Source organism: Croceicoccus esteveae, from assembly GCF_031846435.1.
Taxonomy (GTDB): domain Bacteria; phylum Pseudomonadota; class Alphaproteobacteria; order Sphingomonadales; family Sphingomonadaceae; genus Croceicoccus; species Croceicoccus esteveae.
Genome location: NZ_JAVRHS010000001.1, coordinates 398,209 through 455,007, shown reverse-complemented (window position 1 = coordinate 455,007; position 56,799 = coordinate 398,209). Strand labels below are relative to the sequence as shown.

The window sequence follows — 56,799 nt, the reverse complement described above, 5'->3', positions numbered from 1 at the left end:
GTACGCCTTTACGATGTCCGGGCGAGCGCGGTGCTGCTGGCCATGTTTGCGGTGCGTCTGACCGTTCCGCCCACTCCTGCAGGCGTTACAATCCTGTCGCTGACCATTTATGCAGGCGCGGCGCTGATCGTCGCAATCGGCTGGGTGGAGAAGCGATACGCCTACAAGAAGGCGCTGGTGATGACTGCGCGCGCACGTCGGATCCGCAATGTCGCTGTCATCCTGTCGCTGTTTATCATCCCTGCCGCTCTTGCATCGCCGCTGATTGCGCTGCTTGCGCTGCTTGCGCTGCAACTGCTGCCGCTGGCGCTGATTGCTGCCAATGCCATCCTTTCGCCTGCACAATCGCGCGAGAACGAAGGGTTTGTAACGCAGGCGCGGGCCAAGCTTGCGCGGCTCGATCCGAAGCGGATCGGCATCACCGGCAGTTTTGGCAAGACGACGACCAAACACATCCTGGCCGAGGTTCTGGCGATTTCGGGGCCGGTGTTCTATTCGCGGGGATCCATCAACACGGTGCTGGGCCTGACCCGGCACATTCGCGAGCGGCTGCAGTGGAGCCATCGCTATTTCATCGCCGAGATGGGCGCATACCAGATCGGGTCCGTTGCCAGGCTGTGCCGCTTTGTTAAGCCCGACTTCGGCATCGTTACCGCGATTGGCGATGCGCATACCGAACGGTTCGGATCGGTCGAAAACATCGCTCTTGCCAAAAGCGAATTGGTCGATGCCGTTTGCCGCAATGGCGGCACGGCGATTGTCGCTGCACAAGTCATGCAATACGACCCCTTTCAGATGCTGGCGCAGGACAATCCGGGACAGGTGGTGACGGTAGGAACGCAAGACTCCTGCGACATCCACATTGCCGCTGCGGTAATGCAAGACGCTGCATGGCAGGTGACGCTGGTCGACAGGCGCCACAATGGCTTCGGCACGCTTTCCTATTCGCTGCCGCTGCTGGGTGAACACAATGTCATGAACTCTGCGCTTGCAGTCGCAGCTGCGGTGGTGATGGACCCTGCGATTGCCGAACGCATCGCGCTTGTTACCCGCGATGTCGAGCAAGTGCCCCACCGGCTGCAAAAGCGGGAAAGCCCGGGCGAGGCGCTGGTGCTGGACGATGCATACAATGCCAATGAGCAGGGTTTCCGCAACGCGGTTGAAGTGCTGGCGCAACTGGCCCGGCAACGCGGCGGCAGGGCTATTGTCGTAACGCCCGGCATTGCAGAACTGGGGATGGAGCATGACCGGGTACATGCAGCGCTGGGTGAGTTTACCGCTCACCACGCTGACATCGTCTATGCCGTCAACCCGCAGCGGATCGCCAGCTTTACCCAATCCCTGACCGCGGCTGGCAAGCCGGCGCGCGAAGTGGCAAACTTTGCGGATGCGCGCCGTGCGCTTCAGATCGAAGCCCGTGCGCAGGATGTCATTCTTTACGAAAACGATCTGCCTGACCTGCTGGAAGAACGTCGCCTTCTTTGAAGCAGCGCCGATCCAGGCTCAGCTTCAGATGCCTGCCCACCATTCGTAATCTGCGCTGTCTTCCCAATACCCGCCTTTACCGCCGCGAATGGTGCGGTAATCCGCAATGGCTTCAATGCCCATTACGAACTTGGCATGTTTGTAGCCAAGCTGCCGCTCCACCCGCAGGCGCAAGGGGGCACCGTACATTTCTGGCAGCATCTGGCCGTTCATCCGCCAGGCAAGGATCGTCTGGGGATGCAACGCTTCTACAAGATCGATGGTTTCGTAATAGGGCACTCCGCCAATTTCATCTGCGCACTGAAACAGCAGGTAACGCGCCTTTGACCGATCCACACCCGCAATATCCATGAGCAGCTTCAGCGGCGTTCCTGTCCACTGGCCGATCGCGCTCCACCCTTCCACGCAGTCATGACGCGTGATCTGCGTGCGGGCCGGCAGCTCCATCAATTCAGCAAGGGAGAGCTGCAGCGACCTTTGCACAAGCCCGCCGACGGTCAGGCGAAAATCCGCAAAGCCGTTTGCCAGCATCCGCTGATACTCGGGTCTATCGACCGTGCGCGATCCGTTCGGCCGAAAGAATGGGCTCATCTGAGAGGGTGCATATTCGCGGGCAAGCGCCTTGCGATCAGTGACAAGGCGCTGCGAACGCATGGTAAAATCGTCCAGCGACAGGGCCAGGTCGCGCACAGGCGCAGTCTCGAGGACCTTCTGGCACCCGCTCAGGACAAGTGCAGCACCCGCGCCTGCACCTGCGCGCAGAAGGAAGCGGCGGCGGCCAGTTGTCATCGTCTCTCCTCCGGAAGGCGGAAGCGGCCGGTAATCATTGACCGCAGCTCGTTTATCGGTCCTGCAAGGAAGACCATGGCAACATGCACGACAATGAAAACGACCAGAATGAATGCCGTGATGAAATGGACCGATCGTGCGCTCTGACGGCCGCCGAACAGATCTAGTACCCAGGTCCAGGACGTGTTCATCATCGGGCTCATCCCCAGACCCGTCAGCACCATGACTGGCAGGACAATGAAGATGACAAGAAGATAGCTCAGCTTCTGGAGAATGTTGTAATGCGCGGCATCTTGACCCCTGGGCAGGCGCAGGCGCGCATGAGCCCTGATATCCTGCCAGATGTTGCAAGGCCGTAATTCACTTCTGCCTGGCAGGAGGTCCCGCCGGATGTGATTGTTGATCATGCTCCAGCCCAGATAGGCAATTCCTGCAATCATGAGCAGCCATGCGCCCAGGAAATGATAGCGGCGCCCTTCGGCAAGGCTGTAGGTGGACGGAAGCGTCATCCAGTGTGGGAAGGCACGGGTGCGCACCGCACCGTCATGCTGCCAGACGCCAAGCACGCCTGTTGTCTGCACCGCCATGGGTCCGACGCGCAGATAGCCTTGCGCAGGCTGTCCCCGTGCCCCGATTTCCATCCAGGCGTAATCGTAATTGGCCCCGTAATGACCCCAGTAAAGCCGCGGGTGCGCGTTGAAGATCATCAGCCCGCTCATCAGCAAGGTGAACACCGCCACGACATTGGTCCAGTGCCACAGCCGGGTGAACAGGCCATGGCGCTTGAGAGTCACAGGTGCATTTGCCGTGCTGTCGAGACTTGTTGTTGCCATCGGGTGCAATGTGCGTCTTTGCCCCCGCTTGGCAAGAGCTATGGATGATATGCGATGCTGCCAGGCGCCGCTGCCGATTTTTCCGAGTGAAGCGATGACGCTTCGCTTTGCCGGGTTCGCCACACGCTTCGAGTGAAGCGATGACGCTTCGCTTTGCCGGGTTCGCCACACGCTTTAGGAGAAGTGCGGACCAAACGAAAAGGCGACGCGAAAATGGAAATGATCACGAGGGCCGGACTGCGCGTTGCCCCCGAACTGGCCTTCTTTGTAGAGGATGCCGCGCTTTGCGGCACCGGGATCGACGCTGACAGGTTCTGGCAAGGCTTCGCCGCAATCCTCGCCGATCTTGTACCGGTCAACCGGGAGCTCCTGGCAACGCGCGAGCACATGCAGCGACAGATCGACCAGTGGCACCTGTCACGAAAGGGAGAGCCACACGATGTTTGTGCCTATACAGAGTTCCTGCGCCAGATCGGCTACCTCGTCCCCGAGCCGGAGCGGTTCTGCATCGACCCGCGTGGTGTCGACCCCGAAATAGCCACCATGGCGGGGCCGCAGCTGGTGGTGCCGGCGCTCAATGCCCGTTTCGTCCTCAATGCCGCCAACGCCCGCTGGGGCAGTCTTTATGATGCCCTGTATGGAACCGACGCCCTGTCCGGAACCGACGCCCTGTCCGGAACGCCGACCGGGGGCAGATATGATCGAGAGCGCGGCGATCAGGTAATCGCGGCGGGGCGCAGATTTCTTGACGAGGCGGTTCCGTTGGCAGCAGGAAGCTGGGCAGACTGGAACGGCGGCCAGGCCGACCTTCGGCCCGGAGCGCAGGTGATCGGCCGGCGCGGACGCAACCTTTTCATTCGGCACCATCGGCTGCATATCGAAATCGTCATCGATCCTGGCTCACCGATCGGTGGCACGGACAAGGCTGGCATTGCCGACATCGTGCTGGAAGCAGCCGTGTCCACCATTGTCGATCTGGAGGATTCCATCGCCGCTGTGGATGGGCGGGACAAGGTCGCCGCCTATGGCAACTGGCTGGGCTTGATGCGCGGCGAACTGGACGCACGGTTCGACAAGGACGGCCAGCGTGTCACGCGGACGCTGGCCGCAGACCGGCGCATTGCCGGAACTGATGGCGAAGACATCGTGCTGCCGGGGCGAAGCCTGCTTTTCGTGCGCAACGTCGGGCTTCTCATGACCAATCCTGCAATCCTGCTTCCCGATGGATCGCAGGTGCCCGAAGGCATCATGGATGCAGTGATCACATCGCTGTGCGGACTTCACGATCTGAAGCGGCTTGGAAGTGCAGATGTCCGGAACAGCCGGACGGGCAGCATCTATATCGTCAAGCCCAAGCTGCAAGGCCCCGATGAAGCCTGTTTTGCCGACCGGTTGTTTGACAAGGTAGAAGATCTGCTGAGCCTTGATCGTCACACGATCAAGATCGGCGTCATGGACGAGGAACGCCGCACCTCTGCCAATCTTGCTGCGTGCATAGCGGCTGTGCGGCACCGGATCGTGTTTATCAACACCGGTTTCCTCGACCGCACCGGCGATGAAATCCACACCAGCATGCACGCAGGGCCAATGGTTCCGAAGGGCGAAATGAAGCATCAGCCCTGGCTTGACGCTTATGAACGCCGCAATGTGGCGATCGGCCTTGCCTGCGGTCTGGATGGGAGGGCACAGATCGGCAAGGGGATGTGGGCAATGCCTGACCGCATGGCGGACATGCTTGAGGCAAAGATCGCCCATCCTTTGTCAGGGGCCAATACCGCGTGGGTGCCCTCGCCCACCGCCGCGACGCTCCATGCGATGCATTATCATCAGGTGGATGTGTTCGATCAGCGGGTGCAGATTGCGGCACAGCCTGCGTTGCCGCTTGAGACACTGCTCGACATCCCTCTGGCTGAGCGCGCCTTTGCGTCAGAAGACGTTCGTCGTGAGCTTGATAACAATGCGCAAGGCATTCTTGGCTACGTCGTACGCTGGATCGACCAAGGCATCGGGTGTTCCAAGGTGCCGGACATTACCGATACCGCCTTGATGGAGGATCGCGCCACCTTGCGCATTTCATCGCAGGCGATTGCCAATTGGCTGGCGCACAAGGTGTGCAGCGCAGCCGACGTGGAAGACGCCCTGCAACGCATGGCTGCCAAGGTGGATGCGCAGAACGCCGGCGACCCGGACTATGTGCCAATGGCTGGCAAGTTGCAGGACAGCCTCGCCTATCGCGCGGCGCATGATCTGGTGTTCAAGGGCGCGGCGCAGCCATCGGGCTATACAGAACCGCTGCTGCACCACTGGCGGTTGCAACACAAATGTCGGAACCAAGCTGAACGCGTGCGCGATCAGTCAACCGGCTGATCAGCATCCGGTTGTCGGTCAGGATGCGCAGCGGCAATGGCGGCATTGGCTCGCGCATGGTCCGCCACGGCGAGGATCTTTGGAAATGCGGCAAGATCCACTCCGAAACGCTCCGCTGAATAGACCTGCGGCACCAGATAACACTCGGCCAATGTCGGCTTGTTGCCGAATGCGAACCGTCCGCCGTACTCCGCGATCATTGTCTCAAGCGCTGCAAAACCTTCATGGATCCAGCGGGCCGCCCATGCCTTGACTGCGTTCGGATCGGCCTGCAAATCGTGCTTCAGCGCATTGAGCACCCGCAGATTGTTAAGCGGGTGAATATCGCAGCCGATAAGGGCGCACATCGCTCGGACCGTCGCCCGTTCATAGGGGTTGCCCGGCAGCAGCGGCGGTTCAGGATGGCGTTCCTCCAGCCATTCGAGGATGGCAGGGCTTTGCGGCAGAACGTATACGCCCTCCTCCTCCAGCACCGGCACCAGCCCTTGCGGCGCGATGCTGCGGAAAGTGTCGAGTTGCTGGGCGCCGGTGCGCAAATCATGCGTGACCTGCCGGTAGTCCAGCCGCTTCAGCGCCAGCGCGATCCGCGTTCGATAGCTGGTGCCCGATCGCCAATAACCATGCAGGATGAGGTCAGGCGGCGTTGTCATTTCCCGATTGCCGGCGCAGGTCGGACAATTGCGCGGCAGGCGCCAAAGCCAATCCGCACCGCGCCCGCCTTGTCACCATAGGCCGTCATGATGATTTCATCACCATCTTTGAGGAAACTGCGGGTTTCGCCGTTGGGCAAGGCAAGCGGATGCTTGCCGCCCTCGCTGATCTCCATCAGGCTGCCGCGCGTTGCATCCTCTGCATCCGACAGGGTGCCGGTACCAAGCAGATCGCCGGGCCGCAGATTGCAGCCGTTGACGGAATGATGGGCAAGCAACTGCGCCGCTGTCCAGTACATCGCTGACATCGGCCCCTTACTCAACCGCACAGGGGGATCACCTGCATCGCGCATTCTGGTGGTGTGAAGATGCACTTCCATGGTGATGGCAAAGGCGCCAGTCTGCTGGTCCTCATCGTCCCAAAGATAGGGCAGCGGCTTTGGATCGCCTGCCGGGCGGTCCGGCTGCGCCATTCTGAACGGGGCGAGCGCATCGCCCGTCACGATCCATGGCGAAACGGTGGAATGGAAGTTCTTGGCCAGAAACGGCCCGAGCGGCTGGTATTCCCAGGCCTGCAGGTCGCGGGCAGACCAGTCATTGAGGATCGACATGCCGGCGATGTGCTGGCTTGCCTCACCGATCGGCACCGGGTGGCCAAGCGCATTGCCCTTGCCGACCCAGATCGCCATTTCCATTTCGTAGTCGAGCCGGGCGGCCGGGCCAAACCGGGGCTCGCCACCGTCCTGCTCCGGCTTTTGCTGGCCGACAGGACGGATCACATCTTCGCCTGACACGCGGATGGAGGACGAGCGGCCGTGATAGCCGATCGGCACATGCTTGTAATTGGGCAGCAGCGGATTGTCGGGACGGAACTGCTTGCCGATGTTCAGCGCATGATGGATGCCGCTGTAAAAATCGGTATAATCACCGACTGCCACCGGCATATGCATGGTGCAATCGACAGCCGCATGAAGATGCGGGCGCACCTCTTCTGCTTGTGCAGTATCGGTGAGCAAAGCGAACACACCATGACGCAGCGTGCGCAATGCCCCTTCTCCGGCCCCGAGCAGCGCGTTGAGCGTGTCATCTGTCACCAGATCGAGAAGCGCGGCCGCATCTGCCGGCAACAGCGGCGCAACAGCGCGAAGATCCAGGATCTTGTCACCGATTGCGATTCCCGGGCAAGGCTTGCCGCCATGCGATGAAAACATGCCCAGCGGCAGGTTCTGCACGGGAAAGTCGGGATGTCCCTGCGCGCTTTCCACCCAGCTCCGGGTGGCGGGATCATGGGTAAAATCGATAGTCGGCATCAGCTTTCAGGTTCCTTGTGCAGCCATGCGGCATGGCGAGGCGCGCGTTTGGTGCGTGACCATTCGTCAAGCATCAGCGGGGCGACCCGCGCCAGCTCTGCATATTGATCGTCCGTCCCGATGTTGCAGGCCAGCTCCACCCGATGCCCGTTGGGATCGAAAAAATAGATGGATTTGAAGACGCCGTGGAAAGTGGGGCCAAGCACCTCGACGCCATGCGCCACCAGATGATCCTTTGCCGCAAGCAGCGCCTCGTAATCGGGAACTTCGAAGGCAAGATGCTGCACCCACAGCGGCGTGTTGCGGTCCCGGTCCATGCCCGGCTGTCCCGGCAGCTCGAAGAAGGCAAGCACATTGCCGCCGCCGCAGTCGAGAAACACATGCATGTAGGGATCGTCTTCGCCGGTGGACGGCACCTTGTCTTCTGAAAATGCACTTTTGAAACGCATTCCCAGCATGCGTTCATACCATTCGACCGTCTCCTTCGCATCCTTGCAGCGATAGGCAACGTGGTGAATGCGGCTGAGTTCAAATGGCACGGTCATGATCTTGCCTCCTCCAACGCGCCGAAGCGTCAAGGTTTCCCCATAACAGAAAACCGGTCACAAATGAAACCATAAGCCTGATGATGCCGGAAGCCAGATAAAGTCAGCAGCCAATCCTGCCGGCATCAGCGCGAATGATCGTGCACGGTTTCCATCGCGACGAAAGTGGAGGTGCTGGCGACATGGGGCAGGCTGGAAATCTTTTCCCCCAGCACCATGCGATATCGCCGGATGTCGGCCGTGCGCACCTTCAGCAGGAAATCGAAGCTGCTGGCGATCATGTGGCATTCCTCCACTTCGGCAAGCCGGCGCACTGCATTCTTGAACGCCGTGAGCGCGGCTTCGCGCGTGTCGGACAGCTTCACTTCGACAAAGGAGATGTGGTCGAGCCCCAGCTTGCCCGGGTCCACCATGGCACGGAAACCGGTGATCACGCCTGTGTCGATCAACCTTTTCAGCCGCACCTGGCATGGTGTCTTGGAAAGGCCGATCCGGCTGGCAAGCTCGGTTACCGACATGCGGCCATCGCTCACCAGCGCGGCGAGGATCTTGTGGTCGAAACCATCCAGATCGACTTGCGGATTGCCCACATGCAGTTCATTTTGCCTGATCATGCGTGCCATTATGTTTGATTAGACCGATCTGCGCCATTGAAAAGGCAAATTGCCGCAGCATTCCCATTTATAGCGAGCTATGAACGACATGACGCCTCCTGCGGGCACTGCCCCTTTTTCCGCCTTTGCCCCGCCCATCCGGCCGCAGTCGCCGTTGCGCCAGCAGATCACCGATGCAACCCGCTGTGACGAGGCCGAAGCGCTGGCTCCGCTGCTCGAATATGCGCGGCGGCCCAAGCCGATGCGGCAGGCGGCACAGGACACCGCTTACGATCTGGTCATGGGTTTGCGCGCGCGGCGCCGGCCTGCTGGAGTCGAAGGATTGGTGCAGGAGTTTTCCCTGTCGAGCGAGGAAGGCGTTGCGTTGATGTGTCTGGCAGAAGCGCTGCTGCGCGTGCCTGACGCCGATACGCGCGACGCGCTCATCCGGGACAAGATCGCCGGCGGCAACTGGCGTTCGCATGTGGGGCAGGACAAGCCGGTGTTCATCAATGCGGCGAGCTGGGGTCTGATGTTCACCGGCCAGCTTGCCGGCAGCACAGGCGCCAAGGCAGCACAGGAAAAGGGATTGGGTTCTGCCCTCACGCGCGTCATTGCCCGCGCTGGCGAACCGGTGATCCGCAAGGCGGTCGATCTTGCCATGCGGATGATGGGCGAACAGTTCGTGACCGGCGAAGGCATCAAGGAAGCGCTGAAACGTGCGCGCCGCATGGAGGCAAAGGGGTTTTCCTACAGCTTCGACATGCTGGGCGAAGCGGCTGCCACTGCCCAAGGGGCAGCGGGCTATTACCGAGATTACGAATCCGCCATTCACGCCATTGGCAAGGCGTCTGCGGGACGCGGTATCTACAGCGGCGCAGGCATTTCGATCAAGCTGTCGGCGCTGCACCCCAGATATGAACGCGCACAGACAGACCGGGTAGTCAACGAGCTGCTGCCGCGGGTGGTCGAACTGGCCAGACTGGCAAGATCCTATGACATCGGCTTCAACATTGATGCCGAAGAGCAGGGCCGACTGGAACTGTCGCTCGACATTTTGCAGAGCCTCGCACTGGACCCGAATTTGGCCGGCTGGAACGGTCTCGGGTTTGTCGTGCAGGCATATGGCAAACGCGCGTTTACGGTGCTCGACTGGATCATCGATCTCGCGCGGCAGTCCGATCGCCGCATCATGGTGCGGCTGGTCAAGGGCGCTTACTGGGATGCGGAGATCAAGCGCGCGCAGGTCGAAGGTCTTGCGGGGTTCCCGGTCTATACGCGCAAGCTGCACACCGATGTGTCCTATCTCGCCTGCGCCAAGAAGCTTCTGGAAAACAAGGAAGCGGTGTTCCCGCAGTTCGCCACGCATAACGCGCAATCCTTGGCGGCGATCTACCACATGGCTGGCCCGGACGATTTCACTTTTGGTGATTACGAGTTCCAGTGCCTGCACGGCATGGGCGAGCCGTTGTACGAACAGGTCGTCGGCAAGGACAAGCTGAACCGCCCGTGCCGCATCTATGCGCCGGTCGGCACGCATGAAACCCTCCTTGCCTACCTCGTGCGGCGCCTGCTGGAAAACGGAGCGAATTCCTCGTTCGTGAACCGCATTTCCGATCCCGCCGTGCCGGCCGCCGAACTGGTGGTGGACCCTGTAAAGATCGTGCGTGACATGCCCATGCCCGGCCGCATGCACGACCGCATCGCCTTGCCCGATGCGATCTATGCCGAGCGCCGCAATTCCGCCGGACTGGACCTGGCGGATGAGCGGCAGCTTGCCATGTTGAGCCAGGCCATGCGTGAAGGTGCGCAGCTGCCGCGCCGTGCGCAGCCCACCTTTGCGCTGGATGCATCCAGCAATGCAGCCTTGCCCGTGCGCAACCCCGCTGACCATTGCGACATTGTCGGCCAGATGCAGACGGTTTCTGCCGCTGGTGCCAAAGCTGCCGTACAGCGAGCAGCGGCGAGTGACTGGGCGCAGGTGCCGCTGGCGCAGCGCGCCGACATGCTCGACCATGCCGCCGATGCAATGCAGGCAAGAATGCCTGATCTTCTCGGCCTGCTGGCGCGCGAGGCTGGCAAATCCATTCCCAACGGCATTGCCGAAGTGCGCGAGGCGATCGATTTTCTCAGATATTATGCGCAGCAGGCACGCGAGATTTTCGACGAATCGCATCAGGCGCTGGGGCCGGTGGTCTGCATCAGCCCGTGGAACTTCCCGCTGGCCATTTTCACCGGGCAGGTCGCTGCGGCATTGGTGGCTGGCAATGCCGTGCTTGCCAAGCCGGCAGAGGAAACCCCGCTGGTCGCGGCAGAAGCCGTGCGTATCCTGCATGACGCGGGCGTCCCTGCTGATGCGTTGCAACTGGTTCCGGGATTTGGCGACACCGGTGCCGCGCTGGTGGAGGCGGATGAAACGGCGGGCGTTATCTTTACCGGCTCTACCGACGTTGCCCGGCTGATCCAGAAACAATTGGCCGGCAAGCTGTCGGCAGCGGGCAAGCCCATCGTGCTGATTGCCGAAACCGGCGGGCAGAACGCCATGATCGTCGATTCGACCGCCTTGCCGGAACAGGTCGTCGCCGATGTGATCGCATCCGCGTTCGACAGTGCGGGTCAACGGTGTTCCGCGTTGCGCGTGCTGTGTCTGCAGACCGACATTGCCGACCACACGCTCGCCATGCTCAAGGGAGCAATGGAAGAGCTGCGGATCGGCTCGACGGATCGGCTGACGGTGGACGTAGGACCGGTCATTTCCGCCGAGGCGCGCGACGGCATCGAACGCCACATCGCCGAAATGGCGGCGAAGGGATGCAGAGTGTACCGCCTCCCTCTGCCTGAAGCTGCACGGCACGGAACCTTTGTCGCACCGGCAATCATCGAGCTTGATGACATGGCCATGCTGACGCGCGAAGTGTTCGGCCCGGTGCTTCATATCGTGCGTTATGCCCGCGATGATCTCGATCGCATGATCGATACCATCAACGCCACCGGTTACGGCCTGACCTTTGGTCTGCACACGCGCATCGACGAAACTGTTGCGCGTGTCGTGCGGCGGATCGAGGTGGGCAACATCTATGTAAACCGCAATCAGATCGGCGCGATCGTCGGGGTGCAGCCGTTCGGCGGGCGGGGTCTGTCCGGCACCGGACCCAAGGCTGGCGGCCCGCTGTATCTGCGGCGTCTGGTGGCAAATCCGCCGGTCATGGAACATCCCTTTGCCGTCAGGGGCGATACAGCCCTCCTCGACTACGGCAAATGGCTGCACCAGCGCGGGGAACAAAGCGCGGCGCGGCGAGCCAAGACCTATGGCTGGCAATCCGCGCTGGGCATGGAGGTGGAACTGCCCGGTCCGGTGGGAGAGCAGAACCTTTATGCACTGCACAGCCGCGGTCGGATCCTGCTCAAGCCGGAAACGGAGCGGGGCCTGTTCGGTCAGCTTGCCGCCGTTCTGGCAGCCGGCGGCACCGCGGTCATCGAGCCCGAATTTGCCGTGCCTGCCGATCTGCCGCCAAGCGTGCAAGCGCATATATCGCGCGACCCTTCCGCCCCGTGTGCCGGAGCGCTTATCGAAGGGGACCGCGAGCGGGTGATCTCTATCCAGCAGGAAATCGCCGCGCGCGACGGACCGCTTCTGCTGACGCAGGCCGCAACGCCGGAAGAATGCCTTGCAGGAGGCGTCTGGCACGTGGACTGGCTGCTTGAGGAAGTATCGACATCAATCGATACTGCCGCCGCCGGGGGCAACGCCAGCCTGATGATGCTGTCGTGAGGAACAGCGGCATGATTGCACATGCAGGAGCACAGCGGTGCTTACCCGCGGGATGAAAGCAGAATATGGCGGCGCAATCCTTCTGGAATGCCGCGCCCGCTGGACCTCGACCTGAGCGCGACTTAAGGACCGGTCGGCGGCAGGCCACGCTTCCTGTCTGCCGATGGAGTTTGTCCGATGATTGCACCGCTGCAGCATGTCCTGCGCCTTTCCTGCCCTGATCGTGCGGGCATCGTGGCCAAGGTGGCGGGGTGCCTTCATGACCACGGGTGCAACATTGTCGATGCGCAGCAGTTCGACGACCGCGCAACGGATCGCTTCTTTGCACGCATCCAGTTTGAACAGTTTGGCGCGCCGGATGCTGCAGACGCACTGCGCTACCGGTTTGGCGCCATTGCGGACGAGTTCGGCATGGAGTGGCGTCTGCGGGACCGGACCGTTGCACCACGTGTCCTGCTGCTGGTGTCCCGATTTGACCATTGCCTTGCCGACCTGCTGTTTCGCTGGCGTAGCGGCGAGCTGTTCATGCAGCCCGTCGGCATCATCTCCAACCACCCGGCTGCCGCGCTTGAACGCGCGAATATCGGCGAGGTGCCGTTCCATCACCTGCCGGTCGACAGCGCGAACAAGGCACAGCAGGAAGCGCAGATCCGGGCCATAATGGCGCAGACCGGCACGGAGCTTGTCGTGCTGGCGCGATATATGCAGATCCTGTCCGATGAAATGACCTCTGATCTGGCGGGGCGCTGCATCAACATCCATCACAGCTTCCTGCCCGGGTTCAAGGGCGCCAGACCTTACCATCAGGCGCACGCACGCGGCGTCAAGATCATTGGCGCGACCGCACATTACGTCACCAGCGACCTCGATGAAGGACCGATCATCGAGCAGGATGTCGAGCGGATCAGTCATCGCGACCGGCCTGAGGAACTTATCCGCAAGGGACGCGACATCGAACGCCGCGTGCTGGCGCGCGCAGTGCACTACCATCTTGACGACCGGGTGATCATCAACGGCGCGACCACGGTCGTCTTTCCCGAATAGCCCTTGCTGACACCGCCGAAGATCATTTTTCCCTCGCGCGCCACAAGCTTCGTGATACCTTCATCCGCAACGACGGTGGGAAGTGGTTTTCACCGCATGAGGAGGCACGCGACCGATGCGCTCCGATCCCGGCCCGGGATGCTATATCCAGGCGGGTCGGGCCGGTGCATTCGGGCGCAGGAATCGCCTGCCGCAAAAGAGGGAAGACGGGATGCAGGTATACAAGGCTCCGCTGCGCGACATGCGCTTTGCGCTGCACGAATTGTTTGCTGATGACGGTTATGGCAATCTTGCCGCCTTTGATGAGTTCACGCCCGATCTCCTTGACGCAGTTCTGGAAGAGGCCGCGAAGATGGCGCAGGACTTGCTCCTGCCGCTCAACATCAGCGGGGATGTCGAAGGATGCCAGTTCGATAATGGCGTCGTACGAACGCCAGCCGGTTTCAAGCATGCCTATGAGCAGTTCTGCCAGGGCGGCTGGGCCGCGCTTGCCAATGATCCGCAATGGGGCGGCCAGGGGCTGCCCGAAACGCTGAACAAGCTGGTGGAGGAGATGCTGTGCTCGGCCAATCTGTCCTTCAGCGCTTATCCGGGGCTTACCCATGGCGCGACGCTTGCGCTCGAGACGCATGGTTCGGACGAACTCAAGGCCAAATATCTGCCTAATCTGATAAGTGGAAAATGGGGCGGCACCATGTGCCTTACCGAACCGCATGCCGGCAGCGATCTTGGTATTCTGCGCACACAGGCCAAGGCGGACAGTGACGGCACCTATCGCGTCTCCGGCACCAAGATCTTTATTTCCGCAGGCGATCAGGACCTGACCGAAAACATCATCCACCTGGTTCTTGCACGACTGCCCGATGCTCCGCCCGGCGTGAAAGGGATCAGCATGTTCCTTGTCCCCAAATATCTTGTGGACGAGGAAAACCGCATCGGTGCCCGCAATGGCGCCTTTGCCATGCGCCTTGAGCACAAGATGGGCATGCGCGGCGCGGCGACCTGCGAGATGCGCTTCGACGATGCCAGGGGCTGGCTCGTCGGGGAAGCGCACCGCGGATTGTTCGCAATGTTCACGATGATGAACCAGGAACGGTTGTCGGTCGGCATTCAGGGTCTTGGCATCATCGAGGCCGCCTATCAATCTGCCACGGCTTACGCAAAGGAGCGACTGCAGGGGCGCTCGCTTTCCGGGACACCTCAGCCAGGACAGCCAGCTGAACCGATTATCGTACATCCCGACGTCCGCCGGATGCTGATGACGATGCGCGTCTATGCCGAAGGGTGTCGGGCACTGGGCGTGTGGACTGCGCGTGCGCTCGACGCGTCGGAACACAGCACCGACCCGGAGGTGAAGGAACGCGCAACCGATTTCATGGCGCTGATGACGCCGATCGTGAAGGCGCTGTTCACCGATCTGGGGTCAGAAGCGGCCAGCCTTGCGATCCAGACGTATGGCGGACACGGTTACATCGTCGATTCGGGTGTCGAGCAATTTGCGCGCGATGTGCGCATCACCCAGATTTACGAAGGCACGAACGGCATCCAGGCGCTTGACCTTGTCGGGCGCAAGCTGCCGGCGAACGGCGGCCGCAATCTGCGCCCGCTGTTTCATGCGATTTCCTGTCTGCTGGAAGATCTGTCGCAGGAAACAGAGCCGCAGATTGGCTCGATGCGCGACAGCCTGTCAGAAGCGTTTCAAGCATTACGGACCGCGACTGACGAGGTCATGCGCGCAGGCGCACAGGACCCCGAAGAAGCGGCAGCGGCGGCAAGCGATTACCTGCGCATGGCAGGGCTGGTCGCGCTAGGGTTCTGTTTCCTCAAATCGGCCGCTATCGCCCATAAGAGGATCGCCAGCGGCACTGATGAAGCGGATTTCTACAAAGCGAAGATCATCAGCGCGCGTTTCTTTAACGATCGCATCCTGCCGCAAGTGTTTGCCAATCTGCGCGCGATCAAAGGTGGCAAGCAATCGACCATGGCACTGGATGCTGCAGCGTTCTGAACGCTTTCATCCTGTTCCCTCCAGCCTTGCGAGCACCGCTGCCCTGACCAATCCATCAGGGCAGCGAGGTCGTGCAACCGTTAGCTGTTGATGCCGACCGCGTCGCCAGCGGCCAGATAGCCGAACGTCATTGCCGGACCCAGCGTGGAACCGGCGCCGGGATAGCTATACCCCATGACCGACGCGGCTAGATTGCCAATCGCGTACAATCCGCCGATCCTGCTGCCGTCGTCCCGCATGACTCGGCCACGATCGTCGGTGACAAGGCCTCCACTGGTGCCGATGTCACCCAGATGGAGCGGAATGGCGTAAAACGGGCCCTCTGCGACCGATCCGAGCGTGGCGTTGGGTGTTACGCGTGGATCCCCATACAACCTGTCGTAAGCGGCGTTGCCCCTGCCAAAGTCATCGTCCTTGCCGGCTTCCGCCATGGTGTTGAAGCGATCCACGGTCGCTTCGAAGACATCGACCGGAACCTGCATCATTTCGGCCAGTTCCCGCGTCGAATCGGCCTTCAGCAGCACCTGCTTGATCGTGCCGGTAAGCAGGGCATCGGGCATACCGGGGATGATCGGCCCTGCCGGATAGCGGTCGCGATAACGCGAATCGAACACAAACCAGCTTGGATCGCGCTTTGGCAGATCGGGATTGCGCACGCTTTCCAGCATCACTTCGCCAAAGCGATGATAGGCAAGCGCCTCATTGACGTAACGCCGTCCTGACTGGTCCACCACGATCGAATAGGGCAACGCCCGTTCCGTCGTCGAAAGGCGCGAACGGTCCTCTCCGGGGATGCGGAAGGTGGGCGCCCACCACGCGGCATCGAGATTGCGGGTCGCCGCGCCCAGTTCGCGTGCCGCGACCAGCGCGTCGCCCGTATTGTTTTCCTGCGACCCGCTGGCATGGGCAAGGTCGAGCGAACCGTGCAGATTGTCACGGCGCAGGTCCGGATTGCGTTCGAAACCACCGGCGGCAAGGATCACGCCCTTGGTGGCACCGATCCGCATTTCCCGGCCCTCATGCATGACGACCGCGCCTGCCACCTCTCCGCCATGATCAATCAGCGACACCAGCGGCGTTTCAAGCCAGACCGGCACCTTGTGTTTGTCAAGTGCCTTGCGCAGCGAGCCCAGCAGCTTGGTGCCGAGCGTCAGCCGGCGGTCGCGCGGGCTTTTCAGCCGGTGCGGAAAATCCAGCCAGTAGCCGAGCATGACCTTGCCCATCTGCTTCATCCACCCCTTGGGCCGGAACAGCGCCAGATAGGTTTCATCGAGTTTCCAGTTGATCCGCCCCCACAGCGAAGCTGCCGGAGAAGCGCTCTGCATGGTGGCAAAGGAGGCATCTTCCATGTCGCTGGCGTGCATGGAATCGCCGATGAGATGCGTGCGAAAGCCTTCTCTGGCGCCAGCCGTTTCGGGGTAATAGTCGGGGTACGGCAGCGCCTGATAACCGGTATGCGCCACGCGTTCCACCCAATCGAGCATCACATGCGCGTTGTCTACATAAGCGCGGATCTGGCTGTCTGGCACGTTGTCGGAAGTAAGCGCCCGGATGTAGCCAAATGCATCGTCCAGATCGTCTGGCTGTCCCGCAGCGGCGGCAAGGCTGCTGCCGGGTATCCAGATACCGCCACCCGAAGTCGCCGAGGTGCCGCCCCACAGCGATCCTTTTTCAATGACGAGGACATCGGCGCCGCCTTCTGCGGCCCGCAGCGCGGCAACCAGTCCGCCCGCGCCCGAGCCGACAATCAGAACATCGACGCTCCTGTCAAAATTCATCGCCGCATCCTTCTTCCATTGCCGAAATTCGAAACACCCGGCATGCCTAGCAACGCATTCCTGGGCGCGCTAGGGTATTGTGGCGCGTACCCGGCATGATCGAAGGGAGAGAAGAAATGGAAGAACGTCTTTTCGACGACGGCTGCGTCATGGTCATTGGCGGAAGCGGCGGCATCGGCAGCGGCGTGGCGCAGGAATTTGCGCACGCAGGAACAGATGTCGCCATATGTTATCACTCACGCAAAGAGGCTGCCGAGGATGCCGCCGCGCTGGTCGAGGCTGCGGGGCGGCAGGCTTCAGTCCACAAGGTTGATGTCCAGGACGCCGCCAGCGTCGCTGCCGCGCTCGATGACGCCTGTGCCACCCATCGTCGCGTTCATTCGCTGGTATGGGGCGCAGGTCCGCTAGTCGATCAGGTCCTGCTGTCCGAAACCAGCGCCGAACAGTTTCGCCGCGCGATGGAGGTCGAGGTGTTCGGCTTTTTCAATGCCATGAAGGCCGTGCTGCCGCTCATGCGCGATGCAGGAGGCGGGTCCATCGTCCATCTGGGTTCGGCGGGCGATAGCTGGTGGCCGCCACGCGACGGTCTTTCCGTCGCACCCAAGGCCACCAACGAAGCGCTGATACGCGGGATCGCGCGCGAGGAAGGTCGTCACGAGATCCGCGCAAATTCCGTGCTGGTAGGAGTGATCGAGGCCGGGATGTTCCTTGAACTCACGCGCAAGGGCGTCTTTACCGAGGAATGGGTGACAGAAGTGCAGAAGAACCTGGGCCTCAAGCGCTGGGGCAAGCCTGCGGATATCGGCGCTGCGGCCACCTTCCTGTGTTCGCGCAAGGCCAATTACATCACCGGCCAGCAAATCAGCGTGTCGGGCGGATACGGCGTCTGAAGCATGGCGCAACCCTGCTGCTCCTCCCCCGATGATGCAGCCGGATCACTCCGGCAGCATCCCGTCGGGGACGTTGTGGGACCAGCTCATCCTTTCGCGCCTGTGGCTGATACGCCAGCCCTTGGGAGAGCGCACGACCGTGTCTTCGTACCACAGGCCGATAAAGAAGATCCGCCCGCGGTTTTCACCCGACGCTTCGCCTTCCATGATCATGGGATTGAACAGGATGGTGCGGGCGTGCGCTTCATCGCCGTTGATCTTGATGTCGGTCGTGCTGACCATGTGCTGAAAGCCCGTAAAGCTTTTCATTGCACCAGCGAGGAAGCGCTTGGTGGTGGCGACATCGCCTCTGGAGCCGCCGGCTTCGGAATAGTCGATGATGGCATCGGGCGTAAATACATCGTCCAGCGCGTCCCAGTTGCGGTCATCGATAGCATAGGAATAGCTGGTCATCAGATCCTGGATCTCGGCACGATCCGACAATTGCTGCAAGCTCAACATCATACATCCCCTCAAAATGTTCTGTAAGGATTCGCAATGGAAAAACTGATTTATGCACTTTGGGCGCGAAACGGCAACCGCGAGACGCTCAATCAGGCATTGCTTGGCCCTGTTTCGGACGCGCTCGGCCAACATGCAAGGGTCCTGCGCATAAACGTGCAGGACGAAGAGGTGGCCAGCGGCAACAGCCCGCGCTCTGCCGTGACCCAGCCGCAGATGGATGCCTTTGTTCAGCTTTGGGTAGACAGTGTTTATGGCGCTGCACCGCAGATCGAGAAAGTGCTTGGCAAGCTGTGTGACAGGATTGAAGGATGGCTGGTGACAGAAGCCACGATCATTCCCAACTCCGCGCATCGGGCCGAGCCGGGCGGCAGGACGCCGGGTTTCTCGCAAATGGTCATGCTGACCAGACCGGAGGAGCTCAGCCATGACGAGTGGCGCCGCAACTGGCAGAATGACCACACCCGCGTGGGCATAGAGACACAGAGCAATTTCGAATACATCCAGAACCTGGTGGCAAGACCGCTGACGAATGGCGACAGCAAGGTGCTTGCCATCGTCGAGGAGTGCTTCCCGATCGAGGCATTGAACGATCCGGCAGTGTTCTACGATGCGGTGGGTGACAGTGCCAAGCAAGCGCGCAACGTCGAGACGATGATGGCAAGCTGCGCGCGCTTTATCCCTCAAACTGGCTGCGACTGCATTCCGACCAGCCAATACGACCTCATCAGCCTCACATGATTGAAATAAACGATCAGTGTGCACTTATATGCATGTGAAACCGGATCAGTGTGAGGCCGTTCAACAAGCACATTTTGGTACGGGACAGGAGAAACAACATGGGTGACAATGCCGAAAAGGCGCTGGTCGACGGTCTGAACGGACTGCTTGCCGATCACCTGGCACTTTACATGAAGACGAAGAATTTTCATTGGCACGTCAAAGGCCCGCGCTTTCGCGATCTGCATCTCCTGTTTGACGAGCAGGCGCAGCAGATCCTTGCGCTGGTCGATGTCATTGCCGAGCGCGTGCGCAAGAACGGCGCTGCCACGCTCACGTCCATCGGTGCGGTGGCGGCAAAGACCTGCATTGCCGACGATGACGATCCTGCGCTTGACCCAGGCAGCATGATCGGCCGGTTGCGGGACGACAATGCAGGCCTGGTTCGCACGCTCAAGACGGTAAAGGCGCTGGCCGGCGAAGCGGGTGACAATGCGACTGACGGGCTGATCGACGATTGGACCGATCAGGCAGAAGAGCGTGTCTGGTTCCTGACGGCACTGCTCGCAGACGTTTGAGAGCAGCGGGTGCGGCATGTGTATGCCGCACCCTGCATCGCAATCGGCATGTCGCACCTTGCGGTCTGCACAAACAGCATGCGCCTAGTGCTCGCCAAAGCGGGCAGCGGCGGCTAAGGGCGCATCATGTCAGTCGATGGCCTTCGCGTCGCCTTGTTCAGCGGCAATTACAATTATGTCCGCGATGGGGCCAATCAGGCGTTGAACCGGCTGGTTGGTTATCTGATGCGGCAAGGTATGGGTGTGCGCACCTATTCCCCTGTCGTGGACCAGCCGGCCTTTGCACCAACAGGCCCGCTGGTTGGCGTTCCCGCTGTGCCTATTCCGGGACGCAGCGAATATCGAATGCCGGTTGCACTGGCCTTTGCGGCACGACGCGATCTTGGGCGATTTGCTCCGCATATCGTGCATGTGTCGAGCCCGGACCTTCTTGGCCATCGGGCGGTCACCTGGGCACGGCAGCGCGGCATTCCGGTGCTCGCCTCGGTGCATACGCGGTTCGAAACCTATCCGCGATATTATGGCATGCAGATGCTGGAGCCACTGATGCTGCGTGGATTGCGCCGGTTCTATAACCGCTGCGATGCTCTGGTTGCGCCATCGCCGTCAATGGTGTCGCTGCTCCAGGAGCAGGGCATGAACGAGGATGTGTCGCTCTGGACCCGCGGCGTTGATCACACGATCTTCAATGCAGACAGGCGCGATTTGGCCTGGCGCCGGTCCATGGGCATTGCAGACAATGAACGGGTGGTGGGCTTTCTTGGCCGTCTGGTCATGGAAAAGGGGCTGGACGTTTTTGCTGCCAGCGTCGCGCAACTGCTCGAGCGTGGCGTCGCCCATCGGGTGATGGTCATTGGCGAGGGACCCGGCCGCGACTGGTTTGCAGCACATGTTCCCGAGGCGATTTTCACAGGCCATCAAACCGGTGCCGAGCTTGGCCGGGCGGTAGCCTCCATGGATGTGTTCTTCAACCCTTCGGTCACCGAAACCTTTGGCAACGTCACGTTGGAAGCAATGGCCTGCGCAGTGCCGGTCGTCGCTGCGGCAGCTACAGGCAGCAGCAATCTGGTCAAACACCAGGTGACCGGCATGCTGGTGGCGCCCCAGAACTGCGCCGGCTTCGTCGAGGCGCTGAGCGGCTATCTGCTGGACCCTGCCCTTGCCCGCCGCCATGGCACTGCAGGAGAACGGCTGGCTTCCGATTATGATTGGGACAGTGTCAACAGCGCTGTCACCGGTGCCTATGCGCGACTGCTTCGCGAGCGGCAAGACTGACCATCTGCAATGCGCATGCCTGGGCCAAGCAGCGGGCCGGACTCGCAAAAGCCGGCATGATCCCTAAACTGCTGCCATCATGACCGACCTGTTTGCCGACGACGCACCGATGCACCCTCAGCCTGTCTCCGACAGTGCCGACGCGCCGCTTGCCGACCGCCTGCGCCCCGAGCAGCTTTCCCAGATTGTTGGACAGGACCATCTGGTAGGCTCGTCTGGCCCGATCGGCCGCATGGTGGCAGCAGGGCGCCTCACCTCCATGATCCTGTGGGGGCCACCCGGCACCGGCAAGACCAGCATCGCCCGCTTGCTGGCTGCTGCGGTGCAGATGCGGTTCGTAGCGATCAGTGCGGTCTTTTCCGGTGTTGCCGATCTCAAGAAGGCCTTTGCCGATGCGGAACGTGCGCAGGCGGCAGGACAGCGCACCTTGCTGTTCGTTGACGAAATCCACCGCTTCAACCGCGCCCAACAGGATGGCTTTCTGCCGTTTGTCGAACGCGGCACAGTAACGCTGGTCGGCGCGACGACTGAAAATCCCAGCTTTGCACTCAATGCCGCCCTGTTGTCGCGGGCACAGGTGCTGATCCTGAAGCGGCTGGACGATGCAGATCTTGCGCATCTTGCAACACGGGCAGAGCAGGTTACAGGCAGGCCGCTGCCGCTGGATCAGGACGCCCGTGCCGCGCTGATCGCCTCTGCCGATGGTGATGGCAGGTTTTTTCTCAACCAGATCGAGACCCTGTATGCTGCAGATCTGGATGCGCCGCTCGATCCGGCTGCGTTGGGCAGGTTCCTGCAGCGGCGCGTCGCAGTTTACGACAAGGATCGCGACGGACATTACAACCTTATTTCGGCTCTGACGAAATCCTTGCGCGGGTCCGATCCGCAGGCGTCGCTCTACTATCTTGCGCGTATGCTGACCGCAGGAGAAGAGCCGCTGTTCGTGCTGCGCAGGCTTGTTCGTTTTGCATCGGAAGACATCGGTCTTGCCGATCCGCAGGCGCTGGTGCAATGCCTCGCGGCAAGACAAGCCTATGATTTTCTTGGCAGTCCCGAAGGCGAACTCGCCATTGTGCAGGCATGCCTTTACTGTGCCACGGCGCCAAAATCGAATGCAGCCTACATGGCGCAGAGCCATGCCTGGCGCAGTGCCAGGCAGACAGGCTCGCTTGCGCCGCCGGCCCACATCCTCAACGCAGCCACAAGGCTGATGAAGGAAGCTGGTTACGGCGCGGGCTACGCCTACGATCATGACACTGCCGACGGTTTTTCGGGCGCGGATTACTGGCCGCAGGAGATGGAGCCGCAGCAGTTCTACCGCCCGGTCGCGCGCGGTTTCGAGCGGCAGGTGAAAGAGCGCATGGACTGGTGGAACCGCAGACGTTCGACAGCCGAGGGCGCATGACAGCTGCGCGCTTCGGACAGTTCATCGCGATTGACTGGTCTGGCGCGCGCGGTGAACGGCACAAGGGCATCGCAATTGCGTCATGCCGGCTGGACGGCGGCGCCCCCGTTCTGCTGAAGCGAGAGAGTGGATGGTCGCGTGCCGATGTCCTCGCGATGCTGCGCTCCGATCTTGCCGACGACACGCTGGTGGGGCTTGACCTTGGCATTGCATTGCCGTTCGTCGATGCAGGCGCTTATTTCCCCGGATGGCCGGACAGCCCACCCGATTGCCGCAGATTGTGGGCATTGGTGGATGATCTATGCGCAGGCGATCTCCATCTTGGCGCTGATGGCGTGGTCGATCACCCTGCACTCAGCGCCTATTTTCGCCGGCATGGTGGCCGCGAAGGCAACCGGTTCCACCTGGCGGGAGCACACCATCTGCGCGGACGCCTGCGCCTCACCGAGCTTTGGCAGGAAAGGCAGGGGTGCAAGCCTTACTCCAACTTCAACCTTGTGGGCGCTGCACAGGTCGGCAAGGCCAGCCTGACGGGCATGCGCGTCCTGCACCGACTGCAAGGATGTGCAGCGGTATGGCCCGTCGACCCGTTGCCATCATCAGGACCAGTGATCACCGAGATCTACACAGCGCTGGCTGCCATTGCTGCCGGCCGCACCGCCGCGCGCAGCAAGATTACCGACGGCGACATGCTGGACCATGCACTGGCAACGCTGGGCAGCAGGCAGATCGGGCAGCGAGGCGCGATCGACGACCACAGCGCAGATGCCCTCATTACCGCTGCATGGCTGCGCACGGTGGCACATGACGAGACGCTGTGGCATCCGCCTGCGCTCACGGAAAAAATTGCCGCAACAGAGGGCTGGACCTTTGGCGTGCGCTGACGCAAAGGAGCAGCGGACGCCGGCTTAGCTCAGTTGGTAGAGCACCTGATTTGTAATCAGGGGGCCACGGGTTCGAATCCTGTAGCCGGCACCATATGTTTCGGGATGCAAATGGGTTCAGGGCTGCTGCCCGGCGTGGCGAACGGTCGCTGATGTTGCACGCACCCCCGCTTGCCTTTGACCAGCTTTACATGCAGACCTTCTGGCTTTGGCGGCAAGGGACTGCCGACGGCGGAGCTCTGCCGCAAGCATGGGTTAAGCCCGGTGACGTACAGGCTGAAGGTGAAAAACGGCGGCATGGAAGTGTGTGCTTTGCACGTCTTCAATTTCCGAGGTCCAGCGTCTGCTGTTGCTGCAAACATTTGGCATGTTTTCTTAACGTATCTGCTGCAAATCCCAAGTTCTCGTGCAAATATAACCCCATGCTCCCGATTAGGAACATCCAATCATCCGACGTAGCATTCGCATGACCGAATGCTTCCACACCTTTCATGCCCGGTCCAAGCGAGGTCCATGCAAGATACCCTCCTGACTTATTCTCCCAGTTTCTTGAATTTATGTGACATGCCGCATTACGTGCTTCTATAATCAGCGATGTCAGGTCTCCCTCTTTTCCAACTGTTTGGATGAATAGACCTTTTTCATTTACTCTTTTACCCAGCTTATTCAAAAGCTGCAGTCCGTTGCCTAGATGAATGACGGCTAATGTCAAGAGTGCAGGAATCTTGATAGATGGGCGTGAATATCTCCTGCGAATTGTGTTCATCTCTTTGATTATCTGTTCAACAGCTTCATCTGCACATTTAGAGCTAAGGAACAGATAATCGGATTTATTCACAACTAAACCTTTTTATACATTGATTAAAGATCATTCTGAAGCGTATAATAACATTGATCTTATTGCGCAGATGCTTAAAAAGAAAAACGAAAATATGTTCGACAGGTGTATCAGCGTAATTTACTCGCTCGATGCTGAATCACATCAACATGCAAAACACTAGGAGTCTTGCGGATGTCCAGCTTGCGCCAAAGATCAATGCTCTTGAAACCGAACAAACCAAGTAGGCCATTTGCCTGCCGTTGCACCCTGCCTTATTGCCACACGCGTGCGCCGGCGTTAGCGATGGCGTGAATTATAGCCGCAGCGAAAGAACTCCTCTGGTCATGACCAATCGTTTCGAAGGCACCAGCAATTATGTCGCCACTGACGATCTGAAAGTGGCGGTGAATGCAGCCGTGACCCTGCGCCGGCCGCTGCTGGTGAAGGGGGAGCCTGGCACAGGCAAGACCGTGCTGGCGCATGAAATTTCCAAGGCGACCGGCGCGCCGCTTATCGAATGGAACGTCAAATCCACGACCAAGGCGCAGCAGGGATTGTACGAATATGACGCGGTTGCCCGCCTGCGTGACGGGCAGCTTGGCGACGAACGCGTGCATGACATTTCCAACTACATCCGCCGGGGCAAATTGTGGGAGGCGTTCACCGCGCCCGAACTGCCCGTGCTGCTGATCGACGAAATCGACAAGGCCGACATCGAATTTCCCAACGATCTGTTGCAGGAACTCGACCGGATGAGCTTCGACGTTTACGAAACGGGGGAGCGGGTGACGGCGGCCGAGCGGCCCATTGTCGTCATCACCTCCAACAATGAAAAGGAACTGCCCGACGCGTTCCTGCGCCGGTGTTTCTTCCATTACATCAAGTTTCCCGACCGCGACACGATGGAAGCGATCATCAAAGTGCATTTTCCCGGCATCCAGAAACGCCTCGTCGCCAAGGCGATGGAGATGTTCTACACCATCCGCGATGTGCCGGGATTGAAGAAGAAACCGAGCACGTCCGAGCTGCTCGACTGGCTGAAGCTGCTCTTGGCAGAGGACATGCCGCTCGAGGTATTGCAGGACCGCGACCCGACCAAGGCCATCCCGCCGCTGCATGGCGCGCTGCTCAAGAATGAGCAGGACGTCATGATGTTCGAACGGCTCGCCTTCATGGCGCGACGGGAACGCTGAGCGGCCGTCATGCTGCTCGACTTTCTAGATGAACTGCGGGCGGCGGGTATTCCGGCCAGCCTGAAGGAGCATCTGGTCCTGCTGGAAGCGCTGGACCGGGAGGTGATCGCCCATACGCCCGAGGCGTTCTACTATCTGTCGCGCGCCACTTTCGTGAAGGATGAAACCCTGCTCGACCGGTTCGATCAGGTGTTCCAGAAAGTGTTCCGGGGCGTCTTTGCCGAAGATGATCAGCAGCCGGTCGCAATTCCCGAAGACTGGCTGAAGGCGGTGGCGGAAAAATACCTCGATCCCGAGGAGATGGAAAAGATCAAGGCGCTCGGCAGCTGGGACGAGATCATGGATACGCTGAAGAAGCGGCTGGAGGAGCAGGAGGGCCGGCACCAGGGCGGCAACAAATGGATCGGCACTGGCGGCACCTCCCCCTTCGGCAATTCAGGTTACAACCCCGAAGGCGTGCGGATCGGCGGGGAAAGTCGGCACAAGCGCGCCATCAAGGTGTGGGAAAAGCGCGAATTTGCCGATCTGGATGCGGGCCGTGATCTTGGCACGCGCAACATCAAGATGGCGCTGCGCCGTCTGCGCCGCTTCGCACGCGAAGGCGCAGCCGACGAGCTTGACCTCGACGCGACGATCGCCGGCACCGCGCGGCAGGGCTGGCTCGACATAAAGATGCGGCCTGAACGGCACAATGCGGTCAAGCTGCTGCTGTTTCTGGACGTTGGCGGATCGATGGACCCGCATATCAAAGCTGTGGAGGAATTGTTCAGCGCCGCCAACGCCGAGTTCAAGAACCTTGAGTTCTTTTATTTCCACAACTGCCTGTATGAAGGCGTATGGCAGGAAAACCGCCGCCGCTGGGCCGAACGCACGCCGACATGGGACGTGCTGCACCGCTATGGTCATGATTACAAGATCGTGTTCGTCGGTGACGCGGCGATGAGCCCTTACGAGATCGCGCATCCGGGCGGTTCAGTGGAACACATGAACGAGGAGGCGGGCGGCGTCTGGCTGAACCGGGTGGTGAGCACCTATCCCGCCGCCGTGTGGCTCAACCCCGAACCGCAGCGCGTGTGGGATTACTCCCAATCCAACCGCATGATCCGCTCGATCTTCAATGACCGGATGTATCCGCTGACCTTGAACGGGCTGGAGGAGGCGATGCGCGAGTTGAGCCGCAAGCATGGCTGACCCGCGTGAGGTTCAGCGATAAAGCAGCAGCGGTTCCGTCTCCTCGCGCCACGCCTGTTCATCGGCACACGCGAGCGTGTCCAGATTGTCCGGACCGGCGGCGGCATCATCGACCCAGTCGCGCAGGGCCGGCCCGCCATTGATGACATCGATCGCCAGCCGGTCGAATTCATACTCATAGGCAAAGTCGCGCCAGATCGGGTAGTCGGGATGCAGCGCAAGGATCGCCTTCAGCGCCAGCGCCTGCAACCGCCAGGGCCGAAACGCGGCATGGTCGTAGAACGACGCCTCCGCGTGGATCATCAGCCCGTTGCACAATTGCCCGGCGTGCTTGTGGAACGTCGGTTCGATCCAGCATTCGCGCAAGGCACAGCCCTGCATCCAATGCGGCGCGATCGTCTGCATCGCATCAAGCACCGCCCGCGCATCGATATCAGGCGCGGCGAACAGCAGTTCGAGCGGACGAGTGGTTCCCCTGCCTTCGCTCAGCGTCGTGCCTTCCAGCATCACGGTGCCGGCATAGGCGCGCGCCATGTTAATGTTGGCGGCATTGGGACTGGGGTTGATCCACACCCGGTCCTGCGGCCAGCCATAACCCGGCGCATCATCGGGCCGCCATCCGGTCATCTGGATCACACGATAGGCAACGTTCAGCCTGTATCTGGCGATGAACCAATGCCCCATTTCTCCCAACGTCAGGCCGTGCCGCATCGGCATCGGCCCTGCCCCGACGAAGCTTTCCTGCCCCGGCAGCAGCAGCGTGCCCTCGATCGGACGGCCGGCAGGATTGGGCCGGTCCAGCACCCACACTTCCTTGCCATGGTGCGCCGCTGCCTCCAGCAAGTAGAGCAGCGTCGTCACGAAAGTGTAAATGCGGCAGCCCAGATCCTGAAGATCAAACAGGAACACATCGGCGGTGTCCATCATCGCATCCGTTGGGCGGCGCACCTCGCCATAGAGGCTGAATATGGGGATCTGGTAAAGCGGGTCGAGCTCGTCGCAGGTCTCCACCATGTTGTCCTGCTTGTCGCCTTTCAATCCATGCTGCGGCCCAAAGGCGGAGGCAAGCTCGATCCCGTCGCATTGCGCCAGCGCATCGAGCGTGTGGGTCAGATCCCGCGTTACGGATGCGGGATGCGCGACAAGCGACACACGGCGTCCATGCAATGTGCGGCGCAGGTCGGGTTCGGCAAGCAGGCGGTCGATACCGGTGTTCATGGCTCACGCTGGTGGCAAGATCGTCGCGGCAAAGCAAGCGGGCGCGTGGAAATCGGGTGGCCCGGGCGGATGGGCAAGCGCCCAGTAATCGCGCCCGCCATCCGCCCGCTCCATCACCGCGCTGATGCCGACGGACAGCACGCCGTCGCCTGCAAAGGGTGCAACGTCTACCGAGACCCGGCACGTGAATGACCGGTCCGGATCGGGTGCATCGGCAATGATGACCGGCGGGACGGTTGGGGGCGGCGGCGTCACCGGCGTGCGGTAATCATCAAAGGCATAAAGCGCAAAATCGCCGTGGGGCGCGAAGTTCCATTCATGATATCCGCGCGCACCTGTCCGCACGAACAGTTCAAAACAGCTTGCCTGCCACAGACCATCGCGTCGTAGCGGTGTCGCCCCGCCACCGTTCCTGCCCCCGCCGCCGCCTTTGCTCATCGGCAGCACCAGCTCCCCGATCGCGCCCGCCACCGCGTATGTCAGTTGCCACCGGCCATCGTCGCCAAACCCCAGCCCCACGTCCACCCGGTAATCGCCCGATGCGTTTGCTGGATGCGGAACCAGCGGCATGAGCGCCGGAACATCGCTGCGCATCATCATCGTCTTGCCTCTACTCCTGACCTGCGCCGCATGGTAACGGCTCCTGCCAACGGCAATCGCGCCATGATTGCCCCAGACACAAACTTGCCGGACGGACCCATGACTTACACCTCCCGATTGATGCGCGTGCTGGACGAGCGCGGCTATATTCACCAGGCCACCAACGCCGAAGCACTCGATGCGCTTGCCGCCGAACGGATCGTGCCAGGTTATATCGGTTTTGATCCGACCGCACCATCGCTGCACGTGGGCAGCTTGGTGCAGATAATGATGCTACGCCGGTTGCAGCAAGCCGGACACAAACCCATCGTGGTGATGGGCGGCGGCACGGGCAAGGTCGGCGATCCAAGCTTCAAGGACGAAGCACGCTCGATGATGACGGATGACACCATTGCGGCAAATGTCGCTTCGATCCGGCGCGTCTTCGCCCGGTTGCTGACCTTCGGCGACGGACCGACCGATGCCGTCATGGTGGACAATGCCGAATGGCTGGACCGCCTGGAATATATCCCGTTCCTGCGCGACATCGGACAGCATTTTTCGGTCAACCGAATGCTCGGCTTTGATTCGGTCAAACTGCGGCTGGACCGCGAACAATCGCTGAGCTTCCTGGAATTCAACTACATGATCCTCCAGGCGTATGATTTTCGCGAATTATCACGCCGCTACGATTGCCGACTACAGATGGGCGGGTCCGATCAATGGGGCAACATCGTGAACGGCATCGAATTGACCCGACGTGTTGACGGGCGCGAGGTATTCGGCCTGACAACTCCCCTTCTTACCACTGCCGATGGCGCAAAGATGGGCAAGAGCATGAATGGCGCGGTCTGGCTGAACGAAGACATGCTGCCCGCTTATGATTTCTGGCAATATTGGCGCAATTGCGACGATCGCGACATTGGCCGGTTCCTGCGGCTGTTCACCGATCTGCCGCTTGAGGAAATTCGCACGCTGGAAACGCTGGACGGTGCGCGCATCAATGAAGCAAAGATCCGGCTTGCCAATGAAGTCACTGCGTTGTGCCGGGGTGCGGATGCAGCAGCAGCAGCCGAGGCGACCGCTCAGGCAACGTTCGCAGGCGGCGGGGTCGGCGCCGATCTGCCCGTGCTTGCCGTTTCAGAACAAGGGCTGTCGATCGTCGATGCGCTGCTGGGCATCGGCTTTGCGCAATCGAAAGGCGAGGCACGCCGGCTGATCGCAGGCGGCGGAGCACGGCTGGACGATCAACCTGTCACCGATGCAGCCATGCATATCTCTGCCCCTGGCAGCGACCTGCGCATCTCGGCAGGCAAAAAGCGGCACGGCATCTTGCGGGCGGAGTAGCCGACAGGGATAGTCTTGCATTTGGAGGCGTGGCAAAGCACAGGCGCGCTATGCCTGAAGATCTTTTGAACAATATTGCCCTGCTGATCGATGCCGACAACACCAGCCCTGCCGGTATCGATCCCGTCCTGACCGTACTGGCCGAACTGGGGCAAGTGAACATCCGGCGCGCCTATGGCAATTGGGCAAAGTCGAACCTGTCGCGATGGAGTGAGATCACCAACCAGTACGGCATCCGCCCCCAGCAGCAGTTCGATTTAACCAAGGGCAAGAACGCGACCGACATGGCGATGACCATCGATGCCATCGACCTTCTTTACCAAGGCAAGGTCGACGGCTTCGGGATCATGAGTTCGGACAGCGATTTCACCCCCCTTGCCACCCGGCTGCGGCAGGACGGGCTTATCGTCTATGGCTTCGGCAGTGCAGACCGGACATCGGACGCGTTCAAGACCGCCTGTACCCGCTTCATCGACATCGATGCGCTCATCGCCGGTGATGCCGAGGAAACCAGCGCCACGGGCAAGGCACAAGGGCGGCAAAAAGCACCATCGACACCGGCAATCAGTGACGACCTCGTCGATCTTCTGGGCAAGTCATGGAAGGCGGCACGGCGTGACGATGATGGCTATGCAAATCTCAGCGAAGTAGGCCAGATCGCCGGCAACCGGTCCAGCTTCGACGTGCGCAATCATGGCTTCAAAAGACTGATCGACCTCATCCGCGCAATCGACCGGTTCGACGTCGTGATGCGCAGCGGACAGCCGTTCGTCAAACGCCTGCGATAAAGAGCTTCGGAACTGCGATGCAAAAAGGCGGCCCGTGAAGAGCCGCCTTTTCGATCCGCATATTTCTCGTCAGCTGGTCGCCTTTGAATCAAGATACGCCATCCACGCGCGTGCAAGATTGGAACGATTGCCAGTCTTGATCTGGGCAAAGGTGTCCTTTGCTTCTGTCACCATGCCTTGGTCGGCAAGCGCGATACCCAGACCCGTCAAAGCCCGGTCGCGATCCACTCCGCCCTTTTCAATCGCAAGACGGTAAAGCTCGGCAGCTTCCTGTGACTTGTCATAGCCCAGATAGATATCGGCGATACCAAGTGCTTCGCTGCCGGAAGACTGGCTGCGCGCAGCAACCGCGTCTGTTGCCAGTTCCTTGAGCACCGGGTCACGCCGGGTATTTGCCTGCTGCAATGCGTCGGCAATGGAAGCGTCGTTGCGATCAAGCATTCCGGATGACACACCGCTGTTGATGACCGTCTGAACCTCGGCCGGGCGCCTTCTTGCATCGGCCTGGTAGACATACGCCATGTATTGCTGACGGTCGGACAAGGCATTATCGCGCTGCATCAGGCGCAGCAAGTCAAGTTCTTCCTCGTCGGTGAACTGCGAGAGCGATGCCACCACCCGGTAAGCCTGCGTGCGCTGTTCGGCAGAAGCCGGGCTTTCCAGCACCTTCATCGCCCAGTCGTAAGCCTGATCATTAAGGCCGTTGTTGGCTGCAATGCCAAGCCCCCGGAACGTCCATGCGGCCGGAACCTCGCCGCCTGCTGCCTTGCGAGCTTCGATCGCCTTTTCAAGCTGTTGCAGGCCCTGTGCATATTGGCCATTGGCGAAATAGGTTTCGGAAAGCAGTTGCTGCACATCGTTCTGGTTGTATCCGGCATCGATAGCCTTCTGGAGACCAGCCTGCGCACCGGCATAGTCGCGCGCATCATAGGCAAGCGCACCGGAATAATACTGGAACTGTGCCACGCTTTCCGGCGCAACCTTCTGGCTGGCCAGCATTGCGTCGATGCCACGCTTCTGCAACGCAGGATCCGACATCATCTGACCGGTGCTCAGCGCCATCTGACCGGCAAAATAGCGATCATCGGCACTGGTGGCGGCCTGCATGGCACTGTCCAGCTTGCTACGCATACCGCCCATCGCCTGGTCGATCTCGTTGCGCGCTGCGGTGAGCTGGGCTTCTGCCTGGCTGCGCGCTGCATCGTCCCGTGCCTGTGTCACGGCGTTGCGCGCCTGCTTTGCCCGCTCGACAGCGGCAGTGACGGTCGGATTGGCTTCTGCTTCCTTCACCGCCTGCTGCAGTGCCACCGCAGTATCGCGGAATCCCTTCGAGATCTTCACTTCCTGCGCAATGACAGGTGACGCGCCGATGCCGGCAACGCCTGCCGTGAGCGCCAGCGCCAGCGCGAGCCGTGAAATCGATCTGTTCATAAACATTCCTCCACCTGCGGGTATAATCCCGATAACCGCTCCGTCCCGCCCTGCCATGAGACACAGTCAGGATGACGGCGTTTTGCAACCAACCCGAACCCGATGCCGTCGTTCCCACGAAAAGACAACCGTGTCGGACGCTTGAATAGCTGCACGAAACTACCGGCGGCCGGCTGAACATGCTTTGAATGAAAATGGCTGGCGCTATGCTGCCTGCTGACCATGGCGGTCCTGCTCTTAGTCAGTGCTGGAAATCGGGATGGCTTTTGCCTAGGGTGCGGGCGCACGATCCTCCCCTTCCGATTTCCTACCTTCGAAAGAAAGCCTTCTGGCGTGAACGACATGAGCGAAACCGCCCCGGCAAGCGGCCCTGACATCCAGCCGATCGACATCGTCGATGAGATGAAGTCGAGCTACCTTGATTACGCCATGAGCGTGATCGTCTCTCGCGCGCTGCCGGACGTTCGTGACGGGTTGAAGCCGGTGCACCGCCGCATTCTCTACAGCTGCCAGGAAGCAGGCTACGTCGCCGGACGGCCATACCGCAAGTCGAGCCGCATCGTCGGCGATGTGATGGGTAAGTACCACCCCCACGGCGACAGCGCGATTTACGATGCGCTCGCCCGGATGACGCAGGACTGGTCCATGCGGCTGCCGCTGGTCGATGGCCAAGGCAACTTCGGCTCGATGGATCCCGATCCGCCGGCGGCGATGCGCTACACCGAAGCGCGGCTTGCCCGCGTTGCGGAACAATTGCTGAGCGATATCGACAAGGATACGGTCGATTTTGCGGACAATTATGATGGCAGCGAAAGCGAGCCTGTGGTCCTGCCCGCGCGCTATCCCAATCTGCTGGTGAATGGCGCCGGTGGCATCGCGGTCGGCATGGCCACCAACATCCCGCCTCACAACCTTGGCGAAGTGATCGACGGCTGCCTCGCGATGATCGCCAATCCTGCGATTACCGTCGATGAATTGTTCGAGATCATTCCCGGCCCCGATTTTCCGACCGCTCCGCTCATACTTGGCCAGAGCGGCGCCCGCGCTGCATACCGCGAAGGACGCGGTTCCGTCCTGATGCGTTGCCGCCATGAAATAGAGACCGGACGCGGCGACCGGCAATCGATCGTACTCACGTCCATCCCCTATCAGGTGGGCAAGAACAGCCTCGTTGAAAAGATCGCCGAAGCGGCCAAGGACAAGCGGATCGAAGGCGTGTCCGACATCCGCGACGAATCCAACCGCGAAGGCATGCGCGTCGTTGTCGACCTGAAGCGCGATGCAACACCCGAAGTCGTGCTGAACCAGATCTGGCGGCATTCGCCTGCGCAGTCGAGTTTTCCCGCCAACATGCTGGCCATCAGCGGCGGGCGACCGGTGGTCCTCACCCTGCGCGATTTTCTCAGCGCCTTCATTCGCTTTCGCGAAGAGGTCATTACCCGCCGCACCAAGTTCGAGCTCAACAAGGCGCGTGAACGGGCCCACATCCTGCTTGGTCTGGTGATCGCGGTCACCAATCTTGACGAGGTGGTGCGCATCATCCGCGGATCGGCAACGCCGGTCATTGCGCGCGAAACCCTGCTGCAACGCGACTGGCCGATTGGCGAGATCGCGCAATATCTGCGGCTTGTCGAAGCGATCGAGAATGACGATCATGACAATGCGGATGCAACCTACCGCCTGTCGGAAACACAGGTGCGCGCCATTCTCGATCTGCGCCTGCATCGCCTGACAGCGATCGGTCGCGACGAGATTGGCAGCGAGCTTGAAAAGCTGGCCGCTGCAATTGCCGAATATCTGGGCATACTCGGCGACCGGGCGCGGCTGTATGCCGTGATGACAGCGGAACTGCAAATCGTGCGCGATGGCTATGCAACGCCGCGCCTGTCCACCATCGCCCCTGCCTGGGACGGGCTGGAGGACGAAGACCTCATCGAGCGGGACGAGATGGTCGTCACTGTCACTATGGACGGCTATATCAAGCGGACGCCGCTCTCCACCTTCCGCGCGCAGCATCGCGGCGGCAAGGGCCGCGCCGGCATGGCGACCAAGGACGCAGACGCCATTTCGGAGATGTTCGTCACCAGCACGCACAATCCCGTGCTGTTCTTTTCAACGTCAGGCAAGGTTTACCGGCTGAAAGTCTGGAAACTGCCCGAGGGCGGCCCGACCACACGCGGGCGGCCGATCGTCAATCTCCTGCCATCACTTGGTGCTGATGAGACGATCGCAACCGTGCTGCCCTTGCCGGAGAATGAGGCGGGCTGGGGTGCGCTCAATGTGGTGTTCGCCACCGCGCAGGGCAGCGTGCGTCGCAATTCGATGGATGCGTTCGCGAATATTCCGTCGAACGGCAAGTTTGCCATGCGTTTCGATGATCTGAGCAATGACCGGCTGATCGGCGTTGCGCTGCTCGAAAATGGCGATGATGTCCTGCTGGCCACCAAGCTTGGCAAGGCCATTCGCTTTGACGGAGAGGACGTACGCGAGTTCCAGAGCCGGACCTCCACCGGCGTCCGCGGCATGCGCCTGAAGACCGGAGACGAGGTTGTTTCGCTGTCGATCCTCGAGGGCGGCAGCGCAACGCCTGATGAGCGGGATGCCTATCTGCGGGTGGCACCATGGAAGAACGGCGATGAACCTGTCGAACTTTTGCCTGAACATGCCGCGATGGCGGAGGCGGAACAGTTCATCCTGACCGTATGCGCCAATGGCTATGGCAAACTGTCCTCCGCCTATGAATACCGGCGCGCCGGCCGTGGCGGGCAAGGCATCACGAACATCGACAACATCGAGCGCAATGGCCCGGTCGTCGCCAGCTTTGCTACGGTAAAGTCGGATCAGCTGATGCTGGTTACAGATCAGGCCAAGCTCATCCGGATCGGCCTGCAGACATTGCGTGTGATCGGCCGCAACAGCGCCGGGGTCCGCCTGTTCAACGTCGGCAAGAACGAGCACGTCGTTTCGGTCGCCCGGGTCGATGAGGAAGCCGCGCCTGAAAATGCCGCAGAAGAAGCCATCGTAGAGGAAATGCTGGGCCGCGACACACCGGATACGCAGCCTTACACGACGCAGGATCGTGACGATCCCCCACCGACGGACGTGTAGTCGATGCAGGCCTGTCGTTCCACAAAAGAAGGTGCGCACGATGAGCCATGACGTGCATGTCATCGGCGGCGGTCTTGCGGGCAGTGAGGCTGCATGGCAGCTGGCGCAGCGCGGGCTTACCGTCCGGCTGTCAGAAATGCGCGGCGCAGGGTATGGCACGCCTGCTCATAATACCAACGGTCTGGCGGAAATGGTTTGCTCCAATTCCTTCCGGTCCGACGATGACACTTCCAATGCTGTCGGGTTGCTTCATCATGAAATGCGGCAGTGCGGATCGCTGGTCATGCAGGCAGCGCAAGAGGCACGGGTTCCGGCAGGTTCCGCGCTTGCTGTCGATCGCGATATCTTCTCCGCCGCGGTGCAAAGCGCGCTCGAAAGCCACGGCAATATCACCATCGTGCGCGAACATGTCGAGGTGCTGCCCTCCTCCGGTCACACGATCGTAGCGACAGGTCCGCTGACTTCTGCCGCGCTTGCAGATCACATTGGCAGCCGGACAGGCATGGACAGCCTTGCCTTCTTCGACGCCATCGCGCCCATCGTTCACCGACATTCGATCGATATGGAAATTGCGTGGGTGCAATCCCGCTGGAACAAGGCGTCCGGTCCGCAAAGCGAGGGGCAGAACGGCGACTACATCAATTGTCCCCTGAACGAAGCGGAATATCGCACCTTCCACCAGGCCTTGGTTGACGGCAAGAAAACCGAGTTCAAGCAGTGGGAAACGGACACACCCTACTTTGAAGGGTGCATGCCGATCGAGGTCATGGCCGCACGAGGCATCGACACCTTGCGCTATGGCCCGATGAAGCCTGTCGGACTTGACGATCCGCGGACCGGGCGCTGGCCTTATGCGGTGGTGCAATTACGGCAGGACAATCGTCTGGGCACCTTGTGGAACATGGTGGGCTTTCAGACCAAGCTTGTATGGAGCGCGCAGACAGAACTGTTCCGCACCATACCCGGACTTGAAAACGCAGAATTTGCCAGGTTGGGCGGGTTGCATCGCAACACTTTTCTCAACGCTCCAACCCTGCTTGACCGGCAACTGCGCCTTAAAAGCGCGCCGCACATCCGCTTCGCCGGGCAGATCACTGGTTGCGAGGGCTACGTGGAAAGCGCGGCGATCGGTCTGGCGGCGGGCATGATGACTGCCTGCGAACATGCAGGGATGTCCTGGCAAGCGCCGCCCGCTACGACCGCAATGGGGGCCCTGCTGCGCCACATCACCGGCGATGCCGATGCCGCCAATTATCAGCCCATGAACATCAATTTCGGGCTTTTTCCAGCTCCCGAAGGCAAGGTCCGAAAAAAGGAACGCAAACTTGCCTATACCACCCGCGCCAAGCAGGATTTCCTGCGCTGGCACGGCGAACTGCCGGGTTCAGCAGCGGCGTAAAAGCTGCTTAGGTCAGCAGGCGCAGCGCGTGGCAGGCGCGCGGGGCTTGGGCCGGGTCGTAGCAAATTCACCGGGGCTAAGCCGTCCGTTGCGATCACCGTCGGCACCTTCGAACTTCTTGACGGTGCTGACCGCCCACTCTTCGAAAGTCAGGAGATTGTTGCCATCCACGTCGAGCTTGCGAAACGCATTCACCCGGGTGGCAAGCATTTCGTTGCGGGTAATTATGCTGTCATTGTTGCGGTCATAGCGGGCAAATCGCTTCTGCTCCTTGGTCATTTCAACCGCTTCGGGTAATTTCGGTCCTGTCATCGTGCTTGCATCAGCAGAGGGCAGAACAGTGGGCGCATCGCGCAAAATTGGCGGCTGCTCGCTAACGTCCGGCGGCGGCGCGCCGGGTGCCTCAATGGCGCGCCCCTGCCACCAGAAAACACCGATCGCGACCAGCATCAACGCCCCCAATGCGCCAAGCAGCACCCTGTTCATTCTTGTCATCCCCCCAGGCTGAAGCTTTCGCCTTAGCGGCCGAATAGCCCCACGCGCATAGCGCTGGCAAGATCGCCAGCGCCGCCGATCGGTCGATTGGCAGCAAATGCGCGTTCGCATAGCGTGTTCAGCACCGCCAGCGGCCGCATGGCACGGCCGGTCGGCTGTCGGGGCCGTGCACTTGCAGCGAGCATGGACGAAATTTGTTCTCGTTCCAGCACATCGCTTACGTGACAGCCAAGGTCGGCAAGCGCCCAGCGCCTCGCCAGCGCAGTCACGTCACCGCCATCGATCCTATGCGACAACGCCGACATGGCCGCGACGCGCCCGTCGACAAACAGCGACAAAGCCCCTTGCGGAATAGGCGCTGGACCGATCATGTGTTCCCACCCATCGACCAATGCGCCAAGCGCCGCCAGTTGCGCCGGCCATCCGGTTAGCGCGGTCAGCAAAGGCTCCCCATGTGGCCACTGCGCCACAGGTTTTGCAAACATGTCGCGCCACCATGACAGCCGCAACTGCGTAAGCCCTGGCTCCCTATTGCGGCCGACAGTCTGGGCAAGCCGCCGATCCAGCGCCAGCAAAGCACACCAGGATGCCTGCACGCGGGCGGGGGCATAGGCCAACGCCAGCCGCTGCATCGGGCTCAGCGACGCACGCAGCGTTTCGTACCATGCCGCTTCATCGCTCATCCGCAGGTCAGTGCAATCTGCTTGTGCCGCACCGCGTAAAAAGCGTCAGTCGCGGTAACACACGGTTCTTGCTGCCTCGACGATCTGCGTGGAGGTGATCAGCGCCTCTTTCTCCAGATTAGCGGCATAGGGCAATGGCACATCCTCGTTGCAGACCCGCAGCACCGGAGCGTCGAGATCGTCAAAACCCTCGGTCATGCACACTGCGATAATCTCGCTTGCAATCGAGCAGGTCGGCCAACCCTCTTCGGCAACAATCAGCCGGTTTGTCTTCGACAGACTTTTCAGGACCGTCGCAGTGTCAAGCGGTCTCAAGGTGCGCAGATCAATGACCTCGGCTTCAATACCTTGCCCGGCCAGTTCGTCTGCTGCTTCAAGCGCCAGGCCCACGCCGATGGAATAGGACACGATGGTCACGTCAGCGCCCTTGCGCACAATACGGGCCTTGCCGATCGGCAGCACCCAGTCGTCAAGATCGGGGACGTCAAAATTGCGGCCGTATAAAAGCTCGTTTTCAAGAAACACGACCGGATCTTCAGTGCGGATCGCAGCCTTGAGCAAGCCCTTCGCATCCGCCGCATCATAAGGAGCAATGACGACCAGCCCCGGCACGCTTGCATACCAGGGTGCAAAGTTCTGGCTGTGCTGCGCCCCGACGCGCGAAGCCGCCCCATTGGGACCGCGAAAGACGACGGGACAACGCATCTGCCCACCCGACATGTAGTTCGTCTTGCCAGCAGAATTCACGATGTGGTCGATCGCCTGCATGGCAAAATTGAACGTCATGAACTCGACAATCGGGCGCAGGCCGCCCATGGCGGCGCCCGTGCCGACGCCGGCAAACCCGTATTCGGTAATTGGCGTATCAATGACCCGCCGATCGCCGAATTCTTCCAGCAGACCTTGCGTGACCTTGTAGGCACCCTGGTATTCGGCAACTTCCTCACCCATGACGAACACGCGGTCGTCGCTGCGCATTTCCTCGGCCATGGCATCGCGCAAGGCTTCCCGCACGGTTACCGACTTCATGGTCGTGCCTGCTGGAATTTCAGGGTCGCGCACGGGTTCCGCCTGCGCTGCTGGACGGGTAATTTCCGCCTCACTGGGCTGCTGCCCGACTTCAGCACCCTCACCGGCGGGAGGTGCCTTCTCAGTCTCCGGTTCCGGTTCATTCAAATCGGCCTCGGTCCCATCAAGGACTGCAATGACAGAACCAACCCTGACTGCTTCGGCGCCTTCCGGAACGATCAGTTGCCCGACAGTCCCTTCGTCGATCGTCTCGAATTCCATCGTAGCCTTGTCGGTTTCGATTTCAGCGAGGATGTCGCCCGGGTTCACCTTGTCACCTTCCTTGACCAACCATTTGGACAAGGTGCCCTCTTCCATAGTCGGGGACAGTGCCGGCATCCGGATTGCGGTGGCCATCAGTAATTCTCCACCAGAACGTCGGTATACAATTCTTTCAACTCCGGCTCTGGTGAACTTTCAGCGAAGTCGGCCGCTTCGCTCACCGTTGTGCGGATCGATTTCTCGATGTCCTTCAACGTCTGCTCATCCGTTCCGCGCTTCACCATCTCAGCTTTGAGCCTGTCGATGGGATCATGGTGGTCGCGCATCTCCTGCACCTCGTCACGAGTGCGATACTTTGCCGGATCGGACATGGAATGTCCGCGGTAGCGATAAGTGTTCATTTCCAGGAGAACCGGACCGCCGCCGCCGCGCACATGTTCGAGCGCCACTTCCGCTGCTCCGCGTACCGCCAGCACATCCATGCCGTCCACATGCATGCCCGGGATCCGGAACGCCGCACCGCGGCGATGGAACTTGGTTTCCGCACTGGAACGTGCCGTGCTCGTGCCCATGGCATATTGATTGTTTTCAATGACGAAAATTATCGGGAGTTGCCAAAGGCTGGCCATGTTGAAAGTTTCATACACCTGTCCCTGATTGGCCGCGCCATCGCCAAAATAAGCCAGGCAAATACCGTCATCGCCGCGATATTTATGCGCAAAGGCGAGCCCGGCGCCCAGCGGCACCTGCGCGCCCACAATGCCATGACCGCCGTAAAAGGCGTGCTCGGTGCTGAACATGTGCATCGAACCGCCCTTGCCCTTCGAAATGCCTGCCTGCCTGCCGGTCAGTTCAGCCATGATGACTTTGGGGTCGATGCCATAGGCCAGCATGTGGCCGTGATCCCTATAACCGGTAATTACGCTGTCCTTGCCTTCCGCAAGCGCCGACTGCAGGCCGACAGCGACCGCTTCCTGCCCGATGTAAAGATGGCAGAACCCGCCAATCAGCCCGAGACCGTAAAGCTGCCCTGCCTTCTCCTCAAATCTGCGGATCAGCAGCATCTGCTTGTAAAAGGACAGCAACTCCTCGTCCGAAGCGTCGTATTTTCCAGCTTTCTCAAGCTGATCCTGAAGCGTGCGCAATTTGAAGTCCGGATCGTCTGCGGGGCTGGCGACGGAGACTTCATCGTTCTTCTTCAAAGACTTTCCAACCAAGTCACTTATCCCTGATCCGGCGGGCGCAAAGCCCATGAAACTGCTCATGCGATATAGGGATGCTTGTCAGCCCTATGCAAGCGCAACCCCTTGCAGTGCCCGATCAATTGAGCGGCACCACCACCTCGTCAGGATGAGCTACATTGAGGTTCTTGCGCAACAGTTCGCCAACAAGATCCGGATCGGCGTTATCAGGATCAAGCAGGTGCACCCGGTTGGCGATGCGATCACGCTCCGTCTGCAGCAAGGCAAGTTCGTCCTGCCGCTGCTCCAGCGTTTGCGCCGCTGTGCTCCAGGCGAGCACACCGGTGGGGCCGACAAGCGACAGCGCGCTAAGCCCAATCACCATGCAGATAACGACAATGCGGCCAAAACGTCGCCTGCGCAGTTGCGGGCGGTTCATGTGAGGCAGTTCGGAAAAGCGCTTTTTTGGCATGGCTGTTCCAGACACCACAGATCCGCACCTTTTTCAATCATCTTTGCGGCTCTGGCACAGCTTTGTTGGTCCGCTTTGGATCAGGCAGGCTGTTCTGGTGCGAGCGGACCTCTTCTGGCGGGGAAGCACGTCAGATTCAGGTACCCAGCCGCTCCATCATGTCGGAATAGACTGCCGGATGCAGGGGCTTGGTAAACTCCAGTCCGGCGGCATTGCCCTGGTGAACCCATCGAACAGTCGCTTCGATGGGGCCGACATTGCCAATCCTCAATGTCACCACTTCTTCCCTGCGCATGAGGCGGGGCACTGCCAGCAACCGGCAGCCATTGGTGGTAAGATCTGCCAGCGTCACCGGCAGGGCCATGCCGCCACCGAACCGATATTTGCATGTCGCGTTGACCGGTTTGCGTTCCATCGCCCGTTCGGTCACAATCTTAGCCCTTCATCATGTGATGTCAGGCTTTACGATAGGACATGATGATCAATTTTGCGTTAACGGCGCTGCTGGATTGCATCCTCGATCATGCCGCAGCGTCGACCATCTGGTTGGCGTCTCCGCCAATGACCAGGATCCAGATAATGATGCAGGCGATCCAGCCTCCGTTGAAAATTATCAGGGCGGTCCAGACCGCACCTTTGGAAGCGGTTCTGCGCGCCCGGCCGCGTACCAGATCGGCCTTGCCACTGAACAGGGCAACAACTGCCGGCAGGTGCAGCAGCAGCCACACCCCAGCCATGAGGCTTACCGCCCCCAACAATCCGATCAGCGCTGGAAAGAACCACAAAGGCATAAGATCAGACCTCTTTTTTCAAAACATTCGGATCAGATCGCGGAACTGAACTGCCGCGAGGCAGGCTGCCGATAATCGTCGAACTGTGCCGCAATCGTGCGGCCATAGGCAAGCCCTTCCGGCGTAATCGACAGCAGATTGCCATCAAGCGTCACCAGCCCGCGCGCCAGAAACGGCTGCAGCGCATCGGCAACGCCTGCTGCTGCAGCGATTGGCAGCACAGCTTGCTGGCGACACAGCAGGTCTTCAATGATGCTGCCGCACAAACGATCCCGGTCATTTACCCGGATACCTCTACCCGCTGACAAGCGACCTTGCGACGTCAGCATACGATACCGGCCAGCGTTCTTCTCGTTTTGCGCGAGGAGGTCGGGAAAGCTGCTGATTGCCGAACTGCCAAGGCCGATCAGCACGGGCGCATCATCATCGGTGAAGCCCTGAAAATTGCGTCGAAGCGTCCCGTCCGCTGCGGCACGCGCAAGCGGGTCTGAGCCTGCGCGCGCAAAATGATCGAACCCGATCGGCAGATAACCGCGCGCGCACAGCAGATCATAGCCCGATGCAGCCATGGAGAAACGCTCTGCCTGATCCGGCAGCGCAGTAGCGTCGATCATGCGCTGGCGCGGCACAAGATGCGGCACATGAGCATAGCCGAACAGCGCGATCCGATCAGGCAAGAGCACGTGTGCACGCTCCAGCGTGTCGCAAAGATCCCCCAGTTCCTGCCCGGGAAGGCCGTACATCAGATCGAAGTTGAGCGAAGTCACTCCAGCGGTCCGTAGCAAATCGACGGTTCGGACAATCAGTTCTTCGTCCTGCACCCGGCCGATTGCCTGCTGACAATGTGCAGCAAAGGTCTGCACACCCAGACTGGCTCGCGCAATGCCGATGGAGCCGATTGCCTTGGCCCATTGCGCGGTCATCGTGCGGGGATCGAGTTCGATGGAGAAAACCGGATCGCGAAAGGCAAATTGCGCCGTCATGGCATCGACCAGGCGCACGAAGTCCACCGGTGCCAAGGCGTTGGGACTTCCTCCACCAAACGCGACCCGACGCACGCGTGCGGTACGCGGCAGAATGCTCGCCACCATCGAAATTTCGCGGTGGAGCGCATCGAGATAGGATTGCAACCGCTGCCGTTTGCCAACCGCCCCTGTGTTGCATCCGCAGTAATAGCAGATGCTTTCGCAAAACGGGATATGCACGTAGAGCGAAACATCGCCTTGGGCAGCGGCAATTGCGTCGCGTTGATCGCTATCGGCAAGAACACCGAAATCCGCTGCCGTGGGGTAGCTGGTGTATCGCGGGACCGCAGTTGTCAGCAGGTCAGGATGGTAGGGCCACATGCAAACTCCATGCAGCGCAGCGCATGCCAACGTCCTTGCGCTGGATCAAAGTTTCGTGCCTGCCGCGTCCGCGTCATCCTTTGGCAAAGGCTCATCCTCATCGTCGATGAGAATGCGATTGGCCGCGCCTTCGAGATCTTCATATTGGCCATGACGCATGGTCCAGAAAAAAAACGCCAGCCCTGCCCCGCCCAGCAGCAATGCAACAGGTATGAGAAAGACAAGCGAGCTCATCGTGCCGAACGCGCGAGCCGCAAGGAATTGGCGACGACCACCAGGGAACTGCTCGACATGGCGATGGCGGCGACAAGCGGCGTCACCAATCCCGCGATGGCCAACGGCACAGCCAGCACGTTGTAGCCGATCGCAAAACCGAAATTCTGCCGCACAATCCGCATCGTGGCACGCGCTACTGTCACTGCCAGCAGGACCGGCTCCAGCTTTTCTCCGATGAACACCGCATCTGCGGCCTGCTGGCTGGCATCGCTGGCACTGCCGGGCGCGATCGACGCATGTGCTGCGGCAAGCGCGGGGCCATCATTCAGACCATCGCCGACCATCAACGGACGGTGCCCTGCCTCTTTAAGCCGCTCCAGCTCGCGCAGCTTGTCGGCAGGCGACATTGACGCCTGTGCAGCAATACCCAGCATGGCCGCGCTGTGGGCAACCGCTGCGTGTCGATCGCCCGATATGATGCTTGGGGCAATGCCTGCTGTTCCAAAAGCACGCGTCACTGCTGCGGCATCGCTGCGCATGGGATCGACAAAAGCGATATCGGTGGATTTTCCAGCGATCGTCAGCCGCGACGTCAATGCGGCCTGCTCGTTGTCGCTGCGGGCAAGCGACACCTCGTAACCATCATATCTGCCACAAAGGCCCTGGCCCGGCGTTTCTGTAACGTGCTCCACTGCTGCCGGAGTGATCTGTTCGGCCTGGAGCTGCGCGACCAGTCCCCGGCTGAGCGGATGGCGGCTATGCTGCGCAAGACCCAGCGCGATCTGCCGGGCGTGCAGATCAAGGCCTTGAAGCTGCGGACGCGGTTCCCCTAAAGTCAGCGTGCCTGTCTTGTCGAAGAGGACTATGTCCACCTCGGCAAGGCGCTCAAGCGCGCTGCCGTCCTTTACCAGAAGGCCGCGACGGATCAGCGCGTTGCTGGCGACCACCTGTGCTGCCGGAACCGCCAGCCCCATCGCGCATGGACAGGTGATGATCAGCACAGCGATCGCGATCAGCAGTGATTCGTGCCAGCCAGCCCCGGCAATCAGCCATCCGGCAAGCGACAGCGCGGACAGCGTGTGCACTGCTGGCGCGTAGAGGCGCGAAGCACGATCGGCTATGCGCACATAGCGGGATCTGGACTGCCCCGCTTCATCCATCAGGCGGGCCATTTCCGCAATGGCAGTGTTGCCGGCAACTGCAGTGATCGTCACTTGCAATGGCTGCATCATGTTGATTGCGCCGGCCAGCACCGGTGTGCCGACACGCACTGGTTCCGGCAGGCTCTCCCCGGTAAGCATGGAGTTGTCCACCGCGCCTGTCCCTGAGACCACAATCCCGTCGGCAGCAAAAGCTTCGCCTGCGGTGACGAGCATCACATAACCGGGCTCAAGCTCGCCTGCGGCAATTCGCCTGGTGCCGCCATCTGGCTGCACAACGCTTGCGCTCTTGCCCATCCGTCCCAGCAATGCCCCGATACCCGCGCGGGTCCTGTTGCGCATCATCGCGTCAAGCGCACGGCCGGTAAGCAGAAAGAACAGGAGCATGACTGCACCATCAAAATACGCGTGCGGCCCGCCGGTAGCAGCTTCATAGATGCTCATGCCGGTTGCAAGCAGGACGCCGATGGAAATCGGCACGTCCATATTGGTGCGCCGGTGCCGCAGCGCCATCAGCGCCGAGGCGAAGAACGGCCGGCCGGCGTAGGCGACCACCGGCAGCGCGATCAACGCCGACAACCAGTGAAACAGATCCCTGGTCACGCCCGCCGCGCCCGACCATACTGCCACCGACAGCAGCATGATGTTCATCATGCCAAAGCCTGCAACTGCCAGCGCACGCAGCAGAACCTTGCCCTCATCATCCTGCGCCAGCGGATTGACGGCGGCAAGCTGGGCTTCAAATCCAAGCTTGCGCAGGGCATCGACCAGGCTGTCTTCATTAAGTCCGGCATCGTGCCGCAGCGCCACCTGTTTGGCGGAAAAGTTCACCCGGACCGTGTCGACCCCGGCGACAATGCCCATGCCGCGCTCGATCTTGGCGATGCAGCCTGCGCATTTCATGCCTGGCACCACAAAGCGCGTATCAAGCAATGGCGCCCGCTCTGTTATCGCGTTCTCCGCCGGCGCGGATCCGATCGCGACTGGCGCATTCATTCGAGGCGGCTTTCCTGCTGCCAGCGGCGTTCGCCATCGACAATGGTAAGGCGCACCGACCAGCGGCCAAGCGCAATGGGATCAGCAGACCTGTACCGGCCGTTTCCCATCGCCGTGAGAGGCAACCATGTCGTTTCGGACTTGCCGAGCGGGCGGCGCGCTACGGCCGTTACTTCGGCACCGGGCGGCACATTGCTGGTGCTTACCTCAAGCCGTCCGTCCGCAGCCGTGCCGACCTGCGCTGTCCAGCCATACGCGCCCTGCTCGCGTGCCTGCTCAAGCCAGCGATTGTATTTCTGACTGGCGACATAACTGTTCTCGACCATCACTCCGCCAAATCCACGCAGGGCAAGCGTAGCCATCAGCAAATTGACCGCTATGATCACGCCGAACCCCGAGGCCAGGACAATGGCCATGTGCCGGCCGGTGAACTCGCCTTTCATTCACCTGCCCCCGTATCGCCAGGAGCGGTAAAGCGCGTACTATTCTCGTCGCGCTCTGCCTGTGCATCAAGCGAGGTCACCGAGATTGTAAAGTCCTGCGCCTTCGTGTCAGGCGGTGCCATGACATAGGCCCGCACGGTGCGGGTCTGGTCAGCAGGCATGGACACCGTCTGTTTTGAAGCTGCCTCCTCGCGTCCGATACTGTCGGTCCACATCACAGCCCCGGGCAGTCCCGCAACGGCAATTTCCATGTCTCGCGGGCGGCTTTCCATGTTGCGCAATTTGAGCGTGTAGGAATTGCGGATGGATCCGTCGCTCATCAGCATGAAGGGCGGGTTGCGATCGGGCGATACGCTCATCTCTGTATGGCTGCGAACACCGAGGGTAAACAGCATGGCGATACCGATCGCACTCCATCCGCCCAGATAGACGAGCGTGCGCGGCCGGGCGAGCGCGCGCCAGAGCGGCCGCGGCGTCTCGCCGGCCGCTTCCTTCTCGCAATCCTCCAGTGTCGCATAGTCAATGAGACCACGCGGCCGCCCGACTTCGGCCATCACCTTGTCGCAGGCATCAATGCACAAGGCACAGGTGATGCAGCCGATCTGCGGCCCTTCGCGAATGTCGATCCCGGTTGGACAGACATCGATGCATTGATGGCAGTCGATGCAGTCGCCGAACATGCCGGGGTTCTTCTGCGCCTTCTTGACGCTGCCGCGCGGTTCGCCGCGCCAGTCCTTGTAAGTGACGATCAACGATTTTTCATCGAGCATGGCAGTCTGGATGCGTGGCCAGGGGCACATGTAGATGCACACCTGTTCGCGCATGAACCCGCCAAGCGTGAACGTCGTCAGCGTCAGGATCGCGACGGTGATGTAAGCGACGGGAGCCGCCTCGCCTGCAAAGAACTCGGCAAACAGCGTGGGCGCATCGGCAAAATACAGGATCCAGGCGCCGCCTGTCACAAAGCTGATGAGCAGATAAATCGACCATTTGAACGACCGGCGCGCGACCTTGCCGGGACCGAGCGGCGCCTTGTCGAGGCGGATACGCGCGTTGCGATCGCCATCGACGAACCGGTCGATATGCTGGAACAGGTCGGTCCAGACCGTCTGTGGACAGGCGTAGCCGCACCAGGCGCGGCCCACCGCGCTTGTGACCAGAAACAAGCCCAGTCCCGCCATGATGAGCAGGCCCGCGACATAATAGAACTCGTGCGGCCAGATCTCGATACCGAACATGTAGAAGCGGCGATTGGCGATATCGACCAGCACCGCCTGATCGGGTGCATAGGGGCCGCGATCCCAGCGGATCCATGGGGTAATGTAATAGATGCCCAAGGTCACGAGCATCACGAACCATTTGAAGCGCCGGAAACGCCCGTCGATCCGCTTGTTGTGAACCTTGGTGTGTTTTTCAAACAGCTTTTCCGGCAGATGCTCGCGCGGCGGCTCGTGCGGCTCATGCCGGCGCGTGGTTGCCTCCGGCTCTGCCGTGGCGCTGCTTACCGGCTTGTTGGTCTTGACCACACCATCTTCGACAACGGTTCCGTCAGGGTTGTTCATCTACCATCTTCGCCGGATTTTCGGCGACCTCCACGAAATCTTCACCGCCCCCCAATGAATGAACATAAGCAGCCAGCATCTTGATTGTAACCGGATCAAGCCGGCCAGCCCATTTGGGCATCATGCCCAACTGCGGCGCAAGGATCTGCGCGGTAACTTCGGCTCGCGAACTGCCGTAAAGCCAGATGGCGTCGTTAAGCTGCGGTGCGCCCAATTCGCGTGAGCCTTGCCCGATTGCACCATGACAAACCGCACAATTGTCAGCGTAGATCTGCGCGCCTGCCGCATTCGGCTGTGCCTTGCCGCTCAGCGACAGCACGTGATCAACGAGCGCGTTAAGCTGGGCAGGTTCGAAAACACCGGCAAACGGCGGCATGATGCTCATCCGCGTTTCGTCGTCGCCCTGCTGGCGGATACCGTGCACCAGCGTATATTCGATGGCTTTCAGATCGCCGCCCCATAGCCAGTCGTCATCGTTGAGGTTGGGGTAGCCCTTGCTGCCCGCCGCGCCCGATCCATGGCACTGCACGCAGTTCACCTTAAAGGCCGCAGCCCCGCCGGCAACGGCTTGCTGCATGAGTGCGCTGTTATCCGGCAACCGCTCGATGGGAATATAGGCAAGCTGCTCACGAAGCTGCGACCGGCCTTTGTCGGCCTGTGCAAGCTGCTCGGCCAGCTCGCTCCGGCTGCTCCAGCCAAGGACGCCTTCGGTAGCCTGGGTCACCAGCGGCCATGCAGGATATAGGACGACGTAGATGACGCCCCAGACGATGGTGGCGTAAAGCGTATACAGCCACCAGCGCGGCATCGGGGTATCGAGTTCCTCGATGCCATCCCATTCATGCCCCGACGTCTCGGTGCCGGTTACCTCGTCGACGCGCGGGACGCTCTCTTCATTCGCCATCTTTGTCATCCTCGAAGGGAAGCATTGCGGCGTCATCGTAGTGGCGCCGTGATCCCGGACGGAATACCCATGCGCACAGCAGCACGAATACGCCGGCGAGGAAAATCAAACCATAGCTGTCGGCAAAATGTCGCGCGGTCTCGTAAAAGCTCACCGACCCTTCTCCGCTGCCAGCTCCTCAAGTGCTTCAGCGCTGTCAAAGTCGACCAGCGTGCCCAGCATCTGCAGATAGGCGACCAGCGCATCCATTTCGGTCAGCCGGCCAGGATTGCCATCGAAATCGCGGATCTGCGTCTTTGGATAGCGATCCTGGAGATTGTTGCTGTCCAGTTCCGGATTGGCCTGCGCCACAAGATCGGCACCGGCAAATTCGATGTCAGTCTTGGAATAAGGCACACCGACCCGCGCCAAGGCAAGCAGCTTTGCGGACGGGTCAGGCACTTCAAGATCCGTTTCGCTGAGAAAGGCGTATCGCGGCATGATGCTCTCGGGAACCACGCTGCGCGGGTCCTGAAGATGCTGCACGTGCCATTCGTCGGAATAGCGACCGCCAACGCGTGCCAGATCGGGCCCGGTGCGTTTGGATCCCCACTGGAATGGATGGTCGTAAATACTCTCGGCTGCTAGGCTATAATGGCCATACCGCTCCACCTCGTCGCGGAAGGGGCGGATCATCTGGCTGTGACAGGTATAGCAACCCTCGCGCACGAAGATGTCGCGCCCGGCCTGCTCGAGCGGCGTGTAGGGCCGCATGCCCTCCACCTCCTCGATGGTGTTGTCGATCCAGAACAGCGGCGCGATCTCGACGATGCCGCCAATCGCCACTGCTATGAAGGACCCGACGGCCAGGAGCGTGATGTTGCGCTCGAGCTTCTTGTGTTTTTGTGCAAGATCCATGGTGCGTTGTCCTACTCGGCCGGAGCCGGCGCCGGGGCTGGAGTTGCCGAGCTAGCTGCAGGCGCAGCCGGGCGATCAAGCTCGGGATCATAGACCGGCCCCTTGCCCATCGGCACCTCGTCGCGAAGCTTGCCTGCAAGCGTCATCCAGATGTTGAACCCCATGATGAGCGCGCCGGCCAGATACATGCCCCCGCCAAGTGCGCGCAGCACGTAAAGAGGATGAAGCGCGGCGACCGTATCGGCAAAGCTGTTCACCAGATACCCGTCCGGGCCGTATTCACGCCACATCAGACCCTGCGTGATGCCGGCGACCCACATGCTGGCAGCGTAGAACACGATGCCCAGCGTCGCGAGCCAGAAGTGCCAGTTCACCATGCGCAGGGAATAAAGCCGTTCACGTCCCCACAGTCGCGGCACGAGGAAATAGACCGCTGCAAAGCTGATCAGCCCGTTCCAGCCCAGCGCACCCGAATGCACGTGGCCAATGGTCCAGTCGGTATAATGCGACAACGAATTGACCGCCTTGATCGACAGCATCGGCCCTTCGAATGTTGCCATGCCGTAAAAGGCGAGCGCCATGACCATCATGCGGATGATCGGATCGGTGCGGATCTTGTCCCAGGCGCCGTTCAGCGTCATCAAGCCGTTGATCATGCCACCCCAGCTCGGCATCCACAGCACCACTGAAAACACCATGCCGAGTGTCTGCGCCCAGTCGGGCAGCGCGGTATAGTGAAGATGGTGCGGCCCCGCCCAGATGTAGAGGAAGATGAGCGACCAGAAGTGGATGATCGACAGCCGGTAGGAGTAGATCGGCCGCTCCGCCTGCTTGGGCACAAAGTAGTACATCATGGCCAGGAACGGCACGGTCAGGAAAAATGCAACCGCATTGTGCCCGTACCACCACTGGGTCAGCGCATCCTGCACGCCGGCAAAGGCGGAATAGGACAGCGACCCATTCCACGCCACCGGGATCGCCAGATTGTTGACGATGTGCAGCATGGCAATGGTGATGATGAACGAAAGGTAAAACCAGTTGGCCACATAGATGTGCGGCTCCTTGCGGCGCGCCAGTGTGCCGACAAATACGACCAGATAGGCGACCCATACAATGGTGAGCCACAGGTCCACGTACCATTCCGGCTCGGCATATTCGCGGCTTTGCGTCACGCCGAAAAGATAGCCGGTCGCCGCCAGCACGATGAACAGCTGGTAGCCCCAGAACACGAAGCGGGCGAGCGTCGGAAAAGCAAGGCGTGCGCGGCAGGTGCGCTGCACGACGTAAAAGCTGCTGGCAATGAGGATGTTGCCGCCAAAAGCGAAGACCACAGCCGAAGTGTGCAAGGGCCGCACGCGACCAAAATTCAGATATGGGCCGAAATTAAGCTCGGGATAGGCAAGCTGCAACGCGATATAGACACCGGCAAGCATGCCGACGATGCCCCACATCATTGTGGCAAGCACACCCCAGCGAACCGGATCATCGTCGTAGCGCGATGGCTCTGTCGGAATGCGGAACATGCTCTGTGCACGCGCGAGCGGGTCAAACCTGCCTGCCGTGATCGCCAGGAGGAAGAGGGCCACAGCAGCCACGATCGTCATGTGCACGGCAAAGCCTGTGTCCTGCGCCGTGGCAATTCCCAGAATTGCCAGCAAGAGCACCACGAACCATAGGCCGATGCGGCCAAGCACTGCTTCCATCTGTCCTGTTCCTCCGTATGGGGCTGCCCATGGCGCTTCTGCACAGCCCAATCATTGATCCAGCGCAAAATTGCAAGATGGGCAGTGCTGCTCCGGCAGCGCAGACACACTGACTGGAGCAAGAAAGGTCTGGCCAGCGCCTGCACAAATTGATCAGCGAAGCCGCAAATTGATCATGATCATGGAAGAAGGGCGCAAGGGGCAGGCATGCGCCGGTTACGCCAGAGGGTTCTTCAAGGCTGCAACGGGCAGCCACTACGGCGACGGATCGATTGCATGAAACTCCTGTTTGCCGCCTGCATTCCAGCGCTTGCTCTGGCTGTCACTGTCGCCACCCCTGCCAATGCTCAGGCAGGTGGGCAGGACCGCGCCAGGTCTGTCCAGGCCAAGCTGTTCGCGAATGCCGTTCTGCCCGACGGCAAGATCACGGACGTGAACATCGACAGGATCGGCCTGCCTGTTGATCTGCAGACAAAGGTGAACGACAATGTGGTGCCCACCGTGGCGGTGGAATATTTCTTCACCAGCAATATCTCGGTGGAAACGATCTGCTGCCTAACGCAGCATGATGTGGATGGCACAACCGTGCTTGTCGAAGCCGAACTCGTTGCCGACGCAAAATTGGTTCCAGCGATGCTGACGGCAAAATATCACCTCCCGCTTGGTCCGGTGACGCCATATGCCGGCGCGGGACCTGCGCTGTTTATCTTTATCGATGAAAAACCCGGCGCTGCAACCGTGCCGCTCGGTGTAACCGATCTCAGCCTGTCCAACGAGGTGGGCATAGCTCTGCAGGCAGGTGTGGACATTCCTGTCAACGACAGCGGGCTTGCCGTGAGCTTTGATGCAAAACGCTATTTCATCGGCACGACTGCCAGATGAGATGCAGGCAGCACGCGCGTCATCGAAACAGAGCACAAGCTGAACCCTTGGGTGGTAAGCGCGGGCGTTGCCTACCCGTTTTGAACCGCCATGCCGGCCCGATCCTCCAGCGCCCGATGCTGGAGGATCGTGACCTTGCGCCGGGCAGGAAGATCGATGAGCCCTTCCTTGCGCATCCGCGTAAGCTGCCGGCTCACGGTTTCTATGGTCAGACCAAGGACATCCGCGATCTGCTGGCGCGACAAGGGCAGGTTGAAAGCCACGTGCGCGTCTTGCGTCTTGCTGCACGTTTGATCCAGGCTGTCCGCCAGTTCCAGCAGAAAATGCGCGAGTTTCTGTTCGGCATTCATCCGGCCCAGAAGGAGCATCCACCGCCGCGTGCGGTCAAGTTCGGCAAGCGTGCGTTCAAGCAATTTATGCTCAAGGCGCGGATGCGTGCGGGCAAACTGATCGAAGTCGCGCTGCTGAAAAACGCATACGGTCGCATCGGTCAACGCTTCCACGCCGTAAGGTGTCGTCTCGCCAAACGGCCGGCCGAGAAAATCCGAGTGGTAGGCAAGCCCCAGGATCTGCTCCTTGCCATCGCCGGTCTGCGTGGAGAGCTTGAGAACGCCGTCGACCACATTGGCGACCAGGACCGCTTCCTCCCCCTCCCACAACAATTGCTCTCCGCCTCTGAGTCGGCGACGGCGGCCAAGGCGGTTTAGAATATCGAGCTCGTCTGCCCGAAGATCGGCACAGATTGCCCGGTTGCGGATCGCGCATGCATCACAGGCCATGCCGGACAATGGAGGGACAATGGCATTCATTGACTCTCAATTAGGAGGCAATTGCGAAAACGCCAGCCGTATATCGCCCGTTGCCGATCTGGGCAGAGGAGTTCCATCCGCACGCGGCCAACAGCATCGGTCCGTAGCGTACCAGAAACAGCACGAAGGCACCGGCCCACGCAATGCCTGCAATGCCCAGCAGAAGCGAGTGGTCGCCAAAGCCAGACGCAGTCGCCACCCGTGCTGCCGCAGCAATTGTCACGAGGATGTCAAGCGCCATCGTCGCAGCACCGGCATGGAGTTCGCGTCAGGTGTGACACAGCGTCGCCCTTGTGATTACCGCCAGGATCATGGTGGCCGCCGCACCTGCGCCCAAGGCATGCAGGGCAGCGACAGGCGGAAGCGAATCCAGCACAGCAGCACCCGGCAGACCAGGCCCGATGCCCAACCAGCCATGACCCACGCATATCACAGCAACCAACCGGTCAGCGCCGCTGTCGCAAACAGTACACAGGAGACAAGCTCGGCAGCGGTGATTACCAGCACAAGGCGGTCAAACCGATCAGGCTGCCCCGGCAGGAACTCTGCCGCGTCCGGTCTGGCAAGTCAGTTGCGCATGAAGCTGGGCACGATCCGCCCCCGATCAGCGCAATCATCATCGCTGTCACCCCAGCCCACTAGGCCATCCACCGGTTTGTCAGCCCTGTGACGCGCGGGCAAACCAGCCCGCTGTCGCCAAACCATCTGCGGCAATCCCGAACAGGACAATGGCCAACGCCGTCGGCAGATCACGAGTCCTTGCAAGGACGATCTCGCGCGCCAGGAACCCGACAAGACACAGGTAGAAGACGAGGTCCACAAGCATCGACAGTCATGCCTGCTGCCCCGTCAGCAGCGGGACCAGCCGCCCTGCGGACCACAGGCCGAACAAAGCGGCAAGCGGCAGGCGCGCGATGGGCAGCCACCTTGTCCATCGGGTCTGCAAGCCTATCAGCAGGCACCCAGCCGAACAGAATCGCAAGTCAGATCACGATGGTAACAATCACCCACACCGCCACACCGAGAAAGAACACGCGAATCCGCTCGTCAGCACGGCAGGCGCGTTCTCGATTTTGGTGCGCCGCAATGCCAACCGCTCTGCATTGGTCGTCATGGGTCACGCCATGGCAACACAATTGCCCTTGCACGTACAACCCCTTGGTTGACGTTGATCCGGCGCACAAAGCAGTTCGGATCGGATCAGCCAGCCAGCTGCCCACCATCGATCTCGAAGACTGTTCCTGTCACAAAACGCGCTTCCTCGCTGCCAAGCCACGCAACCGCGCCGGCTATTTCTTCCGGTTCGCTCGACTCGCCGCCGTTCAACTTGGGAAAAAGCCGCTGGATGAGCGCATAATCCACGCCGTCGGGCAGCACGCTGGAGGCTGCGCCGGCCCGCACCGCACCCGGCGCTACGGCAATGGCGCGCACGCCGGCTGCGGCATGTTCGACCGCAATGGATTTGGTCAGCCCGATCAGCCCGGCCTTGGACGCGCAGTAATGCGCTGTATAGGCAATCCCGATCTGCCCGGCCGCCGATGCCATATTGATGATGCACCCCTTGGTCTTGAGCAATGCGGCAATTGCACCGCGGCAGATGATGAACGGCGCATCAAGGTTGATCGCCAGGACTTCACGCCAGGACGCGGTGGGCAGGTCGGCAAAATGTGACCAGCGCTGAATGCCGGCAATGTTGCACACCAGGTCAAGTTGCGGCAGCGCGTCCACGGCAGCGCCCACCATCTGTTCGCACGATGCGGCATCGGCGGCGTCAAACGGCAGGACCAGCGGGCGGCGGCCACCTGCCTCCAGCGCGTCGGCAATGGCGGCAAGACCCTCCTGATCGCGATCGGCAAGCGCCAGCATGGCGCCTTCGGCAGCCAGCCGCCTTGCCGTAGCAGCACCGATTCCGGCCGCCGCGCCGGTGACCAGCGCTGTTTTGCCCTCATAGCGTCCTTGCATCATGCTCTCTCCTCCTGCCGCCTTGTCGGTAGCGGTCGTGGCCGGTGTAGGACGTGCCCGGCTCTTGATCCAGTCGCTTGTGAATTGCGCAGCGCGACCGATCGACCGGATTGACAAGGCAGACAGTCAAGCCATGATAATTGCCATGGCGTGCGCTACGCCGCTGGGAGGACTGTGCATGGCTGACCCAAATTCTTTTGGCAATCGGGCGGAAAGTGGTGATCTGCAACCGCTGCTGACCCGGATGCAGGCGCTCGAGGATCGGGAGGAAATCCGCAATCTGATCGCCGGTTACGGACCGCTGGTGGATAGCGGCAACGCTGCGGGGGCTGCCGACATGTGGACAGATGACGGCAGCTATGCAGTGGGCGGCATGGGCCTGCATAGCGGGCGTGCAGCGGTAGAAACGATCCTCGACAGTGCCGGGCATCACGACCTCATCGGCAGCGGGGCTGCACATTTGCTCGGACCGGTAAAGATCGTGCTGGATGGCGACAGCGCCAGCGCTACAGGTCTCAGCATCGTCTTTCGCCACCAGGCAGATGGATTTGCCGCATGGCGGGTCAGTGCCAATCGCTGGGCTCTGGTGCGAACAGACGCAGGCTGGCGCGTGCAGCACCGCGACAACCGACTGCTCGATGGAGATCCGGCAGCGCGGGCGCTGCTGGCAGGTGATCCCGAGACCAGTTAAGCTTTAGAACGGGTCCGGCAGGTCTCCGGTCCGCACCGGGTGGCAGGCCATGAGCCCGCCACCCGGATTTCGAGACCAGCGTTTGCCAATCAGCTTGCGTAATTGGCCGCGATTTCCTGCAAGGCACGCACGACATCATTGCGGCGGTAACCCAACCGCTCCACCACATCGGCTGGCGGATCATAATAAAGATCACCGCCCCTGCCCCAGAAGATCGCACTATCGGGCAGCAGCGGGTGCTCCTCATCGCGCACCGGCGGCTTCTCGCGGCCCACTGCTTCGAACAGCGTGCCGAAATAATCCTGAAACGTCATGTTCTGATCGCCAACAAGGTAGGACGCGCCGCCCTCCCCGTTCTTGAGCGCACCTTCGATCGCAGTGGCGAGCGATCTGGTCGATATGAAGTTGGTGCCTCCGGGGGGAGCGAAATCGGGCATCGGGGCCATCTTGCCTTCGGCATATTGCACATAGGCGGCAAACATCGGCAGATCGAGGCCGGGTACATGGCCCAGCACGAAGGGCGCATTGATGCTCATGGCGCGAAAATTTTCGTCTGACAGCGCAGTGACCCCATCATCAGACAGCTTGCGCGATTCCACGTAAGGGTTCGTCGCCACCAATTGCGGCGCCACTTGCGGGTAATAGCTTCCCACATTGATCGCGACCTTGATGCCGGCGGCCTTAGCCGCTTCGAAAAAGCGCGGGATCCCCTTGCTGTTCGCCTCCTTCCAGTAATCCGCCCCCTGTCCTTCGGGGATATGGCGCACGTCATTGCCGGCGGTAAAGACCAGCGCATCAAAGCCGCGCAGCGCATGGCGGTTGTACTCGCCTTTCACGTAATCCACGCGCTCGAACGGCAATTGCGCCAGCGGGGTGTCGGCCACAGGCGGGGTTCGACCCGCGATCGTGACATCATGCCCCTGTGCGGCCAGATGCAAGGCAGCATCGCCGCCAATCATGCCGGCTCCGCCGACTACCAGAATTTTCATGCCATCGATCCTTTGTACTGCACCGCACCTGCGGCTGCTCTTGTCGTTGTCACAGGTTCAGGCCGTTGCCGGTGATGACCGGCACGTTTGTCCAGGTGTTGTTCTGGTCGCGATACCATCCTGCCGCCGCCAGCGCGCCGCCATCGACGTGAATGGTGCTGCCAGTGATCCACTGCGCCTTGTCGCTCGCCAGGAACAGGATCGCATCCGCGCAATCGCCAGGCTGGCCAAACCGGCCCAGCGGGATCCAGCGCGGGATATGATGCTGATGTTCCTTGCCGATCGCGACGCTGACCGGAACCTGCGGCGTTTCGGTCGTTTCAGGTGCAATCTGGTTGACCCTGATGCCTTCGGGACCAAGTTCCAGCGCGAGGCTTTGCGTAAAACCGGTCAGCCCGGCCTTGCCCGCGGCATAGACCGCGAGATTGGGAATGCCTCTGAAGCCTTCGATGGACGACACCGTGACGATGGCGCCGCCCGGTCCAGCCTTGCGCAGCAGCGGAATGGCGCTGCGGGTGACGGACAGCACCTGCGTCAGATTGACGGTAAGAACCTTGTCGATGTCTTCATCCGACATGGCTTCGTGCGGCTTCCACACGCCAAGCGAATCGCCCACGTTGTTCACCAGCACGTCCACTGCGCCCCAGCTGTCGGAGATCTGCTGCATGGCGGCTGCGACATCGGCCTGCTTCGTCACATCGCCTGAAATGCACAATGCCGCGTCGCCGAGCGCAGTGCGCGCTTCGGCGAGTCGATCTGCATCCTTTTCGATGATGGCGACCTGCGCGCCTTCGTCTCTGAATGCTTCGGCAGTGGCGCGGCCGAT

At 60.8% G+C, this 56,799-nt stretch carries 53 protein-coding genes, 1 tRNA gene and 1 pseudogene (2 of these 55 cut by a window edge); 20 read left to right on the top strand and 35 right to left on the bottom strand.

The window, feature by feature from the left end:
- Window positions 1–1,485, top strand: the 3' portion of a protein-coding gene (locus tag RM533_RS02165; RefSeq protein WP_311339538.1) for a Mur ligase family protein. It extends 129 nt beyond the left edge of the window; 1,485 of the gene's 1,614 nt are visible here — the last part of the coding sequence; the start codon falls outside the window, past its left edge; its stop codon occupies window positions 1,483–1,485.
- Window positions 1,486–1,509: 24 nt separating this feature from the next.
- Here the strand turns inward: RM533_RS02165 and RM533_RS02160 are convergent, their stop codons facing one another.
- Together RM533_RS02160 and RM533_RS02155 are read right to left on the bottom strand one after the other, a co-directional pair.
- The gene (locus tag RM533_RS02160; RefSeq protein ID WP_311339537.1) at window positions 1,510–2,274 is read right to left on the bottom strand and encodes a molybdopterin-dependent oxidoreductase; all 765 of its coding nucleotides are present in this window, start codon (window positions 2,272–2,274) and stop codon (window positions 1,510–1,512) included.
- Window positions 2,271–3,107, bottom strand: coding sequence for a cytochrome b/b6 domain-containing protein (locus RM533_RS02155; RefSeq protein WP_311339536.1), 837 nt, complete (start codon window positions 3,105–3,107; stop codon window positions 2,271–2,273). The genes RM533_RS02160 and RM533_RS02155 overlap by 4 nt, the downstream gene beginning before the upstream one ends.
- Before the next feature lie 219 nt (window positions 3,108–3,326).
- On the opposite strand from RM533_RS02155, the gene RM533_RS02150 reads away from it, so the two are divergent.
- Window positions 3,327–5,474, top strand: coding sequence for a malate synthase G (locus tag RM533_RS02150; RefSeq protein WP_311339697.1), 2,148 nt, complete (start codon window positions 3,327–3,329; stop codon window positions 5,472–5,474).
- Here RM533_RS02150 and maiA read toward each other — a convergent pair.
- From maiA to RM533_RS02130, 4 genes are all read right to left on the bottom strand, one after another.
- Window positions 5,459–6,124 carry a maleylacetoacetate isomerase gene (maiA, locus tag RM533_RS02145; RefSeq protein ID WP_311339535.1) on the bottom strand — a complete coding sequence of 222 codons (666 nt, stop codon included), beginning with the start codon at window positions 6,122–6,124 and terminating at the stop codon, window positions 5,459–5,461. The genes RM533_RS02150 and maiA overlap by 16 nt on opposite strands.
- Window positions 6,121–7,434 (bottom strand): fumarylacetoacetase, encoded by a 1,314-nt coding sequence (fahA, locus tag RM533_RS02140; RefSeq protein WP_311339534.1) that lies wholly within the window; start codon window positions 7,432–7,434, stop codon window positions 6,121–6,123. The genes maiA and fahA overlap by 4 nt, the downstream gene beginning before the upstream one ends.
- Window positions 7,434–7,979 (bottom strand): VOC family protein, encoded by a 546-nt coding sequence (locus RM533_RS02135; RefSeq protein WP_311339533.1) that lies wholly within the window; start codon window positions 7,977–7,979, stop codon window positions 7,434–7,436. The genes fahA and RM533_RS02135 overlap by 1 nt, the downstream gene beginning before the upstream one ends.
- A 125-nt stretch (window positions 7,980–8,104) precedes the next feature.
- Window positions 8,105–8,593, bottom strand: coding sequence for an Lrp/AsnC family transcriptional regulator (locus tag RM533_RS02130; RefSeq protein ID WP_311339532.1), 489 nt, complete (start codon window positions 8,591–8,593; stop codon window positions 8,105–8,107).
- A 79-nt stretch (window positions 8,594–8,672) separates the two neighbouring features.
- Between RM533_RS02130 and putA the strand changes: the two genes are divergently transcribed.
- From putA to RM533_RS02115, 3 genes are all read left to right on the top strand, one after another.
- The gene (gene putA, locus RM533_RS02125) at window positions 8,673–12,344 is read left to right on the top strand and encodes a trifunctional transcriptional regulator/proline dehydrogenase/L-glutamate gamma-semialdehyde dehydrogenase (protein ID WP_432265004.1); all 3,672 of its coding nucleotides are present in this window, start codon (window positions 8,673–8,675) and stop codon (window positions 12,342–12,344) included.
- Window positions 12,345–12,521: 177 nt separating this feature from the next.
- Window positions 12,522–13,388 (top strand): formyltetrahydrofolate deformylase, encoded by an 867-nt coding sequence (gene purU / locus RM533_RS02120; RefSeq protein ID WP_311339530.1) that lies wholly within the window; start codon window positions 12,522–12,524, stop codon window positions 13,386–13,388.
- A 211-nt stretch (window positions 13,389–13,599) separates the two neighbouring features.
- Complete coding sequence (locus RM533_RS02115) at window positions 13,600–15,396, top strand: acyl-CoA dehydrogenase C-terminal domain-containing protein (protein ID WP_311339529.1); 1,797 nt, start codon at window positions 13,600–13,602, stop codon at window positions 15,394–15,396.
- Between the two features lie 80 nt (window positions 15,397–15,476).
- Here RM533_RS02115 and RM533_RS02110 read toward each other — a convergent pair whose 3' ends face one another.
- Window positions 15,477–17,174 carry an FAD-dependent oxidoreductase gene (locus RM533_RS02110; RefSeq protein WP_311339528.1) on the bottom strand — a complete coding sequence of 566 codons (1,698 nt, stop codon included), beginning with the start codon at window positions 17,172–17,174 and terminating at the stop codon, window positions 15,477–15,479.
- Between the two features lie 116 nt (window positions 17,175–17,290).
- Between RM533_RS02110 and RM533_RS02105 the strand changes: the two genes are divergently transcribed.
- On the top strand, window positions 17,291–18,064 hold the full coding sequence (locus tag RM533_RS02105) for an SDR family NAD(P)-dependent oxidoreductase (protein ID WP_311339527.1): 774 nt from the start codon (window positions 17,291–17,293) through the stop codon (window positions 18,062–18,064).
- 45 nt (window positions 18,065–18,109) lie between these two features.
- Here RM533_RS02105 and RM533_RS02100 read toward each other — a convergent pair whose 3' ends face one another.
- Window positions 18,110–18,568: a nuclear transport factor 2 family protein gene (locus RM533_RS02100; RefSeq protein ID WP_311339526.1), complete on the bottom strand. Its 459-nt coding sequence runs from the start codon at window positions 18,566–18,568 to the stop codon at window positions 18,110–18,112.
- A gap of 33 nt (window positions 18,569–18,601) precedes the next feature.
- On the opposite strand from RM533_RS02100, the gene RM533_RS02095 reads away from it, so the two are divergent.
- The 6 genes from RM533_RS02095 (at window position 18,602) to RM533_RS02070 (ending at window position 23,521) form a co-directional block, all read left to right on the top strand.
- On the top strand, window positions 18,602–19,306 hold the full coding sequence (locus RM533_RS02095; RefSeq protein WP_311339525.1) for an EthD domain-containing protein: 705 nt from the start codon (window positions 18,602–18,604) through the stop codon (window positions 19,304–19,306).
- A gap of 98 nt (window positions 19,307–19,404) precedes the next feature.
- Complete coding sequence (locus tag RM533_RS02090; RefSeq protein WP_311339524.1) at window positions 19,405–19,863, top strand: Dps family protein; 459 nt, start codon at window positions 19,405–19,407, stop codon at window positions 19,861–19,863.
- A 126-nt stretch (window positions 19,864–19,989) separates the two neighbouring features.
- Window positions 19,990–21,138, top strand: a complete 1,149-nt coding sequence (locus tag RM533_RS02085) for a glycosyltransferase family 4 protein (RefSeq protein ID WP_311339523.1) — start codon at window positions 19,990–19,992, stop codon at window positions 21,136–21,138.
- Between the two features lie 79 nt (window positions 21,139–21,217).
- Complete coding sequence (locus RM533_RS02080) at window positions 21,218–22,543, top strand: replication-associated recombination protein A (protein ID WP_311339522.1); 1,326 nt, start codon at window positions 21,218–21,220, stop codon at window positions 22,541–22,543.
- Window positions 22,540–23,427, top strand: coding sequence for a hypothetical protein (locus tag RM533_RS02075; protein ID WP_311339521.1), 888 nt, complete (start codon window positions 22,540–22,542; stop codon window positions 23,425–23,427). Before RM533_RS02080 ends, RM533_RS02075 begins: the two co-directional genes overlap by 4 nt.
- 18 nt (window positions 23,428–23,445) lie before the next feature.
- Window positions 23,446–23,521, top strand: a tRNA-Thr gene (locus RM533_RS02070).
- Between the two features lie 228 nt (window positions 23,522–23,749).
- Here the strand turns inward: RM533_RS02070 and RM533_RS02065 are convergent.
- On the bottom strand, window positions 23,750–24,265 hold the full coding sequence (locus RM533_RS02065; protein ID WP_311339713.1) for a hypothetical protein: 516 nt from the start codon (window positions 24,263–24,265) through the stop codon (window positions 23,750–23,752).
- A 326-nt stretch (window positions 24,266–24,591) separates the two neighbouring features.
- Here RM533_RS02065 and RM533_RS02060 point away from each other — a divergent pair, with 326 nt between their 5' ends.
- Both RM533_RS02060 and RM533_RS02055 read left to right on the top strand, forming a co-directional pair.
- A complete protein-coding gene (locus RM533_RS02060) occupies window positions 24,592–25,440 on the top strand; it encodes an AAA family ATPase (protein WP_311339696.1) in 849 nt (282 codons plus the stop codon).
- A gap of 9 nt (window positions 25,441–25,449) precedes the next feature.
- On the top strand, window positions 25,450–26,631 hold the full coding sequence (locus tag RM533_RS02055; protein ID WP_311339520.1) for a vWA domain-containing protein: 1,182 nt from the start codon (window positions 25,450–25,452) through the stop codon (window positions 26,629–26,631).
- A 12-nt stretch (window positions 26,632–26,643) separates the two neighbouring features.
- On the opposite strand, the gene RM533_RS02050 is transcribed toward RM533_RS02055, so the two are convergent.
- The gene (locus RM533_RS02050; RefSeq protein WP_311339519.1) at window positions 26,644–27,849 is read right to left on the bottom strand and encodes an exo-beta-N-acetylmuramidase NamZ family protein; all 1,206 of its coding nucleotides are present in this window, start codon (window positions 27,847–27,849) and stop codon (window positions 26,644–26,646) included.
- Window positions 27,850–27,852: 3 nt separating this feature from the next.
- Window positions 27,853–28,449: a DOMON-like domain-containing protein gene (locus RM533_RS02045; RefSeq protein ID WP_311339518.1), complete on the bottom strand. Its 597-nt coding sequence runs from the start codon at window positions 28,447–28,449 to the stop codon at window positions 27,853–27,855.
- Between the two features lie 99 nt (window positions 28,450–28,548).
- Between RM533_RS02045 and tyrS the strand changes: the two genes are divergently transcribed.
- Together tyrS and RM533_RS02035 are read left to right on the top strand one after the other, a co-directional pair.
- Window positions 28,549–29,775: a tyrosine--tRNA ligase gene (tyrS, locus tag RM533_RS02040; protein ID WP_311339517.1), complete on the top strand. Its 1,227-nt coding sequence runs from the start codon at window positions 28,549–28,551 to the stop codon at window positions 29,773–29,775.
- Window positions 29,776–29,825: 50 nt separating this feature from the next.
- The gene (locus RM533_RS02035) at window positions 29,826–30,563 is read left to right on the top strand and encodes an NYN domain-containing protein (protein ID WP_311339516.1); all 738 of its coding nucleotides are present in this window, start codon (window positions 29,826–29,828) and stop codon (window positions 30,561–30,563) included.
- A gap of 69 nt (window positions 30,564–30,632) precedes the next feature.
- On the opposite strand, the gene RM533_RS02030 is transcribed toward RM533_RS02035, so the two are convergent.
- The gene (locus tag RM533_RS02030; protein ID WP_311339515.1) at window positions 30,633–31,994 is read right to left on the bottom strand and encodes a tetratricopeptide repeat protein; all 1,362 of its coding nucleotides are present in this window, start codon (window positions 31,992–31,994) and stop codon (window positions 30,633–30,635) included.
- Between the two features lie 342 nt (window positions 31,995–32,336).
- Between RM533_RS02030 and gyrA the strand changes: the two genes are divergently transcribed.
- Both gyrA and trmFO read left to right on the top strand, forming a co-directional pair.
- Window positions 32,337–35,102: a DNA gyrase subunit A gene (gyrA, locus tag RM533_RS02025; protein WP_311339514.1), complete on the top strand. Its 2,766-nt coding sequence runs from the start codon at window positions 32,337–32,339 to the stop codon at window positions 35,100–35,102.
- Between the two features lie 40 nt (window positions 35,103–35,142).
- Window positions 35,143–36,501 carry a methylenetetrahydrofolate--tRNA-(uracil(54)-C(5))-methyltransferase (FADH(2)-oxidizing) TrmFO gene (gene trmFO / locus RM533_RS02020; RefSeq protein ID WP_311339513.1) on the top strand — a complete coding sequence of 453 codons (1,359 nt, stop codon included), beginning with the start codon at window positions 35,143–35,145 and terminating at the stop codon, window positions 36,499–36,501.
- Window positions 36,502–36,513: 12 nt separating this feature from the next.
- Here trmFO and RM533_RS02015 read toward each other — a convergent pair whose 3' ends face one another.
- The 16 genes from RM533_RS02015 to ccoN form a co-directional block, all read right to left on the bottom strand.
- Window positions 36,514–36,987 carry an EF-hand domain-containing protein gene (locus RM533_RS02015; RefSeq protein WP_311339512.1) on the bottom strand — a complete coding sequence of 158 codons (474 nt, stop codon included), beginning with the start codon at window positions 36,985–36,987 and terminating at the stop codon, window positions 36,514–36,516.
- Window positions 36,988–37,019: 32 nt separating this feature from the next.
- Window positions 37,020–37,679, bottom strand: a complete 660-nt coding sequence (locus RM533_RS02010; RefSeq protein WP_311339511.1) for a hypothetical protein — start codon at window positions 37,677–37,679, stop codon at window positions 37,020–37,022.
- Window positions 37,680–37,724: 45 nt separating this feature from the next.
- Window positions 37,725–39,104 (bottom strand): pyruvate dehydrogenase complex E1 component subunit beta, encoded by a 1,380-nt coding sequence (locus tag RM533_RS02005; RefSeq protein WP_311339510.1) that lies wholly within the window; start codon window positions 39,102–39,104, stop codon window positions 37,725–37,727.
- On the bottom strand, window positions 39,104–40,186 hold the full coding sequence (gene pdhA / locus RM533_RS02000) for a pyruvate dehydrogenase (acetyl-transferring) E1 component subunit alpha (RefSeq protein ID WP_311339509.1): 1,083 nt from the start codon (window positions 40,184–40,186) through the stop codon (window positions 39,104–39,106). Before pdhA ends, RM533_RS02005 begins: the two co-directional genes overlap by 1 nt.
- A 103-nt stretch (window positions 40,187–40,289) precedes the next feature.
- On the bottom strand, window positions 40,290–40,622 hold the full coding sequence (locus RM533_RS01995) for an FtsB family cell division protein (protein ID WP_311339508.1): 333 nt from the start codon (window positions 40,620–40,622) through the stop codon (window positions 40,290–40,292).
- A gap of 136 nt (window positions 40,623–40,758) precedes the next feature.
- Window positions 40,759–41,052: a PilZ domain-containing protein gene (locus RM533_RS01990; protein ID WP_311339507.1), complete on the bottom strand. Its 294-nt coding sequence runs from the start codon at window positions 41,050–41,052 to the stop codon at window positions 40,759–40,761.
- 91 nt (window positions 41,053–41,143) lie between these two features.
- The gene (locus RM533_RS01985; protein ID WP_311339506.1) at window positions 41,144–41,413 is read right to left on the bottom strand and encodes a hypothetical protein; all 270 of its coding nucleotides are present in this window, start codon (window positions 41,411–41,413) and stop codon (window positions 41,144–41,146) included.
- Between the two features lie 32 nt (window positions 41,414–41,445).
- Window positions 41,446–42,759, bottom strand: a complete 1,314-nt coding sequence (gene hemN, locus RM533_RS01980; RefSeq protein WP_311339505.1) for an oxygen-independent coproporphyrinogen III oxidase — start codon at window positions 42,757–42,759, stop codon at window positions 41,446–41,448.
- Window positions 42,760–42,804: 45 nt separating this feature from the next.
- Window positions 42,805–42,993: a cbb3-type cytochrome oxidase assembly protein CcoS gene (ccoS, locus tag RM533_RS01975; protein ID WP_311339504.1), complete on the bottom strand. Its 189-nt coding sequence runs from the start codon at window positions 42,991–42,993 to the stop codon at window positions 42,805–42,807.
- Window positions 42,990–45,131, bottom strand: coding sequence for a heavy metal translocating P-type ATPase (locus RM533_RS01970; protein WP_311339503.1), 2,142 nt, complete (start codon window positions 45,129–45,131; stop codon window positions 42,990–42,992). The genes ccoS and RM533_RS01970 overlap by 4 nt, the downstream gene beginning before the upstream one ends.
- Window positions 45,128–45,574: a FixH family protein gene (locus RM533_RS01965; protein WP_311339502.1), complete on the bottom strand. Its 447-nt coding sequence runs from the start codon at window positions 45,572–45,574 to the stop codon at window positions 45,128–45,130. The genes RM533_RS01970 and RM533_RS01965 overlap by 4 nt, the downstream gene beginning before the upstream one ends.
- Complete coding sequence (gene ccoG, locus RM533_RS01960) at window positions 45,571–47,136, bottom strand: cytochrome c oxidase accessory protein CcoG (protein ID WP_311339501.1); 1,566 nt, start codon at window positions 47,134–47,136, stop codon at window positions 45,571–45,573. The genes RM533_RS01965 and ccoG overlap by 4 nt, the downstream gene beginning before the upstream one ends.
- Window positions 47,123–48,040, bottom strand: a complete 918-nt coding sequence (gene ccoP / locus RM533_RS01955) for a cytochrome-c oxidase, cbb3-type subunit III (RefSeq protein ID WP_311339500.1) — start codon at window positions 48,038–48,040, stop codon at window positions 47,123–47,125. The genes ccoG and ccoP overlap by 14 nt, the downstream gene beginning before the upstream one ends.
- Window positions 48,030–48,194, bottom strand: a complete 165-nt coding sequence (locus RM533_RS01950; protein WP_311339499.1) for a cbb3-type cytochrome oxidase subunit 3 — start codon at window positions 48,192–48,194, stop codon at window positions 48,030–48,032. The genes ccoP and RM533_RS01950 overlap by 11 nt, the downstream gene beginning before the upstream one ends.
- Window positions 48,191–48,937 (bottom strand): cytochrome-c oxidase, cbb3-type subunit II, encoded by a 747-nt coding sequence (ccoO, locus tag RM533_RS01945; protein ID WP_311339498.1) that lies wholly within the window; start codon window positions 48,935–48,937, stop codon window positions 48,191–48,193. The genes RM533_RS01950 and ccoO overlap by 4 nt, the downstream gene beginning before the upstream one ends.
- Before the next feature lie 11 nt (window positions 48,938–48,948).
- The gene (gene ccoN, locus RM533_RS01940) at window positions 48,949–50,640 is read right to left on the bottom strand and encodes a cytochrome-c oxidase, cbb3-type subunit I (protein ID WP_311339497.1); all 1,692 of its coding nucleotides are present in this window, start codon (window positions 50,638–50,640) and stop codon (window positions 48,949–48,951) included.
- A gap of 276 nt (window positions 50,641–50,916) precedes the next feature.
- Here ccoN and RM533_RS01935 point away from each other — a divergent pair, with 276 nt between their 5' ends.
- Entirely contained in the window at window positions 50,917–51,522 is a 606-nt protein-coding gene (locus tag RM533_RS01935; RefSeq protein ID WP_311339496.1) for an OmpW/AlkL family protein, read from the top strand.
- Between the two features lie 71 nt (window positions 51,523–51,593).
- Here the strand turns inward: RM533_RS01935 and RM533_RS01930 are convergent, their stop codons facing one another.
- From RM533_RS01930 to RM533_RS01910, 5 genes and pseudogenes are all read right to left on the bottom strand, one after another.
- On the bottom strand, window positions 51,594–52,331 hold the full coding sequence (locus RM533_RS01930) for a Crp/Fnr family transcriptional regulator (RefSeq protein WP_311339495.1): 738 nt from the start codon (window positions 52,329–52,331) through the stop codon (window positions 51,594–51,596).
- A 10-nt stretch (window positions 52,332–52,341) separates the two neighbouring features.
- Window positions 52,342–52,773 (bottom strand): annotated as a pseudogene (locus RM533_RS01925) (NnrS family protein).
- 216 nt (window positions 52,774–52,989) lie between these two features.
- On the bottom strand, window positions 52,990–53,157 hold the full coding sequence (locus RM533_RS01920; RefSeq protein ID WP_311339494.1) for a hypothetical protein: 168 nt from the start codon (window positions 53,155–53,157) through the stop codon (window positions 52,990–52,992).
- 157 nt (window positions 53,158–53,314) lie between these two features.
- A complete protein-coding gene (locus tag RM533_RS01915; protein WP_311339493.1) occupies window positions 53,315–53,452 on the bottom strand; it encodes a hypothetical protein in 138 nt (45 codons plus the stop codon).
- Window positions 53,453–53,531: 79 nt separating this feature from the next.
- On the bottom strand, window positions 53,532–54,296 hold the full coding sequence (locus tag RM533_RS01910; protein WP_311339492.1) for an SDR family NAD(P)-dependent oxidoreductase: 765 nt from the start codon (window positions 54,294–54,296) through the stop codon (window positions 53,532–53,534).
- Between RM533_RS01910 and RM533_RS01905 the strand changes: the two genes are divergently transcribed.
- The gene (locus RM533_RS01905; RefSeq protein ID WP_311339491.1) at window positions 54,295–54,984 is read left to right on the top strand and encodes a nuclear transport factor 2 family protein; all 690 of its coding nucleotides are present in this window, start codon (window positions 54,295–54,297) and stop codon (window positions 54,982–54,984) included. The genes RM533_RS01910 and RM533_RS01905 overlap by 2 nt on opposite strands.
- Window positions 54,985–55,073: 89 nt before the next feature.
- Here RM533_RS01905 and RM533_RS01900 read toward each other — a convergent pair whose 3' ends face one another.
- Window positions 55,074–55,973 (bottom strand): NAD-dependent epimerase/dehydratase family protein, encoded by a 900-nt coding sequence (locus tag RM533_RS01900; RefSeq protein ID WP_311339490.1) that lies wholly within the window; start codon window positions 55,971–55,973, stop codon window positions 55,074–55,076.
- 49 nt (window positions 55,974–56,022) lie between these two features.
- Window positions 56,023–56,799: the 3' portion of an SDR family NAD(P)-dependent oxidoreductase gene (locus RM533_RS01895; protein WP_311339489.1), read on the bottom strand. The gene runs 54 nt beyond the window's last position; 777 of the gene's 831 nt are visible here — the last part of the coding sequence; its start codon lies off the right edge, out of view; the stop codon is at window positions 56,023–56,025.

Bases quoted from the DNA above. Each gene is read 5' to 3' on its own strand.
- RM533_RS02160 (WP_311339537.1), bottom strand. From the start codon at position 2,274: ATGACAACTGGCCGCCGCCGCTTCCTTCTGCGCGCAGGTGCAGGCGCG.
- RM533_RS02155 (WP_311339536.1), bottom strand. From the start codon at position 3,107: ATGGCAACAACAAGTCTCGACAGCACGGCAAATGCACCTGTGACTCTC.
- RM533_RS02150 (WP_311339697.1), top strand. From the start codon at position 3,327: ATGATCACGAGGGCCGGACTGCGCGTTGCCCCCGAACTGGCCTTCTTT.
- maiA (WP_311339535.1), bottom strand. From the start codon at position 6,124: ATGACAACGCCGCCTGACCTCATCCTGCATGGTTATTGGCGATCGGGC.
- fahA (WP_311339534.1), bottom strand. From the start codon at position 7,434: ATGCCGACTATCGATTTTACCCATGATCCCGCCACCCGGAGCTGGGTG.
- RM533_RS02135 (WP_311339533.1), bottom strand. From the start codon at position 7,979: ATGACCGTGCCATTTGAACTCAGCCGCATTCACCACGTTGCCTATCGC.
- RM533_RS02130 (WP_311339532.1), bottom strand. From the start codon at position 8,593: ATGATCAGGCAAAATGAACTGCATGTGGGCAATCCGCAAGTCGATCTG.
- putA (WP_432265004.1), top strand. From the start codon at position 8,673: ATGAACGACATGACGCCTCCTGCGGGCACTGCCCCTTTTTCCGCCTTT.
- purU (WP_311339530.1), top strand. From the start codon at position 12,522: ATGATTGCACCGCTGCAGCATGTCCTGCGCCTTTCCTGCCCTGATCGT.
- RM533_RS02115 (WP_311339529.1), top strand. From the start codon at position 13,600: ATGCAGGTATACAAGGCTCCGCTGCGCGACATGCGCTTTGCGCTGCAC.
- RM533_RS02110 (WP_311339528.1), bottom strand. From the start codon at position 17,174: ATGAATTTTGACAGGAGCGTCGATGTTCTGATTGTCGGCTCGGGCGCG.
- RM533_RS02105 (WP_311339527.1), top strand. From the start codon at position 17,291: ATGGAAGAACGTCTTTTCGACGACGGCTGCGTCATGGTCATTGGCGGA.
- RM533_RS02100 (WP_311339526.1), bottom strand. From the start codon at position 18,568: ATGATGTTGAGCTTGCAGCAATTGTCGGATCGTGCCGAGATCCAGGAT.
- RM533_RS02095 (WP_311339525.1), top strand. From the start codon at position 18,602: ATGGAAAAACTGATTTATGCACTTTGGGCGCGAAACGGCAACCGCGAG.
- RM533_RS02090 (WP_311339524.1), top strand. From the start codon at position 19,405: ATGGGTGACAATGCCGAAAAGGCGCTGGTCGACGGTCTGAACGGACTG.
- RM533_RS02085 (WP_311339523.1), top strand. From the start codon at position 19,990: ATGTCAGTCGATGGCCTTCGCGTCGCCTTGTTCAGCGGCAATTACAAT.
- RM533_RS02080 (WP_311339522.1), top strand. From the start codon at position 21,218: ATGACCGACCTGTTTGCCGACGACGCACCGATGCACCCTCAGCCTGTC.
- RM533_RS02075 (WP_311339521.1), top strand. From the start codon at position 22,540: ATGACAGCTGCGCGCTTCGGACAGTTCATCGCGATTGACTGGTCTGGC.
- RM533_RS02060 (WP_311339696.1), top strand. From the start codon at position 24,592: ATGACCAATCGTTTCGAAGGCACCAGCAATTATGTCGCCACTGACGAT.
- RM533_RS02055 (WP_311339520.1), top strand. From the start codon at position 25,450: ATGCTGCTCGACTTTCTAGATGAACTGCGGGCGGCGGGTATTCCGGCC.
- RM533_RS02050 (WP_311339519.1), bottom strand. From the start codon at position 27,849: ATGAACACCGGTATCGACCGCCTGCTTGCCGAACCCGACCTGCGCCGC.
- RM533_RS02045 (WP_311339518.1), bottom strand. From the start codon at position 28,449: ATGATGATGCGCAGCGATGTTCCGGCGCTCATGCCGCTGGTTCCGCAT.
- tyrS (WP_311339517.1), top strand. From the start codon at position 28,549: ATGACTTACACCTCCCGATTGATGCGCGTGCTGGACGAGCGCGGCTAT.
- RM533_RS02035 (WP_311339516.1), top strand. From the start codon at position 29,826: ATGCCTGAAGATCTTTTGAACAATATTGCCCTGCTGATCGATGCCGAC.
- RM533_RS02030 (WP_311339515.1), bottom strand. From the start codon at position 31,994: ATGAACAGATCGATTTCACGGCTCGCGCTGGCGCTGGCGCTCACGGCA.
- gyrA (WP_311339514.1), top strand. From the start codon at position 32,337: ATGAGCGAAACCGCCCCGGCAAGCGGCCCTGACATCCAGCCGATCGAC.
- trmFO (WP_311339513.1), top strand. From the start codon at position 35,143: ATGAGCCATGACGTGCATGTCATCGGCGGCGGTCTTGCGGGCAGTGAG.
- RM533_RS02015 (WP_311339512.1), bottom strand. From the start codon at position 36,987: ATGAACAGGGTGCTGCTTGGCGCATTGGGGGCGTTGATGCTGGTCGCG.
- RM533_RS02010 (WP_311339511.1), bottom strand. From the start codon at position 37,679: ATGAGCGATGAAGCGGCATGGTACGAAACGCTGCGTGCGTCGCTGAGC.
- RM533_RS02005 (WP_311339510.1), bottom strand. From the start codon at position 39,104: ATGGCCACCGCAATCCGGATGCCGGCACTGTCCCCGACTATGGAAGAG.
- RM533_RS01995 (WP_311339508.1), bottom strand. From the start codon at position 40,622: ATGCCAAAAAAGCGCTTTTCCGAACTGCCTCACATGAACCGCCCGCAA.
- RM533_RS01985 (WP_311339506.1), bottom strand. From the start codon at position 41,413: ATGCCTTTGTGGTTCTTTCCAGCGCTGATCGGATTGTTGGGGGCGGTA.
- hemN (WP_311339505.1), bottom strand. From the start codon at position 42,759: ATGTGGCCCTACCATCCTGACCTGCTGACAACTGCGGTCCCGCGATAC.
- ccoS (WP_311339504.1), bottom strand. From the start codon at position 42,993: ATGAGCTCGCTTGTCTTTCTCATACCTGTTGCATTGCTGCTGGGCGGG.
- RM533_RS01970 (WP_311339503.1), bottom strand. From the start codon at position 45,131: ATGAATGCGCCAGTCGCGATCGGATCCGCGCCGGCGGAGAACGCGATA.
- RM533_RS01965 (WP_311339502.1), bottom strand. From the start codon at position 45,574: ATGAAAGGCGAGTTCACCGGCCGGCACATGGCCATTGTCCTGGCCTCG.
- ccoG (WP_311339501.1), bottom strand. From the start codon at position 47,136: ATGAACAACCCTGACGGAACCGTTGTCGAAGATGGTGTGGTCAAGACC.
- ccoP (WP_311339500.1), bottom strand. From the start codon at position 48,040: ATGGCGAATGAAGAGAGCGTCCCGCGCGTCGACGAGGTAACCGGCACC.
- ccoO (WP_311339498.1), bottom strand. From the start codon at position 48,937: ATGGATCTTGCACAAAAACACAAGAAGCTCGAGCGCAACATCACGCTC.
- ccoN (WP_311339497.1), bottom strand. From the start codon at position 50,640: ATGGAAGCAGTGCTTGGCCGCATCGGCCTATGGTTCGTGGTGCTCTTG.
- RM533_RS01935 (WP_311339496.1), top strand. From the start codon at position 50,917: ATGAAACTCCTGTTTGCCGCCTGCATTCCAGCGCTTGCTCTGGCTGTC.
- RM533_RS01930 (WP_311339495.1), bottom strand. From the start codon at position 52,331: ATGAATGCCATTGTCCCTCCATTGTCCGGCATGGCCTGTGATGCATGC.
- RM533_RS01920 (WP_311339494.1), bottom strand. From the start codon at position 53,157: ATGCTTGTGGACCTCGTCTTCTACCTGTGTCTTGTCGGGTTCCTGGCG.
- RM533_RS01905 (WP_311339491.1), top strand. From the start codon at position 54,295: ATGCTCTCTCCTCCTGCCGCCTTGTCGGTAGCGGTCGTGGCCGGTGTA.
- RM533_RS01910 (WP_311339492.1), bottom strand. From the start codon at position 54,296: ATGATGCAAGGACGCTATGAGGGCAAAACAGCGCTGGTCACCGGCGCG.
- RM533_RS01900 (WP_311339490.1), bottom strand. From the start codon at position 55,973: ATGAAAATTCTGGTAGTCGGCGGAGCCGGCATGATTGGCGGCGATGCT.